The following is a 57,671-nucleotide window of genomic DNA, read 5'->3' on the forward strand; positions in this document are numbered from 1 at the left end:
CTCGCCCTGCTCGGCGACGAAGACCGTCCGCAGCGCCTCGTGGCGGGAGAACAGCCGGTCGAGGCTGCGGCGCCATGCGCCGATGTCGAGCCGGCCGCGCAGCCGCAGCGCCACATCGATGTGATAGTTGGTACTTCCATTCTCGAGCTGGGCCAGCAGCCAGAGCTGCTGCTGCGCGAAGGAGAGCGGCAGCGAGCCCCCGCGATCGGCGATCGGGATCGTGTTTGTATCGCGTCTGGGGACATTGCGGCCGCGCTGTCGCGCGCGCGATGCCAACCGGCGCAGCGCCTCCGGATCGAGGTTGTGCAGAAGAGGCTGTCCTGATTGTCCGCTCATGATAGCTCCGCTGTCATCAGGTCCTCGAGTTCACCTTCGGCGAACTGCTGCTCGATCAGTCTGATGGAGAGGACGCGCGCGAACTCCGCCAATTCCGGATGAACGAACAGCTCGGACAATCGCATCGATGTGCCGAACTCCTGCGCGACACGGCTGAGCAGCCGTACTGCCAGCAGAGAGTGGCCGCCGAGATTGAAGAAGTGATCGCCCCGCCCGACCCGGTCGAGGCCGAGCAGCTCCGCCCAGATGCCGGCCAGCGTGATCTCGATCTCGCCGACCGGAGCTTGATAGTGGGCCCCCGCGTCGCCTTGTGAGGCCAGCGGCAGCGCCTTGCGGTCGACCTTGCCGTTCGGCGTCAGCGGCAGCCGCGGCAGCACGATGACGCGCAACGGCACCATGTAGTCCGGCAGCGCCGTCGCGAGCGCCGCGCGCAGCTCGCCGCCATCGAGCGCGCTCTCACTGCCGACATAGCCGATCAGGTTGCTACCGCCACCGACATCCTGCGCGACCACGACGCTGTCGCGGACGCCGGGCAGCGCGCGCAGCCGCGCCTCGATCTCGCCGAGCTCGATGCGATGCCCCCGTATCTTGACCTGGTGATCGGCGCGGCCGACATAGTCGAGCGCGCCATCGGCACGCCAGCGCGCCAGGTCGCCGGTCCGGTACAGCCGTGCACCGGGGCCGCCGAACGGATCCGGGATGAACCGTTCCGCGCTGAGCCCGGGCCGCTTCCAATAGCCGCGCGCCAGTCCCTCGCCGCCGATGAACAGTTCGCCGGCCACGCCGGGCGGCGCCAGATTGAGATTGGCGTCGAGCACGTAGAGCGTGGTATTGCCGATCGGACCGCCGAGCACCGGCATGGGATCATTGCAATCGAGCCGGTGGCGCGCAGACCACACCGTGGTCTCGGTCGGCCCATACATGTTCCAGACCTCGCCGCTCAGCGCGACGAGCCGCCGTGCCAGATCGGGAGCCAGCGCCTCGCCGCCGCTGAGCACGCGACAGCGACGAGGCAGCGCGGCGGCCTCGTCATGATCGAGCAGCATGCGCCAGCTCGACGGCGTCGCCTGGATCATGGTCACGCCGTGCCTGGCCACGATCGCCTTCAGCGCCGTCGGATCCTGCGCGGAGGCGCGGTCGGCCAGCACGATCCGTGCGCCCCGGGTCAGCGGCAGCCACAGCTCCAGCACCGCGATGTCGAACGACAGCGATGTCAATGCCAGCACGCGGTCGTCCGATGCGATCCCCGGCTGCTCGGCCATCGTCGCCAGAAAATTCGTCACTGCGCCGTGACGCACCATCACGCCCTTGGGCAGGCCGGTTGAGCCCGAGGTATAGATGACGTAGGCGAGGCTCTCCGGATGAATGGCGAGGTCGAGGTTACCGGCGTCGCCTCCATCGTCGATGCGATCGAGCAGCCAGGCTTCGGCTCCGCTGTCGGCCAGCGCGGGCGTGAACCGATCTTGCAGCTCAGCTTGCGTGAGCAGCAGTCTTGCGCCGCTGTCGCCGAGCATGTGGGCAAGACGCTCGGCCGGATAGTCCGGATCGAGCGGCAGGTAGGCGGCGCCGGCCTTCAGCACGGCGAGCAGCGCCACAATCATCTCGGCGTCGCGCTCCAGCGCCAGTCCAACCACGACATCGGCGCCGATCCCGCGCGCGCGCAGTCGCCGCGCCAGCCGGTTTGCCCGCGCATTCAGTTCGCCGTAGCTGATCCGGCGGTCGCCGCAGACGATCGCAACCGCGTCCGGGACGGCCTTCGCCCGCGCCTCGATCTGCGCCACGAGGCCAGGCGCCGCGCCGATCGACGACGGTCGGCGTGACGTCTCGCCGATCGCAGCTCCGCTCCAGCGCAGGACGCACGCCAGCGCCTCTCCGTCGACCATGCGAAGGCTGCCGGTCGGACGGGTAGCATCCGCCGAAATCCGCGTCAGCCAGTCTCGCAGCGACGCGCTCACCCGGCGAACCGCATGTTCGTCCAGTTGCGCGCGATCGTAGTTGAAGTCGAGGCGCAGGCCCTCGGGTCCATCGAACACGATGACCGCGATCGGATAGTTGGTCGGCGTCACGTGTTCGACCCGCCCGATCTGCGGCCCGGCACCGTCGCGCGCGGTGAGCGACTGATCGATCGGATAGTTCTCGAACACCATCAGGCTGTCGAACAGCGGCTGCCCGGCCCTGCCGGCCAGGCGCTGGATCTCGTGCAGCGGCAGCCACTCATAGTCGCGCGCCGCGACGCTCTGCGCCTGGAGGGCGCGCAGCCAGTCGCTGGTCGCGGTCTGCGGATGCGCGCGATCGATCAGCGGCAGCGTGTTGATGAAGAGGCCGACCATGTTCTCGGCGCCGGCAAGCTCGGCCGGACGGCCCGAGACCGCGACGCCAAAGCAGACCGCGCTTTGCCCGGTATATTGCCGCAGCAATTGGGCCCAGGTCCCCTGCAGCAGCGTATTCATCGTCATGCGCTGCTGCGTCGCGAACCGCCGCAGGCGAGCCGCGAGATCACCGTCCACGCGCAGCGTCAGCCGGCCATGGCCGCTCGCAGCGTCGATCGCGCGGCTCGCACGCAAGGCGTCGGCGAGCGGCGTGGGCTCGAAATCGCGCAGCGTCTCGCGCCAGAAATCAGCGGCTGCCGCCTGGTCGCGCGTCTGCAGCCAGGCGATGTAGTCGCGGTAGCCGCCTTGCGCCGCCGACGGCGCGGCGCCGCCGATCTGCTGCAGCACGTCGGCGAGCAGCCGCGCCGAGCTCCAGCCATCGATCACGATGTGATGATGCGTCCAGATCAGCCACAGCCTGTCTTCGCCGAGCCGGATCAGCCGCAGCCGCTGCAGCGGCGGCCGGGTAATGTCGAAGCCGAGTTCGCGCTCGCGCCGTGCCGCCTCCGCAAGCGCCGCATCGATCTCCGCCGCCGCAGCCCCGCCCGTGATACGGCTGCGCCAATCCTCGTCGACGACGGGCACGTCGAGCTGCCGGTAGACGATCTGCTGGGCTGCTCCGGACAATTGTTGCCAGGCGAACCCGGTCCGCAGCACGGCATGCCGCGCACTCGCCGCCTGCCATGCCGCACGCAACCGCGCCGGCGTCACACCTCGAAGCTCGATCGAGAGCTGGTTGACATAGACGTCATCAGCGCCGTCGCGCAGCGCATGGAACAGCAAGCCCTGCTGCATCGGCGACAGCGGGTAGATGTCCTCGACGGAGCGACAGTCGATGGTCGCGCAGAGCCGGTCGAGCGCCGCCTGATCGAGCCCCGCGAGCGGAACGTCGGACGGCGTGAGACCGCTGGCGCCGCCGAGGCAATGATCGACGAGACCATGCAGCGCCGCGCGATAGAGCTCGGCGAGCCGTTCCACGGTCGCGCGCCGATACCGCCGGCTTCCATAGCGGAAGCCGAGCCGCAGCCGCCCGTCACGCACCTCGCCGTTGATGCTGAGCCAGGCCCGCAACGGCGTGTCGGCGGCCCGCATCGGTCCCGGATTCTCCGCCGCGATCCGGTACGGCGCGGCCGCACCGAGCTGGCCGTCGAAGCGGCCGAGATAGTTGAAGACGATACGGGGGTTCGGCGTCGCTGCCAGCGCGTCGCGATGTTCTTTCGCGCCGAGATAACGCAGGACGCCATAGCCGAGCCCGCGATCGGGCATGGCGCGCAGCGTCTCCTTGACGCGGGTGATGAGCGCACGATCGGTCTCGCTGCCGCCGTCGAGACGCACCGGGAATGCGCTCGTGAACCAGCCCACCGTCCGCGTGAGATCGACGTCCGCGAAGACATCCTCGCGGCCGTGGCCCTCCAGCTCGATCACGACGCCTTCGATCCCGCTCCAGCTCCAGAGCGCGCGTGCCAGCGCGGCCAGCAGCAGGTCGTTGACCTGCGTGCGATAGGCCGCAGGCGCGGCATCGAGCAGCCGTTCAGTCAGCTCCGCCTCGAGGTTCAGCACGACCTCCTCGGCGTCGGCCTCGACGTCGGTGCCACCATGAGCGTCGTCACAGGGCAACTCACTGCCGCGGGAGGACGCGAGCCAGAACGGCAGTCCGCCTGCGAGCCGATCGGAGGCCGCATGCGCGCGCAGTCGCTGCGCCCAGGAAGACGGCGCGGAGCTCGTGGGCGGCAGGCTGACGGCGGCCGCCTGCCCCGCCACCTGTTCGTAGGCCGACGCGATGTCCTCGAGCAGGATCCGCCATGACACGCCATCGACGGCGAGATGATGGATGGCGACCAGCAGCCGCTGGCTGCCGTCGCGCATGTCGAATCCGACGGCGCGCAGCAGAGATCCCGATGCCAATGACAGGCTCGCCTGCGCCGCCGACGCGATCGCGCCGACGTCGGCCGGCTCGACTGCCGTGCGGAGCCAAAGCAGCTCAGGCGCAGCAGGCAGGTCGGACGGCACCGCCTGCCATTCACCCGCGATCCGCCGATACGTCATGCGAAGCGCATCGTGATGCCTCACGACGGCAGCGAGCGCCCGCTGCAGCACGCTCCAGTCGATCCGGTCCCGCGGGATCAGCAGCACCGCCTGGTTGAAGTGATCGCGGTTGGAGATTTCCTCGGCAAAGAAGCGCAATTGGATCGGCAGCAGCTCCGCAGCGCAGGCGTTCATTGCGTTGCGTGCTGCTGCCGGCGGCGTCATGGCCGGCGCGGAGGTGGTCGCAACCACGCCGGCCAGCGCCGCTATCGTCTGCTGCGCGAACATCTGCTTCGGCGTCAGCATGACGCCGCGCTTGCGCAGCCGTGCGATGATCTGCAGGCTGAGGATGGAGTCGCCGCCGAGCTCGAAGAAATTGTCATTGCGGCCGATCCGCTCGCGGCCCAGCACGTCCTGCCAGACGGCGGCGATGGCCTGCTCCACCGCGCCGGCCGGGGCGACATACGACAGCACGGCGTCCTCGTCCGGCTGCGGCAGCGCCGCGCGGTCGAGCTTGCCATTGGCGGTCAGCGGCAGCCGCTCGAGCACGACGATGCGCGACGGCACCATGTAGTCCGGCAGCATCGCCGAGAGTTGCTGCCGCAGCGCCTCCGGCTGCAACACGACGCCGGCCGCGGCGACGCAATAGGCCACGAGCTCCTGGCGTTCCTGCTCGGCGTCGACGGCGCGGGCCACGACGGCGGCATCGGCGACGCCGTTCAACGAGGAGACGGCGCGGCTGATCTCGGCCGGTTCGACGCGGTAGCCGCGCAGCTTCACCTGATCATCGCGTCGGCCCAGGAACACGATCCGGCCCGCTCGATCACAGCGCACCAAATCGCCGGTCCGGTAGAGGCGTTCGCCTGCAGGTCCGAACGGATCGGGAATGAAGCGCTCGGCCGTCTGTCCAGGCGCACCGCGATAGCCGCGCGCCAGCCCGGCGCCGCCCACATAGAGTTCACCGGCGACTCCGGCCGGGACGATATTCAACGCATCGTCGAGAACGTAGGCGCGCAGGTTCGCAAGCGGCAATCCGACCGGCAGCACACCTTTGGCTTCGGCGTCCGTCCACTCATGGGTCGTCACGCCGACCGTCGTCTCGGTCGGGCCGTAGTGATTGACGATCCGGCAGTGCGGCCGCAGCCGGCGGACCTCTTCGATCAAGCCGGGATCGCAGGCCTCGCCGCCAAGGACCAGCACGTCGCGCGGCAGAACGTCGGCCGAGCGCCGTGCCCGCAGCAAGCCGCGCAGATGGCTCGGCACGATCTTGAGGACGCCGACCTCGCCGTCGCGCATCGCTTGCGCAAACGCATCCGCATCGAAGGCGACATCGGCCGGCAGCAGATTCAAGGTCACGCCACTCGCAAGCGCGCCAAACAGCACGGTATGGCCGAGATCGGCGGCGACCGTCGAGACCATCGCCATGCCGGCGCCGGCGCGCGGCCGCAGCCGGGACAACAGCGCCTGAACGTAGTTGGCGAGCGCGCCGTGCGACACGGCGACGCCCTTGGGCGCACCGGTCGAGCCCGACGTGTAGATGATGTAGGCGGTCTGCGCCGGATGCGGCCGCGGGGCATCGAACGCGCCGGAGGACGCATCGCCGCGCAGTTCACCGTCGAGCGTATGACACTCGAGCGCCCTCGCCGCGGCCAAGTGCTCGCCGGTTGCGATCAGGATGCCGATCTCGCCGTCGCGAAGGATGCGATCGACGCGCGCCGCCGGCCATGCCGGATCGAGCGGCACTGCGGAGCCGCCCGCCTTGAGGACGCCGAGCAGCACCGCGACGAAGGCCGGCGACCGCTCGATCCACAGCGCCACCGGCGTCTCGTGCGTGACGCCGGCCGCGACGAGCATATGCGCGATGTGGTCCGACCAGCGCACGAGCTCGGCTGCGCTGACGGTGTCCCGTCCCTGGCGCAGCGCGATCCGATCATCGCGGCGTGCGAGCGCAATGCCGATCAGATCGAGGATGTCGGTCGCGGGGAAGCTCGTCGCCTCCGCCACGACGGTCTGCTCGACGCCGCGCGCGATCGCGAAGTCGCGCAGCGGCCGGTCGGTGCCGGCCGCGATCTGCCGCAGGAAATCGACGAGCTGGCTCCCGATCCGCGCGACCGTCGTCACGTCGAACAGATCGGTTGCGAAATTCAGGCTCGCATTCATGCCCGTCGGGCCGTCGACGATGTCGAGCGCGAGATCGAAATGCGAGCCGGCGAGATCGACGATGCGCGGCTGGGCGTGCAGGCCGTCGCCGAGCGCAGGTCCGGCAGGCGCGGCCATGTAGTTGAACTTGACCTGGAACAGCGGATTGTGGCCGCCGAAGCGGGTCGGCTTGAGCGCGTCGACGAGACGGTCGAACGGCAGATCCTGATGCGCCAGCCCGGAGATGACCTCCTCCTTCGCCCGCGCCAGCAGCTCGGCGAAGCTCATGCCGTCGGTCACGTCGGCCCGCAGCACCAGCGTATTGACGAAGCAGCCGATCAGCGACGCCAGCTCGGCCTGGCGGCGCCCGGCGACGGGCACGCCGACGCGCAGGTCGGAGCGGCCGGAGTAGCGGAACAGCAGCAGCTGATAGGCGGCGAGCAGCAGCATGAACATGCTGACGCGATGCTCCCTGGCGAGCGCGCGGAGCCTCAGCACCAGATCTGGCGCGATCTCCACGTGGATGGTGTCGCCGCGATAGCTCTGTACGGGCGGCCGCGGCCGGTCGAACGGCAATGCGAGCGGCGTATCCGCATCGCCGAGCCGCTCGCGCCAGTAGGAGAGCTGCTGCGCGGCCTCGGGGCCGGAGAGCCAATCCCGCTGCCATGCGGCGTAGTCGGCATATTGGATCGCGGACGGCGGCGGCAGCGCCCCTGCCCCGCGCCGGAGCCCGTCATAGAGCGCGGCGATCTCGGCCAGCAGCACGTCGAGCGAGAGCCCGTCGGCGACGATGTGATGCGCCGACAGCAGCAGTTCGTGGCGGTCGTCCGCGAGCTGCATCAGCACGGCGCGCAGCAGCGGGCCATTGACGAGATCGAACGGCCGCGCCAGCTCCTCGCGTGTCCGCGCCGCGACGCGCGACGCGCGCTCCGCCGCCGGGCTGCGCCGCAGATCCTCGACCGCGACGGGAATGTCCGGCGACGCATGGATGACCTGCACGACGCGGCCATCCGGGGCAGAGAAGGTGGTGCGCAGCGTCTCGTGGCGGGCGACGATTTCGGTCAGCGCCTGCACCAGCCGTGCTTGATCGAGCGGGCCGTCGAAATGCACCGTGCAAGCGATGGTGTAGGCCGTGCCGGCCGGATCCATGCTCCAGAGAAACCACAGCCGCTCCTGCGCGGGTGACAGCAGCTCGCGCAGCCCCGCCGGTGCGGGCTGCAGCGGCGGGAGCATTGTCGCGTCCGCGCCGGCCGCATCGATGAGCGCTGCGAGCGCGACGAGCGTCGGCGCATCGAAGAAGCCGCGCAGCGCGAGCTCGACCCCGAACTGCTCGCGCACCATCGCCGCGATCTGAGCGGCCGCGACCGAATTGCCGCCGAGCATGAAAAAGTCGTCGTTGCGGTCGACGGTCGCGCGCCGCAGCACATTCCGCCAGATCAGCGCAAGACGGCGTTCGGTCGCCGTCGCAAGCTTCGGTGACGGCGATGGGTCCGCCGCCTCGCGTCGCCGCTCGAACACCATGAAGCTATCGAGCGTGCCCTGCGCCCACCTGGCGCGGCAGGCGGACCGCTGCAGCTTGCCGCTGGTGGTCAGCGGCATGCCTTGCGGGTTCAGCAGCACGACCACCGCCGGATATTCCTGCGTCTGCCGCATGACCGAATCGCCGATCGCCTTGATCAGCACGTCGGCCGGCGTTCGCCGCAGTACCGCCCTGCCGAACTCGGCGGCGACGCCGATGCCTTCGACGCCATCGATCTCGACCGGGAAGGCCGCGACACGTCCCTTCCGCACCGAGGCCACCTCGGTCTCGACGGCCTGCTCCAGATCGAACGGATAGATGTTCTGGCCGCGGACGATCAGCAGATCCTTGAGCCTGCCGGTGACGACGAGATCGCCGTCGCGGACGAAGCCGAGATCGCCCGTCCGCAGCCAGCGCGCGCCATCGCGAAGGACGAATGTCTGCTGCGTCGCCTCGGGATTGTTCCAATAGCCCTGCGCGACGCTCGGACCTGCGACCCAGATTTCGCCGACCTCATTCGTCCCGGCGTCGGCGGACGCATCGACCCTCATGATGCGCACGGCATGGCCGTCCGCCACGGCGCCGCACGCCATCAGGTCCGTGCCCTCGCCGGCCTCCGCAACGCGGCCACCCGCGAGCGCCGCGGGATCGAGCGTGTGACAAACCGCCCGGCTCGCGCGGTCGCCCGCCGTCACCAACAAGGTCGCCTCGGCCAGGCCGTAGCACGGCGTCAGCGCGCGAGGATCGAGGCCCGCCGGCCGGAAGCGCGCGGCAAATCGATCCAGCGTCGCGCGGCGCACGAACTCCGAGCCGGAGAACGCGAACCGCCATCGGCTGAGGTCTAGGCGCGCGATCGCTTCGTCCGAGATCCGGTCCGCACAGAGCGCGAACGCGAAGTCCGGCCCGCCGCTGCAGGTGCCGCCGTGGCGATGGATGGCGTCGAGCCAGCGTCGCGGCTGCTCGAGGAAATTGCGCGGCGACATCAGCACCGCCGTGAAGCCCGTGAACAGCGGATTCAGCAATCCGCCCATCAATCCCATGTCGTGATAGAGCGGCAGCCAGCTGACGAAGACGTCGTCCCTGGTCCCGCCGAGCGCCGCTTCGATTGCGATCTCATTGGCGACCAGGTTCCGGTGAGTGACGCAGACTCCCTTCGGCTGCGACGTCGAACCCGACGTATATTGGAGGAAGGCGGTCGCATCGCCGTGCAAGTCCGTCTCGCGCCAGGATGCGGCGGCATCGACCGGCACCTCGTCGACGGCAATAACATGAGCATCGGTCTCGCCGACCGAAGCGACGACGGCGTCGCGAAGCCGCGCCTGGGTGAGAATGAGTCGTGGCGCCGCATCGCGCAGGATGCCATCGAGGCGGCTGGCGTAGCGCTCCTTGCCGGTCTCCGGCGGATAGGCCGGCACGGCAATGACCCCGGCATAGAGGCACGCGTAGAATGCGACGGCATAATCCGGACCGTTCGGCAGCAGAATCACGGCGCGCTCGCCGGCACGCGCGCGCTCCTGCAGATGCGCCGCAAGCGCGCGGATGCGCCGGTCCAGCGCAGCGAATTTCAGCTCGTGGACGACATCGTCGCCTTCGATGAAGCGCAGCGCCGGATGGTCAGCACGCGAGGCGGCATGCTCGCGGAGTCGTTCGACGAGGGTCTGTGTCGGCATTTTCCAAAGGTCCGATGACAACGTGAGGATCGATGCCGCAGGCTCAATTGACGCGATGGGCTTGCGCCATCGCGACGATCACCCTGCGCGGCCCCTTGAATGGCTCGCGCGCGTGCGCCGTCAGCATGTTGTCGAGCATGACGACGTCGCCGGTCTGCCAGGGAAAGACGATCTTGTGCCGGTCGAGCACGGCTCTGACCGTGGCCAGCGTCTCGTCCTCGATCGGCGCGCCGTCGCCGTAGAACGCATTGCGCGGCAGCTCGAGCGGATCGCCGACGATGTCGAGAAGACTTTCCCGAACCTCGGGCGCGAGGCTGGAGACGTGGAACAGATGCGCCTGATTGAACCACACCATGTCCCCGGTCACGGGATGCACCGCCGTCCCCTGGCAGACCTGCCGCGTCCGTAGCTCGTCGCCATCCTTCCATTCGCAGGCGATTGCATGGGAGGCGCAATAGGCCTCGACCTCGGCCTTCGACTCCGTGCCGAACACCTGTCGCCAGTCGACATCGAGTCCACTGCCGTAGTTGCGGACATACATGACGCCCCGCTCGGCGAAGCGGTTACGGATCGCGGCCGGCATGTCGCGATGGATCGACCGGCTGTCGGCGACCGGCGTCTCACCGCCCTGCTGTGCCGCCTGCTCGCAATAGAACCAGATCTTCATCGGCCAGTCGCGCGTATAGGCCTGCTCGTTGTGCAGCGGGATGCTCTGGTGCGGCGGATATTCGGTCGAGGTGTAGACGCCGGCGCTGACCTGCGATCGGGGCGTCGAGCCGAAATCATAGGACAGCAGCGGATGGCCGAAGCTCGCGGCGAAGCTCCTGAACGCCTCGGCGCCGTCGAGATGGAAGCCACGGAAGAGAATTCCGCCGCACGCATAGAGCTGGCGCTCGATCATGTCGCGGACCTCGCTGACGGCCTCCATCAGCGGCTGCTGCCTGCGGCTGGCCCGCAGAAGGAACGGTAGCGATTCTTGTTCTATTTTAGATTGTATTGCGAACATGACTTCTCCCCGTCTCCCGTCGATTTCAGCATCGAAGTTTCTTCACCGGCCGGCTTTTCCGGCTGGGTCGTGCTTTCGGCACGCCGCTCAAGGCCCCGCGCGAGCAACGGCGAGTCCCGGCCATGCCCGACGTGCCAGCAATGCGGCAACGAGCTTCAGCAGATCCGCCTGTCGGCTATGGATGAAGAAGTGGTCGCCCGGCAGCATGTCGCGACCGAACGCGCCGGAGGTCTCGGCCCGCCACGCCTCCAGTGCCTCGGCACGCGTCTCGTCGAAATCTCCGCCAAACACGTGCAGCGGACACGGCAAGGGCCGACGCCGCCGATAGACGTAGTTCCCGCACATCAGGAAATCGGCCCGCAGGATCGGCAGCGTGCCGCGCATGATCTCCATGCTCTGCAACGCCTCCGGCGGCGTGCCGTTCAGCCTGAGAAGCTCTTCGCGCAATGCGTCGTCACCGAGCGGCTCGCGCCAGCGGCTGCCGTCGCGCACGGCCGGCGCCTCCGTTCCGGACACGAGCAGCATCTGCGGCTTTGGCGCGCCGAGCGCGAGCAGCCTGTGCGCCAGCTCGAAGGCGAGCAAGCCGCCGAGGCTGTGCCCGAACAGGACGTAAGGCTCCGCCAACGGCGTCCCGATCAGTTCGGACGCGAGCTGATCGGCCAATGCTGCCGCGTCCGTTTGCAGCGGCTCGTCCATCCGCGCGCCCCGTCCGGGCAGCTCCAGCGGCACGATTTCGATCCAGGACGGAAGAGCTCTCCTCCAGCGCGCATAGACCATGGCGCTGCCGCCGGCATAGGGCAAACAGATCAGCCGCATGGCATCCAGCCTCCTTCGCTTCAGGATTCGGCAGAGGCCTGGGCGTTCTCCTGCATGAATTTCCGCAGCGAGAGCGGCCGCATGTCGGTCCACACCTGTTCGATATGGTCCAGACACTCCTTCTTGCTCCCGGTCACGCCGACGGCCGTCCACCCGTTCGGGATGTCCTTGAACGTTGGCCAGATCGAATATTGCTCTTCGTGATTCACGACGACGGTGAAGGTGACGTCATCTCTGTCGAAGACCATCATGCCCGGCTACTCCTACTAACAAACGACGTTGATGAACTACGAGTAATGCAGTTGATAATGACAGTCAAAAGGATACCGCCGATCGAAGTTTTTAATCTCTCCAAGGTGACACGTAGGTGACGATTCAACATCAGGATGCATCGGCTCCAACGAGATGATTTGCTGACCCGATCGCGTTGTAACCGCGGATATGATCACGCCTCAACGCGATCGATGAGTTACGCAAATCTTTATCAGATTGGAATTGAACGCCGTCCGCATCGCTCAGACTAACAAGGCCGCCGCACAATGGTCATGCGGCGGCCTCATCATCGCCAACGCGTATCGACGTCCTAGAAATTGAACGTCGTGGAAACGAGATAGGTGCGCGGCGCCCCCAGGGTGATCACACCGCTATAGGCCGACGCCCAATACGCCTTGTCGAATACATTCTCGACGCTCGCCCGCAGAACGATCGGCTTGCCGTTCCAGGGCGAGGTGAAGGTGTAGCGGGCGCCCAGGTCGACGCGTGTCCAATCCGGCAGCGAGAGTTTGTTGGCCGCGTCGACATATTGTGCACCGGTGTAGACGACTCGCCCCGTCAGCGTCAGATCCCGCACGAACGGTGTATCCCACTCGGCGCCGAGATTCACGGTGAGCTCGGGCACGCCGATCGCCCGCTTGCCGTCCGTCAGGCCGCCCGAAGTCTTCTCCTGCACGCCGTGAATATACGCCACGCCCCCCAACAGCCGCAGCGTCGGCGTGACCTCGCCGAATACGTTGAACTCGGCGCCCGTATTTCGCTGCCGGCCATTCAGCTCTTGAGTCAGCACTCCCCCTGAACTCGTGGTAATCACGCTCGGGCGTGAGATATCGAATGCGCTGACCGTGGTCGTGATTCGGCCGAAGTCGACCTTGATGCCGGTCTCGACCTGCTTGGTCTGCCCTGGCGGGAAGACCGTGCCGCTGTTGGCATAGCCGGCGGCAACGACGGTCGGGGTCTGCAGGCCCTCGATGTAGTTGGCATACAGCGACACAAACTCGACGGGCTTGACCACGAGCGCATAGGCTGGCGTCCACACCGAGGTGTCCTCGAACGGGCGGCTCGATGCTGGAGTAACGAGATTCGTGACTTCCGTTCCCGCCGTTTGTCTGCGCACACCGACGGTCAGTTGAATCCGCTTGTTCAGCAGCGACATCGTGTCGGAGACGCCGATGCTCCAGAGATTTGCGCCGACGGTCTGATTGGCCTGGAGCGTCGGAAAGCTTGGCAACGCGATGTTGGTCGGCTCGCTGTAAAGGCTCCAGTTGGGCATCTTGCCGGAGACCACCTGCTGGGTATAGGTGCGGTCGGTGATGGAGTAGCCGACATTGACGGCATGGTTGATCGGGCCGGTATCGGCGGTCATGCGCAGGCCAGCCTCCCCGGCGTACGTCTTGTACGTCTCGCTTCCCGTTCCAGGAGTCCCGGACAACAGGCCAGCGTTGCTCGAGAGGACCGGCGACGGATAACGGTAGTTGATGTTGCTGTCGTGATAGCCGAATCCGGCATAGGCGGTGATACGATCGTTGAGATCGACTTCGCCTTTCACCGTCGAGAAGAAATCGGTCGGCGCATAATACGCCCACGGCACCTGGAAATTGGTGCCGGACGACGGTGGCGACGGAATGCTGGTGACAGCAGTACCCACGCCGAAGAATCGCAGCGGCGGATTCAGCTTGTCCGCCTGATAGCCGACATCGGCATCGATTCGGACATTCTCGCCATGATAGTCGACGGCGAGGTGGGCGTTGCCGAACTCGTCGGTCTGCCGGTTCCAGGGGGTATCGCCGTTCGAATACTTGCTGTTCAGCCGTACGCCCCACTCCTTGTGCTCGCCATAGCGGCGGCCGACGTCGATCTGCTCGCCGAATTGCGTCTTGGACGCATAGGTCGCCGTTAGCTGCGTGATGTCGGTGTCGAGCGCGTGCTTGGTGACGAGATTGACGCTACCGCCGACCGCGCCGCCGCTTGAGGCGCCAGTGCCGCCGACCGTCATGCCGTTGAGCAGAGCCGCCGGCCCCTTCAGCAATTCGACCCGTTCGATGAAGTTGGCGCCCGTCGAATAATACGGCGCGATGCCGGCGAGGCCATTCAGCGCGTAGTCGCCGCTGTCGTAGTAGAAGCCGCGGATGAACAGGCTGTCGGCGCCGCCGCCGGCGGCTTGGATCGTTCGCACCGAGGGATCATTGATCAGCACGTCGCGGATCGTGCGCGCCTGCTGGTTCTGGATCAACTGCGAGGTGAAGCTCGTCTGGTTGAAGGGCGTGTTCATGACGCCGCGGTTGCCCAGCAGCCCGAGGCCGCCGCCGCTCGCGACCTGGCCGCCGGCATAGGGCGACGGCGGCGCGCCGACCGTTCCTGTCGACGGCGTCACATAGGCCACCGGGGCGGTCGGCGGCAGGTTGCGCGGAGCGACGCGGCGCTGCTGAGCGGTCCGCGTCGCGGTCGTCTGCGGTCTCGAGGCGGTCTGCCGGACTTTCGGCTTCGGCGCGTCGACGGTCACATCGGGGAGCTTGGTCTGCGCAAACGCCGATTGAACGCCTCCGACATTCAGCGTGAGCGCCAATGAGCTCACAAGTCCCAACGACATCGTCAATCCAATGTCTTTATCCCAAATGCGACAGACCATCCTGACACCCCGATCATTCCAAGTTCCAACTCGGCTCGTCGGTGGTCCTAACACACAGGTATTTGAGGATGGCGTCGCGCGACGTAGAACTCGTCTAACGAGCGACAGCTTCGCCGAATCGATCAGCTCAATAGGTTGTCGCTACTACGAGATTCTTCTCCCTCCGCTTCTTTGAAGCCTTCAAAAGAAGCGCATGTCGCGGGGAAGAGCGATGCGATCGCGTCGGCTGATACAACTCACGACACCGATCGTCTCGAACTCATCGAAATAATTTCGATCAATCGTACGATGATAACTAATCACATTGCCACTTTTGAATCAATCTTTGCTTTCAAATGCGCCACATCTCCGCCGCGCCACGCGCAGATCGGAGAAGGCATCGAGACATTTGTATCTGCTTGTTTCCAGGCCGGAGCGACGCCGCTCGCGTCGGCGCTCGCTGCGCGAGATCGATCGCGCGCAGCCGACGCAGCGTGCTGCCATCGCGATGACGCGTCGCGCGAGAGAAGACACGTAAGACAAGAGATGCGTGGGATCGTTGGCTGGCCGAGCGCGTAGTCCAGCAGCGCGGATCGAGATCAATGATGCGGGCTATCTTCCGCCGACCGGCGGCGGACGTCAGCGCTCAGAGCGGCCTATCCTGCGTCCCGGCCCGAGCGCCTTGCGCTTCGGCCTTCGCGCCGCGGCTCCGTCTCGTGCCGTAGGCGAGCGACAGCAGAATCGGAATCGACAGTCCGAGCCAGCACAGCGCGTCCCAGAGCCCGTCGCCGAACAGTCCGAAGGCGAGCCCGGCTGCGGCAACCAGACCGATCAGCAGCGGCGCACGAAACACCTGCCAGGTCGAGAGTTGCGCGGCGCGGGCAGATGGCCTCGCCGATGCCGCGGAGGAGCTCATGGCGACACCACCGCAGGCGCTGCCGATGTCACGACGCCGGACACCTTCCTGCGGAAGCCCCGCCGCTTGGCGGCCCACAGATAGAGTCCGCTGCACAGCACGACGATCGTGATGAGATCGAGAACGGCCCAGATGATCTTCAGCGGCAACCCGCCGTAGTCACCGAAATGCAGCGGCCGCGATACCTGCAACGCGGTGAGATACCAGGCGAGCTCGGGCGCGACCATCTTGCTGCTGTCCTGGGCATCGACCAGGACCGGCTTGAACATGCGCGCAGTAAACGGCGTGCGGCCCTTGGTCCAGATCATCAGATGCTGCGGGCTGCCGAACCGCGTCGTCGTCGGCAAGGTGATGGACGTCACCAGCCGGTCCGGAAACGCGGTGCGGACGGCGCCAACGGCGGCCTCGACCGATTTCGCTTCCGCCAGCGGCTTGCCCTGATAGGGCGCGAGCAGTGCCGGCATGGTCTTCGCGCGCCAGAGGTCGAACAGCGGCACCGCCAGCGTGTTGATGGTGCCGGTCAAGCCGACCGCGAGCGCCCAGCTCACCGTGACGATACCGAGCAGATTGTGCAGGTCGAGCCATTTGAGCCGCGCCGAGCGATCCCGCACCGTGCCGAACTGCAGGCGACGCATGAACGGCCAGTATACGACGACGCCCGAGACGATGGACGCTGAGAACACCAGTCCCATCAGTCCGAGAAAGAGCTCGCCCGGCAGGCCGGTGAACATGTCGCGGTGGATGCGCAGGATCACGTCCATGACGTCCTGATGCGGCGCTTCCTCGCCGAGAACGACGCCGGTGCGCGCATCCACGGTGAGCCGATGAAACTGCCCAGGCACCGGAATGGCGGTCGGCGACATCGCGACCACGATCAGCGGCTCCGCCTGCTTCAGGCTCACGAACAGCGCATGCTGCTCCGGCAACTGCTGCTTGGCCGCCGCGATCAGGCGGTCGAGCGGCAACAGCGGCGTGTCGGCCGGCATCGCCGGCGCAGCGATCTCATCCTCGAAGAGATGATCGATCTCCTCATGGAAGATCAGCGGAAGCCCGGTCAGGCACAGCATCAGCAGAAAGATCATGCTGATCAGCGACGTCCACGTGTGAACCTGAACCCACAGCCGCATGCGCCCGAACCCACCCTTCGTCATCGACGTTGCACGTGATGAGCCGAACGTCCGGCAAGAGAAGGGCCGCAGCAAACTGAATCGGTCTAAAGCCGTTGGAATTTCTTTAAGGTAGCGCGCCTGTCCGCCGCAACCAGCGGAGCTGCAACGTGAATTTCGATCGCACCTCGCACCGTCGGTGCTCACGGACGGCGCGTGTCGCCGCCGTGAGGGCGCGCGCCGAAGTCGCCCTTGCGCGATGCCCGGATACATATGGAATCGCTTCCGCGTGGCCGCGCGGAATACGACCGGCTCTGGCTGCATCCGACGATGCGCCAGGGGCCGGGCCGCAAACGCCGTCTCAGAATGGATAGTGCCGTTCGCCGGTCTGCACCGTGATCCAGCGCAGCTCGGTGAACTCGTCGATCGCGGCCTTGCCGCCGAAGCGGCCATAGCCCGAGGCCTTGACGCCGCCGAACGGCATCTGCGGCTCATCATGCACCGTCGGCGCGTTGACGTGGCAGATGCCGGACTCGATTCGCTTGGCGACAGCGAGCGCGCGGGCGATGTCGCGGCCGAACACCGCCGACGACAGGCCATATTCGGTGTCGTTGGCGACGCGCACGGCTTCGTCGACGCCGCTGACGCGCACGATGGTGACGACGGGACCGAAGCTCTCCTCGCCATAGATGCGCATCGCCGGCGTGACGTGATCGACGATGGTCGCGGGCATGATCGTGCCGCTGCCGCGGCCGCCGGCGGCCAACACGGCACCCTTGGCCACCGCGTCCTCGATCAGGCCGCCGACACGGTCGCAGGCGGCGGCGCTGACCAGCGAGCCCAGCACCACATCGCCCTTGCGCGGATCTCCGTAAGGCAGGCTGTTGGCCTTGGCCGCGAACTTTGCGACGAATTCATCCGCCACCCTGTCGTCGACCACGATGCGCTCGGTCGACATGCAGATCTGGCCCTGGTTCATGAAGGCGCCGAACGCGGCGGCATTCACCGCGGCGTCGAGGTCGGCATCGTCGAGAACGACCAGCGGCGCCTTGCCGCCGAGCTCGAGCAGCGCGCGCTTCAATTGCCTGGCACAGGCCATGGCGATGAGACGGCCGACGCGGGTCGAGCCGGTGAAGTTGACGCGCCGGATCGCGGGATGGGCGATCAGCGCCTCGACCACGGCCTGCGCATCCTCGGGCGCGTTGGTCACGACGTTGACGACGCCGTCGCCGAGACCGCCTTCGGCCAGGCACGCGCCGATCAGCCGGTGCACGCCCGGGCTCATCTCCGAGGCCTTCAGCACCACGGTGTTGCCGCAGGCGAGCGGCATCGCCACCGAGCGGACACCGAGGATGACCGGCGCATTCCACGGCGCGATGCCGAGCACGACGCCGACCGGCTGGCGATGCGCCAGCGCAATGTTGTCGGGCACGTCGGTCGGGATCACCTCGCCCGCGATCTGCGTCGTCATCGCCGCGGCCTCGCGCAGCATGCCCTCGGCGAGATGCACGTTGAAGCCGGCCCAGCCCGCCGTGGCGCCGGTCTCGGCCATCATCAGCGCGATGAACTCCGGGGCGTTGCGCGCCAGCGCATCCGCAGCCGCATTGAGCCGCTTGCGGCGCTCGCCCGGGCCGAGCCGGGACCACGCCGGAAACGCCGCCGCGGCGGCATCGGCGGCGCGCAGCGCGTCATCGATCGACGCCGCCGCAACGATGGTTGCGATCTCGCCGCTGATCGGATTGAGCCGCTGGAAGGTGCGCTGATTGGTGGCGGACTGGTCCTTGCCGCCAATCAGGAGATTGATCGCGTTCATGGGGCGCTCCTAGGTCGATGGGGTTGTTGCGGTTGCGGAAGCCGGCGCGCGCGACTGGCCGAGATAGGCGCGCTGGATGTCGGGATTGTTCTTCATCTCGGGCGCCGGCCCCTCGCCGGCATTGCGTCCCTGCTCGATCAGGTAGACGCGGTCGGCGATGTCGAGGCTGGCGCGGGCGTTCTGCTCGACCATCAGGATGCCGACGCCGTCGCCGCGGATCGTTCTCAGCGCCCGGAACACCTCGCGGCTCAAGAGCGGCGACAGGCCGAGCGACGGCTCGTCGAGCAGCAGCAGGTCGGGCCGCGACATCAGCGCGCGGCCGATCGCGACCATCTGCTGCTCGCCGCCGCTCATGGTGCGCACCGCCTGCCCCATGCGCTCGGTGAGGCGCGGAAACAGCGCGAGCACGTGCGCCAGCCGCGCGGCCTCGCCGTCGCGGGCGCGCGAAGGATAAGCGCCGAGCTGGAGGTTCTCGGCGACGGTGAGATCGCCGAACACGCCGCGGCCTTCCGGCACCAGCGCGATGCCGCGCTCGACGATCAGATGCGGCGCGAGCGAGCCGATGTCCGTCCCGCCGAGCCGGATCACGGCTCCGGGCGACGGCTGGATCAGTCCCGCGATCGCCTTCAGCAACGTCGACTTGCCGGCGCCATTGGCACCGAGGATGGCGACGATTTCGCCGCGCGCGACCTCGAGCGCGACATCGGTGAGCGCCTGGTGCTTGCCATAGGCGTGCGACAGCCGCTTGATCTCAAGCATCGGGCTCTCCGAGATAGGCTGTGATCACCGCGGGATCGGCGAGCACCTCGTCCGGCGTGCCGCGCGCGATCACGACGCCCGCGCTCATGACCACGCAGCGGTCGCACAGCGCGCGGATCGCATCCATCACATGCTCGACCATCACGATGGTGATGCCGCGGTCGCGCAGCGAGGCGATCAGCCTGATGCCGGTCTCCAGCTCGGTCGGATTGAGCCCAGCCAGCCATTCGTCGAGCAGCACAAGACGCGGATGCAGCGCCAGCGCGCGGGCGAGCTCCAGCCGCTTCTGGTCGATGTAAGTGAGATCGCCCGCCGGCATCTCCGCCATGCCATCGAGGCCGACCAGGGCGAGCAGCTCATGGATCGATTCTGCGGCCGCACCGGTCTGGCGCATGCGGAACAACGCCGCCGCCGCGACATTCTCGGCGACCGTCAGGTCCGGCATCACCCGCACCAACTGGAAGGTGCGGGCAAGCCCGAGCCGGGCGATCCGGTGCGCCGCGAGGCCGCTGATGACGGTGTCGCCGAAGCGGATCGTGCCGGCCGAGGGCACGAGCGCGCCCGAGAGCATGTTGAGCAGCGTCGTCTTGCCCGAGCCGTTGGGGCCGATGACGCCGAGGATCTCGCCGGCGCGGACGTCCAGGCTGACCTTGTCGACGGCGCGCAGGCCGCCGAAGGATTTGCCGACAGTCTCGGCCGTGAGCAGGGTTCCGCCCTGCTCCGGTTTGGCGCCGACCACCTTGGACTCGCGCCGCCCGACCCGATCGACCAACCCGATCACGCCCCTCGGGAGCACCATCACGATGCCGATGAAGATGAGGCCGAGCACGATGCTGAAATGGTTGGGCAGCGCGGCTGTCAGCACCTCGAACAGCAGCACAAGCGGGATGACGCCGAGCACCGGGCCGATCAGCGAGCCGGCACCGCCGAGCAGCGCCATGATCACGACCTGGAACGAGATCATCGGGTTGAACGCGATCGCCGGATCGATATAGGTCCAGCGCGGCGCCATGATCGCGCCGGTCACCGACATGAACACCGCGCTGAGGATGAAGACCCCGAGCTTCACCGCGGTCGCATCGATGCCGGAATGGCGCGCGGCGGTCTCGTCGGCGCCGATCGCGCGCAGCGCGAGGCCATAGCGCGAGCGCGTCAGCAGAAAGCCGGCGAGGAAGACCAGCGCCGTCAGCGCGCAGAGTTGCCAGTATAGCATCTCCTGGGTGATGTCGCTGAACAGATAGCGGCCGACCGATTTGTGGATGTTGACCTCGTACCAGATCACGAGCTGGCGGATCAGCTCGGCCAGGCCGAACGAGAAGATGATGAAGTAGATGCCGGACAGCCGCAGCGTCGACAGGCCGGTGATGGCCGCGACGACAGCGCCGACACCCGCGGCGGTCATCAGTTGCAGCGGCCAGCTCAGCGTCTCGCCGGTCACCGCCGCCGTATAGGCGCCGATGCCGAAGAACGCAGCCGTCGCCAGCGAGACGTAGCGGGTCGGCCCGGAGAACATGGCCCAGGCGGTTGCCAGCACGGTGAAATAGAGAATGCTGATGCCGAGCGCGAGATAGTAGCCGTTGGCATAGAGCGGCAGCGTGACCGCCGCGGCAACGCCGACGAGCCCGATGCACCAGGCCAGAATCTTGCCGGGGCTGATCACGACGCCGCCTTTCCGAACAGTCCGGTCGGCCGGATCAGCAGCACGGCGAGAAACATCGCAAACGTCGCGGCCAAGGTCAGCCCGGGATCGACCAGCCGCGCCACCGCGGTCTCGACGACGCCGAGCAGCAGCCCTGCGGCCAGCGCGCCCATGACGTTGCCGACGCCGCCCATGATCACGACCACCAGCGCCTTCATCGTGAATACGACGCCCATCGAGGCGTTGAAGGTGAGGAACATGCTGACCAGCACGCCGCCGGCCGCGACCAGTCCACCACCGAACGCAAACGCCAGTCCTGCGAGCCAAGCGACATCAATGCCGACCAGCCGCGCGGCATTGGCATCGACCGCGACGGCGCGCACGGCCGTGCCGATCCTTGTCCGCGTCAGCGCGAGATAGACGCCGGTGCCGATCAGTGCGGCGAAACCAAGCGCGACCAGCCGGTTCACCGCGAGCGTCGAGCCGAGCACTGTCACGGGAATGGAGAGATAGCTGTAGCTGTAATACTGCCCGCCGAAAGCGACCAGCATGATGCCCTGGATCACGAACAGCACGCCGAAGGTGACGAGGATGCTGTCGACCTCCTGGGCGCCGGCGTCCTTGCCGCGGCGGATCAGGCGCTGCAGCAACAGCCTGTAGAGCAGCCAGTTCAGCAGTCCCGCGGCGGGCATCGCGAGCAGCAGCGCCAGCAGCGGACTCAGTTGCAGCCCGGAATAGAGCGACAGCGTGCCGAACGCGGCCGCGACCAGCGACTCGCCATAGGACAGGTTCATGATGCGCGCCACGCCATATTGCAGCGTCAGGCCGAGCGCGATCAGGGCATACATGCCCCCCAGCACCAGACCGGGCAGCAGGATGTCGAACAGCAGCATGGGATGGTGCCTCTTGCGCGAGGCCCGCGGACGCGCGCGCCTTGACGCGCGTCCGCAAGCTCACGACCTCGTTCCGGCTATTTCCACTCGGGCTTCGGCACGACCGCGGCGCGTGCGCCGGGCAGCGAGGCCGGCGCCACGGCGTAGAACTCGCCGTTCTGCCACTGGCCGACGCTCCAGACCTCCTGCAGCAGGCCGTCCTTCAGCTTCACCTTGCCGATGATGGTGTCGAAAGAGCCCTCGCGGATCTCCTTGGCGACCGCGGCACGGTCGACCTTGCCGACCTTCTCGATCGCCTGCTGCAGCACCTGCAGGCTGGTATAGGTGATCGGGCTCGCCCAGCGATCCGGCTCCTGCCCGGTCGCCGCCTTGTGGCGGGCGAGATAGTCCTTGAGCGCGGGGGAGTCGGCGTTCCAGCCGCCGATGCCCATCACGCCGTCGCTGCCTGCGCCGAACTTGCCCTTGAACAGCGGGAACGCCGTGCCGACGCCGACATAGAAGACCTTCGGATTGTACTTGAGCAGTTGCGCCTGCTCGGTCAGCCCGATCGTATCCGGCGGATAGCTGAAGGCGACGAAGGCATCGGCTTTGCTCGCGATCGCATCCTTGAGCAGCGGCTGCAGGTCCTGCGAGCCCATCGGATAGGTCTTGTCGTAGGCGACGGTCAGTCCGGCCTTCTTGAAGGCCTCGCGCCCGGCGGCGGCCAGCTCGATGCCGAACTGGTCGGCCACGCTGACCATCGCGACGGTGCCGCCGATCTTGCCCTCGCTCTTCAGCTTGCCGAGCAGTTCGGCGAGCCCATTGGAGATCTGCGCCGACGTGCCGAGCCAGAAGGTGGCATTGGCCCAGCGCTTGGCGAGCTCTGGCGCCTTGTCGGTCACCGACGTCACAGCGAGATGCGGATAGCCGAGCCGGTTCAAGGTCGGACCGACCGCAAGGTTGAGACCGGTGCCCCAGGGCGGCAGGATGAAGTCGACCTTGTCCTGGTTGGCGAGGCGCTCGATCGCCTTCACCGCCTCTTCGGACGAGCTGCGGTCGTCATATTCGACGATCTCGATCGGCAGCCGCTTGTCGCCGAGCTTGATGCCGCCGGCCGCGTTCACGTCCTTCACCCAGAGCTGATAGTTGGGCAGCGTGGTGATGCCGGCGCCGCCGGCATAGGGGCCGGTCTTCGAGATCGCATAACCGATGCGGATCTTGTCCTGCTGGGCCTGGGCGGCCGATACGGCAAAGCCGGCTGCGATCGCCGCCCCCGCGATCCGCAACACCTGACGACGGTTGGTCGAAGTCATCTCTCTGTCCTCCTCCCATGTTCACGCGCGCGGACCGCGCGGGTGAATCGGTGACGTTCCTCTGCCCCGGCGTCGTCCGCGGTTTTTGTTTGCGGTCGTCGGGACTTGACGAGGGAAACACCGCAGGCTTGGGTGGCGCAATGGACAGTTCCGGTAAAAGAGTGCACTTTTCTGGGGTGACGACCGCGCGTAATGCCGCGCCTCGGACGCTGCCGCCGGCGGCCCGTGGCACCCCGGCAGCGCTCGGGGCCGAAGCCATCCCCTCGCATTTCGAGGCACGGCGCTGGGCCCTGCGCTCGGATGCCGCGCGGCCGTTCGTCCACCTGCTCTGCCTGACCGCCGGAACGGCCTCGGTGCGCTTCGCCGAAGACGAAATCCAGATCTGGGCCGGTGCGGCGCTGGTCTGGGTACCGGCGGGAGGGGCCGAGCATCTCGACGTCGCGGCAGGTTCCGCCGGGCATCTCCTGCGGCTGCGCTCCGGGCTCTGGCACCGTCACCTGCCCTCCTCGGCCGAGCCCGCCTATCTCGACCTCGCAGGCACCGAGGCCGTCCTGGCCTTCTCCGTCACGGCTGAGTTCGCCGCGGTCATAGGGCGCTCGATGGCGGCGATTGCAGCCGAGATCGAAAATCCCTCACGGCGCGGCGCGGCCTCGATCATGTCATCGGAGCTGACCCTGTGCGTGCTGCGCTTCTGGCGGCTGTTTGCCGACGAGAGCGCCGGCGAGGCACAAGGCTCCAGCGCCGAGATCCTGAGCCGCTTTCGCCGGCTCGTCGAGGAACGCTTTCATCAGCAGTTGCGGGTCGCCGACTACGCTGCGCTGCTCGGCGTCACGCCGGATCGCCTGCACGCGCTGTGCACCCGGGTGCTGCAGCGGTCACCGAGCGCGCTGATTCAGCAGCGCGTCATTCAGGAGGCGGCGACCCGGCTCGAAACCACCACCGCGACGATCAAGCAGATCGCCTTCGCGCTCGGCTTCAAGGACAGCGCCTATTTCAACCGCTTCTTCGTCAGGCACACCGGTCAATCACCGGGCGCCTGGCGCAAGGGTGTTTCGTCGCAGCGGACCAAAGGCCAGTCACGGACCATGCTCAACTTCGCCGACTGGCCGTGACGGCGCGGCGCAGCCAAATGCCTCGGTCGTCCTCTTTGTCAGTCCAGGACGACGTGTCAGCGTCGGACCAGCAAATCCCGAGTTCGCACGGGCGGCGCAACCCTGGATGCTCAATGCGCCGGGAAACTGATTTCCGCTGCGCGATCAAGCTGATTTGGCCTGTCCAGTCCCCGCGCCGAAAATATTTCTCTTTCGTTTTTTCGGAAATCATGGTTCTATTCCCACATCCCGTCTCGAGATGAGGGGCGTATCGCGGTCGTCACGAGACGCGAGGCGGGGAGCGGTGGGCGTGGTGGATTGCAGCGCGGGTTGCTCGCGCCGACGAACAATTCGCCACGCACGGTCAAGTCGCGCGGTCCTGATATCCCGATGCTGATATCAACTCACGTTGAGGCTTCGCTTCGCGTGGGGATGGTGGCCAGAAAGCCCGGCGCACCAGGGAGAACGCGAAGCAGCCGTTCAGCCATCGCGCAGGGAGGGCCGGGTTTCCGGCTGACCTGTGGTACCTGCCGCCTGCATTTTTTTCGCAGGCGGGCCACGGGCCTCAGTCGAGGTCCGGCTCTCCCTGCGCCCTCACGCTTCGCGAGGGCTTCACGATGCATCACCCGGACGGGTCGCTCGCCGCGGGATGGCGCGATCACGCGCGCCTGTCCGCAGGGGAGGCAACCTGATGTTTCACATTGATGTCAAATCGTCGCAGGCTTGAACGGTCCCGCCAGCATCGAGGACACCCGGGGGAGCCGTCCGATATCGTCCCCGCTCCCCGGAGCCATCGCGAGTATGGCGGCACCGTTGCTACCCTGCCACGAATGCGCTATGAGTTGAGTATGATCAGCCGGTCCTGGTCGCACGCGAAATGCCAGTACCGCAAACCGATGCTTCGCGCTCGGCGCGCGACGTCGGTCGATACGGGCGCCGCGATCGCGCCCGCATCGCCAGCTCCGCGCTTCGCGCTCATTCGCATTCCGTAGCCGTGTCCGGGAGCCCGAACGCAGATGGATTGTGAAACCTGTGGCCGGCCCAATCCACCGGGCTCGGATGTCTGCGGCGGGTGTGGCGGGGTGTTGCGACAACCGTCATCCGATACGACGACGAGTTCGCGCCTGCTTGGCATGCATCGCGCCGAGCGGCGGCAGGTGACGGCGCTGATCTGCGATCTCGTCGGCTCCGTCTCGCTCACCGTCAGGCTCGATCCGGAAGATATGACCAGCGTCATCGACGCCTTCCTGACGACCTGCGAAAACGTCATCGGCCGCCATGGCGGCGCCATCACGCAATATGCCGGCGACGGCGTGCTCGCTTATTTCGGCTATCCGCGTGCGGGGGAAGACGATGCGGCCACCGCGATCCGCGCCGCCATCGCGCTGCGCGACGCCGTCGGCCGGCTCGATGCCCCGCAAGGCCAGCCACTGCGTCTGCGCATCGGCATTGCCACCGGCCTCGTCGTGGTCAGCGACCTCATGCCCCGCGCCGACGGCCGCCCGGTCGACATCGTCGGCGAGACGCCGAATCTCGCGGCGCGGCTGCAATCGATCGCCGCCCCCGACAGCATCGTCGTGGCCCGGACGACCGAGCGCATCGCGCGCGGCATGTTCGACTTCCGCGATCTCGGCACGTTCGCGCTGAAGGGATTCGCCGCACCGGTCGAGGCGTTCGAGGTGCTGGAAGAGGCCGCCGTCGCGAGCCGTTTCCACGCCCGCATTCGCGGCGAAAGCTCCCCCCTGGTCGGGCGCGACCAGGAGCTGGCGCGTCTGTTCGATTGCTGGGCGGCGGCGCGGTTCGGCAGCGGACAGGTGGTGCTGCTCCATGGCGAGCCGGGCATCGGCAAGTCGCGGCTGGTCGAGGAGCTGCGGCGGCGCGTGGCCGACGTCTCCCAGCTGCAGATGATCTGGCACTGCAGCCCCACCCGTTGTGACAGCGTGCTGTATCCGATCTCGGAACAGCTCGCGCTCATCGCCGGCTTCGACCGCACCGACGGCGCAGCGACGCGTCGCGACAAGCTCGATCGCTTCATGAACGCGCACGGCCTCACCGACACCACCGCGCGCGCCGTGCTCGCCGACGTCCTTGGCGTCGCGCCCGAACCGGACAATCCGCTGCAGACGATGACCGTCGAGAAGCGCTCGGAGGTCACTCGGGAGACGCTGCTCCGGCTGATCGACATGATGGTGCCGACCGGGCCCGCGCTGCTGGTGCTGGAAGACGCGCATTGGAGCGACACGACCACGCTCGAACTGCTCGATCGGGCGATCCAGCGCGCCGCACAACGCCGCTGGCTGATCGTGGTCACGGCCCGGCTCGAATATGAGCCGCCCTGGGCCGCGAGCCCGAAAGTCACGCGGCTCCCGCTCGGGCGATTGAGTCACGGCGACGCCGAGCGGATCTGCACCCATGTGGCCGCTTCGGCCGCGCTGCCCGCAGCGACGCTACGCCAGATCGTCAGCCGTGGCGAAGGCATTCCGCTGTTCCTGGAAGAGCTGGCGAAGTACGTCGTCGAAGCCTCCGCGGCGCCCGCACGGGACGGCCATGCGAGCGTGGCCATTCCCGCCTCGCTGCAGGACTCCCTGGTTGCGCGGCTCGACCGATTGGGGCCGGCGCGCCGGATTGCCAATCTCGGTGCCGCCATCGGCCGCCGCTTCAGCTACGATCTGTTGTCGGCCATCGTGGCGGAGCCCGAAGCCAGGCTCGGCGAGAGCCTGGATCAGCTCGTCAAGTCCGGCCTCGTGGAGAGCAGCGGCGCACCGCCCGACAGCCTCTACACGTTCAAGCACGCGTTGATCCGCGACGCCGCCTACGAGTCCCTGCTCCGGCGCGAACGCCAGACATTGCACGGCAGGATCGCCGCGGTGCTGCGCGATCGCTTTCCCGAGACGCGGGACACCGAGCCGGAGTTGCTGGCCTACCATTTCACCGAGAGTGGCGCGATCGCCGAAGCCATCCCGCTATGGGCGGACGCGGGCCGGCGCGCCGCCTCGCGCGCCGCGCATGTCGAAGCGGCGCGACATCTGCAGACGGCGCTCGACCTGCTGCGTCATCAATCCGCCGACGGCGAGCGCGCCGACTTGGAGCTCGAGCTCCTGATCGGGCTTGCCGTCAGCCTCGCTGCCTCGCGCGGCTACACCGTGCCCGAGGTCGGCAAGGCGCTGTCCGAGGCACGGGCGATTTGCGACGCACTCGGCAACACCGCCGGCCTGTTCGCCGTGCTGCGCGGCATCTGCAGTTTCCTGATCATCGCGGGCGATCTCGATGGTGCCGAGGAGATGGCGCATCTTTGCCTGGGAATCGGCGAGCAGACCGGCCTTCCCGAGCATCGCATCGAGAGCGGCGTTGCGTTGGGCTACATTCTCTTCGCCAGAGGCGACCTCCCCGCCGCGCGCCGGCTGCTGGCCGCCGCGGTGCAGCTCTATCAGGCGTCGGACGGCGCGCGGCTACCGCAACTGTCCTCCCAGGATCCGCTGGTCGCCGGCCAGGCCTCGCTGCTGCAGGTGCTGCATGCGATGGGCGACGATGCCGGCGCGGCCGCCGTCGCCAGCGATCTCATCGCGCATGCGCGCCGGCTCGGACGTCCGTTCGACCTCGCCTGGGCGCTGTCGTGGCTCGCCTTCTATCAGCTCGCACGCGGCGACTACGAGGATGTCCTCCTCGCCACCGAGGAGGCCCTGCGCATCTGCCGTGACCATGGCTATCCGCTCTATCAGCTGGTGGCGGGCAGCCTGCAGGCGCATGCCCGCGGCCATCTCGGCAGGACTCCAGACGAGGCGCTGGCGGCGGCATCTGAGGCGTTGCCGGCGTTCCAGACGCTCGGCATGATGCATTTCTCCTGCTTCTATCTCGGCGAGGTCGCCGGTCTGCAACTGATCGTCGGCAAGACGGCCGAGGCGATGCAGACGATCGACGCGGCGATCGACGCCGCGCGGCGCTATGGCGACGGCTATTTCCTGTCGCCGCTGCATCGGCGGCGCGCCGAGATCCTGGCCGCCCTCCCCGACACCGCACCCGGCCAGGTGACGGCCGCGCTACGCGAGGCCGTCGCGGTCGCCGAGGCGCAGGGCGCGTCGGCGTTCCTGCGCCGGGCGGCGGCGCGGCTCGCCGCCATCGACGATGACGCGCCGAGGCGACAATCGGCGTGACGACCTGCTCAGGCCACGGGGCTGGCCCTGGCGACGGTGAAATCGATCTCGGCCCAGATGCGCGTGGTCGCGGTCAGCACGAGCTTGCCGTCGACGGGCGTGCCGAGCCCGAGATCGCGAATGAACGGCAGGCTATCGAGCGCGCTCATCTCGATCGACCAGTTGCCCGACTGCAATTGCCAGCTGCGCAGCCCCGTCAGGTCAAGCGCGCCGTTCAACAGCGTCTTGTAGCTCGCCGCGGTGAGACTGTCCGCCGACCGCGCCTGCTTGAGATAGAACACGGGGATCGGCAGGCCCCAGACGCCGCCCAGGAACGACGCCATGCCCGGCCCGGTCGTGAGCTGCTTCATTCGCTCTTGGTCGGCCCCGGCACAGAGCTGCCGGAATGCATCCGCCGGAGAGGCCGCCGCGGTCGGGGTCGATCCCGCCGTGCCTTCGATTCGGATGATGCGCTGCTGGGAGGCCTGGGCCTCCGGCCCGTAGCTGGCAATCGCCAGTCCCGAGACGTCGAACGCATCGTTCGATGGCGCGCTGGCGGGCTGGGCGATCGTCGCGTGATATTTGGGAAAGCCCCAGACCTCCTGCCCCGCAACGACCGACCAGGCATTGTCGACGAACAGATAGGCCGGCACGAAGCCGATCGTTTTCGGCAGCACCGCGCCGCGCTCATAGCTGCCGACCAGGAGCCACAGCCCGACATCGGTCTCGGACATCGTGCCCTGCTCCGCGAAGGGCGGCGTGGCCGCCTGGCTCTTGCGCACCTGGATGACGTTGACGAAGGCCATGTCCAGCATCACGCGGAACTGGTCGCGGCCCGCGACGCGGTTGAAGGAGCGGTCGAGGAATCGCTGGCAGGCGCCGAGGTCGGCCGGCACGGCGAAGCCGTAAAAGGTGGAGTCGTTGCAGATATAGGGCGCTGGCGGAAGCGTGATCCATCCGGCGTAGTTGACGTAGGCGTTGGTGATGTACGGCTCGGGGCTGGTCGAGACGATCGGAATGTAGACGCCGGACAGCGCCGAGGCGGCGGCAAGGCCGGACATCGCCGCGACCTCCACGCATCCGGCGTTGATCTCGGGCACACGGGTCCAGTCGCCGGCGAGGAAGAGATTGTCGTAGCCGGACTTGCCGGGCTCCATGCGATGCCGCAGCGTGCCCGGCAGGCTCAGCACATAGCGCTCGCTCGGATTGATGTTGGCACGCCAGAACTGGAAGTCGAGCCGCGCCGATCCGCTGATGTCGCTCGGCGCGTGCAGGAGATCCCAGCGGAACGTGCTGCCGCTGCCGATGTTGGTCCACAGCGTATCGAGCCAGGACGTCATCCAGTCCTTGGATGCGTTCTTCACATAGTCCGCGGCAAGCTGCTCGTCGTTCGGCGCGCTGTCGTCACTCATGATGGCGCAGTAATAAGCGATCGAACGTGGCCCCGGCGCCGGCCAGTCCTCGGCCGGCAGCAATTGCGACATGTCGGAATAGGTGTCGAGCGGCGGCTTGCAGGTGGTGACGATCGGTCCCATCGTCTCGAGCGACGGTCCAGGCGCCACATAGGGACCTCCGAGATCTCCGACCGCGCAGTCGAGCCAGAGTTGCAGCGCCATCGTGCGCACGGTGGGGAGATTGCCAACCATGTCGGCCCAGGCCGGCTTCTGCTGCATCAATGGCCGGCAGATCTCATCGAGCGCGCCGACCGAGATGCCGAGGACCACCTGGTCGAAATCCTCGCCGAGCTGCAGGCTGAGCCGGGCCGCCGGGGGCGGCTGCGGCGGGTTGGGGGGACCATAGGCGTTCTCGAAATTGTAGCCCTTCAGCGCGTAGTACTCGCCGTTCTCGATCTCCTGCCATTTGGGCTCGGACGGCCAGCACCAGTAGTCCTTCACCAGGACCAGCGGATCATATCTGCCATCGACGAACTCGACCTGCTTGTCGATGTGGATGGTCGCGATGTTGCTACCGTCCTTGGTCGGCTCGAGACTCGTGACCTTGTGAAAGAACTTGAAGTTCACGCCGCGCCGCGCCAGGAGCTGGTAGATCGGCGTGCAGATCGTATCCCCCATTCCGACGACGGATTTATAGAAGAACGCCCCCTTGTAGGTGAAGAACAGCCGCAGCAGTCCCTGAACGGCCGAGCAGGCCGACACCTGCTGCTGCGACGGCTCGCGGGAGCCGTTGCGAAAGGCGAAGATGTATTCGTAGAGAGCGGTCACGATGGCGTTGTTGGCGGCCTCTTCATCCTGCTGCGCCAGAAAGCTGCGGAATTCGTATCTGTCGAGAACCTCCAGCCCGTCCGTCAGGCAGTCGTTCTCGATGATGCCGAGCAGCATGCAGATGCCGAGATTGGCGAGGATCAACAGCCGGCGCAGGCCTTCCTCGAGGCCGTCGATCGTCTGGTGCTCCTTGACGATGCCGCGGAACGCATGGAGCAGCGCCGCCATGTCGCCCTGGGCATCGCGGCGCATCGCTTCGACGTCACTGTGCAGCTTCTCGCCGACGCGGTGGGCCAGCAGCAGCAGCGGATGGCCCTTGCCATCAGGCGAGACGGCCGCCAGCCGGGCCCGCCGCTCGGCGGGCATGGCGGCGATCGCCTTCGCCAGCTCGGCATTCTGGTCGCCTGGCCAGTCCTCGAGATAGTAGTTCAGGTTGAAGATGATGCTCGCGATGGTCCGCAGCAGCAGGGTCGAGAGCGGTGGCACGATGTTGTCGGCGGGCGCCCACAGGCTATCCCTGCCGGGATAGACCGATTCATCGACATCCGGCTGAAACCAGAACGGCCAGGGCAGCCATTGTCCGTCGGTATACTCGGCGTAGAAGATCTCGTTCTGCCGCTTGAACGCGTCATCGATCGTCCTGATCGGATCGTTCGGCGGTGCATCGAGTGCCTTCAGCGCGGCACGCAGGATGGTGAAGGCATTCTCGTAGAAGCCGGCCCAGATATGCAGTCCGTGCTCCTCGATGCGCTGGCCCTGCTTGGCGTTGCGTCCGCTGGCGGTCTTGCCCCCGAGACGCCAACCGAGCTGATAGAGAGTGATCTCGTAGCGCTCGCCGCGCGGATCGATCTCGCTCAAGGCGAAGGCCGCGCTCAACGCGCCGATGCCGCCGCCCAATATCGCCACGCGGGTCTTTGTTGCTGCCATGTCGATGATCCCCTGACCTCGGACGTTCTCGCCCGGGCGAGCCGGAACGACGTCGTCCATCGGCGCACGGGTCCGCGATCCGCGCGGCCCGTGCGGTTGAATGACATTCGGTACTATGGGTTTACAAAATCGGCGCCACGCCCAGTTCAATCCGCGTGGCGATGCAATGAGGATGCATCGAATACCTATCACAATCTCCACGCGATCATCAAGCGGGCGCATCGTCGACATCGCGTCAGGCGAAGACGAGGCCGCCGCATCGTTCCCACCGGCTACGTCGTCGTCTCAACTTTTACGAGAAGAAGGACAGGCTGCCACCGCTTAAAGACAGCGCCCCGATCGCGACGCTGCCGTCGATCACGTCAGATCGGAATGCACGTCGCCGGGCCCGTCGAGAAACAGCGGCAGCCGCACGACGATGCGGGCGCCGCGCGGCGCGTCGGTGATCGCGATGCTGCCGCGATGGGCCTCCACCAGCGTCCGCACCACCGCCAGTCCGAGCCCGGCTCCGCCGGTGCCGCGATTGCGCGACGTGTCCAGGCGCGTGAACGGCTCCAGCATGGCCTTGCGCTGGTCGCGGGGAATCCCCGGCCCTTCGTCGTCGACCGTCAGCACGGCGTGCTCCGGCTGGCGTTGCAGCGAGACATGCGCCGCCTCGCCATATTTGAGCGCGTTGTCGATGATGTTGGCGACGATACGACGCAGCGCGACGCGGTCGCCCAGCATCAGCTGCTCGCGCCCGTCGCCTGCATGGTCGAAGCGCACCCGCGCCTGATGCGCGCGGCGATCCTCGACCTCCGCGCGCACCAGTTCGTCGAAGGCAACGAGCTCCTGCGGCAGTTCGCCGGCACCCGCCCGGCTCGCAAGCAGCGCGTCGTCGAGCAGGCGGATCATGTCGGAGATATCGATCACGGCGCGCTGCCGCTCGGCGTCATCCGGGATCTGGTCGACGCGCAGCCGCAGCCGCGTGGCAAAGGTGCGAACGTCGTGAGCAATGCCGCCGACCAGCGCCATGCGCGCCTGCATCAGATCGGCAAGCCGGTCCTGCAGTCGCCCGAACGCCGTCACCACGGCGCGAACCTCGGGCGCATTGCGGCGAACGTCCGGCAGCGGCACCGCCGCCCCGCCGGGGTCGACCCGGTCGACGGCGGCCGCCAAGCGCGCCAGCGGCCGCGTCTCACGCTGCATGATCAGGAGCGCAAACAGCGCGACCAGCGTACCGAACAGGCCCGCGCCGAAGCCGATCGGCAGCCCCTGCTGGGTCAGCACCAGCGACGCGCGCGAGTCCACGACGAGAACATCGCCGCCGTTCAGGCCAATGCGAAACTCCAGGGCATTCTGCGGCGTCCGCGCGAGCCTGGGCAACCACCGTCCCTCCGGCTCCGGCACGAAGGTGATTGTCAGCGGGCGCGCACCGAGCGCACCGGCATAGGCGTCGCGCAATCCGGACCGGACCGGCGCGGGCTCGGTGCGCGGAAGGCGGACCGCCGCGTCGGGTCCGACCAGCCGGACCTCGAAGCGGTCAGAGGACACGGCATCGACGACCCTGCCCCGCTCAGCCCCGGGTGTTCGTTCGATCAGTTCGGCGAGCGCGGCCAGCCGCGTCGGCGGCGGCGTCGCGCCTTCGAGGTCCGCGGTCCGGGCGCGGTAGAATCGCGCCAGGGTGACGATCCAGATCGCGAGCAGACCAATGATGACGATGAGGCCGATACGCATCGCAAGCGTCAGCCGCATCATCACGCCACCGGCCTCACCGTCGCCGTGAACAGGTATCCGCCGTTGCGGACGGTGGTGATCAGGTTCGTTCCCGGGCTTGCGGCATCGAGCTTGCGCCGCAGCCGCGAGATCAGCATGTCGACGGTGCGGTCGAACGGCTCGGCGGAGCGGCCGCGCGTCCAGTCCAGGATCTGGTCGCGGCTCAACACCCGCCGTGGCCGCTGCACGAAGCAGGCGAGCAGGTCGAACTCCGCCGAGGTCAGCTGGATCGGCGCGGCCTGCGCATCCACGATCTCGATGCTGCGGGCATCGACGTCGAGTACGAACCGGTCGAAACCGAAACGCCGGCTCGCGTCACGCGGTGGGCTCGCCTGGGTGCGCCGCAGCAGCGCCCGAACGCGGGCCAATAGCTCGCGCGGCCCGAACGGCTTGACCATGTAATCATCGGCGCCGAGCTCCAGCCCGACCACGCGATCGATCTCGTCGCTCTTGGCCGACAGCATCAGGATGGGAATGTCGTCGCTCTGCCGCAGCCGGCGGCAGATCGAAAGCCCGTCCTCTCCCGGCAGCATCAGGTCGAGAATGATGAGATCGGGCCGCAGCCGCCGCAGCACGGCATCCATCGCCGGCGCCGTGGCGGCGACCTCGATCTCGAACCCTTCCCGGCGCATGAAATCGCTGACGAGCCGGCTGATCTCCGGGTCGTCCTCCACCATCAAAAGCGTGGCCGCAGGCATGCTCATCGCCAGGACTGATGCCCAAAACCCGTAGCTTGGCAATGGGCCGGGAGCGACTGTTACAAGCCGTTACGCGGCAGCCAAATACCGGTATGCGGCCGACCGCGGCGCCGGCATTGGCCGGCCGAGAAGGCCGCCGCAGGCGCAAGGCATGTCCTGCACGCCGGCGACATTTAATTTTGCAGAGCCACTTGCTGAGCAAAATCAGATTTAATATAAATTAAATCGCGCGGCACTCCCAGATCATTTAATGGTTATAAAACAAGATCCTCGTTCTCGCAGGCAAACCGGGCGGCTCTGACGTCCGAAGCGCAACTGAAAAGCCCCACAAACATGCTGCACAATCCCAACGCGAGCACGGTTACCTACCCCTCCCCACAGGAGCAAGGTTGGGAACGTAGCGGACCCGGACCGTTCGACATGGCGCTGGGATTCCTGCGCCGGCACTATCTGGTGATTGCGATCACCACCGTGCTTTCGCTCCTGGCGAGCTTCGCCCTGCTGAAAATCCTGCCGCCCACCTACTCGGCCGACGTCAAGATCATGCTGGGCACCACCTCGAAGGCCGCAGTCGTCCAGCCGCAACCGCCCGTTCAGGACGAGCCGCCGCTCGACATGGAATCGCAGATCGAGATTCTCAAATCGAAGTCGATCGCGACAGCGGTCATCGACAAGCTCAATCTGGCGGACGATCCCGACTTCAACGGCAAAGCCAGCCCGCTGCATGGTGCGGTTGATGCGGTTCGCCGCCTCGTGGGTTCGGCGCCGCAGCCGAACGCGCCCTCGATGGACGATCTCCTCGACGAATTCCAGCGCAGAATGAACGCCTTCAGAATTGGCACGAGCACGGTCGTCGAGGTCGATTTCAGCGCCAGCGACCCCAATCGGGCGGCGATGATCGCCAACGCCATCGTCAAGGAGTATTTCGATCAGCAGTTGAAGGCGGACGCGAACGAGCACCGCACAATCACCGCCTGGCTTCACGACCGCCTGCAGGATCTCGGCAACGACGCGACCGCGACCGAACGTTCCGTGAACGAGCTGAAAAGCCGGTACAACATCGTCTCGGCCGACGGCAGGTTCATGGACCAGCAGCAGGTCACCGAGCTCACCAACCGTCTGGTGGCAGTGCGCACGCGTACCGCCTCGCTGATGACCCGGCTCAATCGGTTCGACGACATGCTCGCGACGAGCAGTGCCGATATGACGATCGACCGCGTAGCCGCGGTCTCCGACTTCTCCCCGGCAGAGCTCAGCGGCAATGTCAATCCGCCCGACGGTCTCTCCTTGAGCAATTCGAACAGCACGCTCATCATCAACAGCTTGCGTCAGCAATACCTCGATAACGCCAAGCGCGAGTACGAGTATTCCGCCAAATATGGCAAGGATCATATCGCGGTCGTCAATATTCGCGCGACGATGAAGAGCATCCGCCAGGCCATCGTCGACGAGGTGCGGCGCCTTGCCGACGTCGCCAAGCACGATTACGAGGAGTCCAAGCAGCAGCAGCAGGAGATCGAGAAGCAGCTGGCACAGGCCGTTGTCCGGTCGCAGGATACCAGGGCGGCCGAGCTCAGCCTCCGCGAGCTGGAGACCAGCGCCAAGAGCTATCGCACGCTCTACGACACCTTTCTTCAGCGCTACATGGGCTCAGTCCAGCAGGGCTCCTTCCCGATTGCGAAGGCGCGGGTGATCTCAGCGGCCACGCCGCCGAAGAAGAAGATCAAGCCAAAGTCCATCGTGCTGATGGCGCTCGGCCTGTTCGGGGGCCTGGCGCTCGGCGGCGGCCTCGGCCTGCTCGCAGAAGTCAAGGACCGCAGCTTTCGGACGACCGACCAGGTCGAGGATCGCCTGCGCCTGCCCTGCCTCTCGGTCGTCCCTCTGCTCAAACGAGGCGAGGTCGACCGGTTCACCAAGAAAGCGACGGTCAACGCCGTTTCCAAGGTCGAACCCGATTCCAGCCCGCGAATGGTGACGAGAGGCCCCGGGACCTGCTGGGCCGCATCCGCCATGCCCACATCGCGCTTCGCCGAATCCATCCGCTCGTTGAAAGTCGCCATCGACCAGGATCCAAGCCCGACGTCGCGGAAGGTCTTCGGACTGACGTCCGCCCTGCCCAACGAAGGCAAGTCGATCATCGCCGCGTCGCTGGCTCAGCTCATCGCAAATTCAGGCAAGCGTGTGATCGTGGTCGATTGCGACCTCAGGAATCCGTCGCTTTCCGCCATGCTGGCCCCCGATGCCAGCACTGGGATCGCCGACATCGTCCTGGGAGGATGCCAGCTCGCAGACGCAGTCTGGACCGACCCGCTGACGCGCCTGGATTTCCTGCCGGGAACGGGTGCCACGCAGCGCGACACCAGTGACATCCTCGGCAACGAGCAGATGCGCAAGCTGTTCGAGCAGCTGCGGGCAGCCTATGACTACGTCATCGTCGATCTTCCGCCGCTCGCTCCCGTTGTCGACGCGCGCGCCATCTCCGCGCTGCTCGACAGCTTCGTCCTCGTCGTGGAATGGGGGCGCACGCCGGCCGAGGTGGTCGAGCACGCGCTGAACACGGCACCCAACGTCTACGATGCTCTGTTCGGCGTCGTGCTCAACAAGACGAACATGAAGGCGCTGAAGCGCTACGCCAATCATTTCGGCGACTACTACAACCACAAATATTACGCCCGTTACGGGAGCGTGATGGCCGAGTAGGTCGATCAGCGCGCGCCGGCCGGTGCGCGCCATAGGCCGCGGCCGGCAACGGAAATCGATCGACGGTCAGCGCTGGTGCTCGGGGCGAATGGAGGGATGGGCGATGCCGGCACGCTCCAGAGCGCTGCGGACATAGACGCCCGAGAGATAGCCCACCTGGACTGCAATCAGACCGGCGCCGGCATAGAGCGCGGCCGGCAGCCCGCTGATGATCGACGCCGCGATGCACTCCATGAAGACGATCGCGGCGAGCGCCAGCAGCGTGCGAACCGTGAACATCGTCCCGGCAACCACCCCGGCTGTAAAATGAAGCGCGATCACCCACATCAGTTCATGCCTCCTCGGGCGTTTCGAGAGGCTAGCGGCCATTGGTTAGCGATGAGCTAAGCCGCCCGGGAGGATTCGAACAAGCGCATCAGGGCAACACTTTCAGGCGAAAGATGCGGCTACGGCCCGCTGAGCGGGTGCAGCATTGTCTGGCGGTTCAGCCAGTGCGCCCGGTAGAGCCAAAGCACCGCGGTGACCAGGACGACATCGAACAGGCCCATCACGGTCTGGCCGTAAACCTGCGGGTGGACGCCGCCCAGGAGGAGCGCGAGCTTGACCGATTGCCGCACCACCTCCGACCCGAGGAACGCGATCAGCGAATTCTGGCCGACGTTGAGGATGAGCGCGACCGCCGGCGATCGCCGGGTGCGCGCGAACACCGCCCACAGCAGCGCCAACAGCAGCGGCAATGTCCAAAGCAGGTTGAGGAGCTTGTCGAACCGATAGGGGTATTTTTCGCCGTTGCTGGGAAAGCCGAGGCTGTAATCGAGCAGCAGCCCGAAGGTGAAGATCCCCGCCAGCGCCGTATAGAACGCGGGTCCGATCAAGCGGTTGGACCGATGGAGATCTCCGAGCCAGATACCGATCACGAAGAACATCTGCGCCTGGAGCGAGAACAGCAACAGAATGATGGCGGGACTCTCGAGCTTGGCTGCCGTGCTCGTGTTGCTGAACCAGGTGGAGGCCACGAAGATCGCAGCCGACGACGCGAGCACCAGGAGCCTGCCGCGCTTGAACATCGGCAGGATCACCGGCAGCAGCAGGAACATCAGCCCGTAGAACTTGAGGATTGTGATGGCGGTCGGCTCGGACTGAAACGTCAGCACGTCGAAAATCGCCTGCCCCACCGGCTCTCGCTTGTTCCCCAGAACAGCCATGCCGACCGCGACCGGCACCGAGATGACGAAATAGGCGGCGAGCACCTTCAAGCCGCGGGCGAGGAGCTCTCCGTGCCTCTCCTTGTGCAGATAGACGTACCCGACCATGAACCCCGAGATCACGACGAACAGTTCGGCGAAGGGGTTGAATTTCGTGAACAGATCGACGGAGTCCGGAAAGACGTTGGCCGTGTGATGATAGAATACGAACAACATCGCGCAGCTTCGATAGAAGTCGATCAGAAGCTCGCGCCTCTTCTGGCCTGCTGCGCTCACCGCTCAATCTCCGAATACACGTCGCTCCATGGGCGACGGTCAGCCGATGGGCGCCGGTCGGACTGACGGCTCAGGCAATCCTTCGCAACGCGGGCAAGCGTCGCGGCGGCGATCATCGAACCACCGACTGCTGAAGCCGTGATGCGACCGATGACAGGCCTCCCCCTCTCATTGCTGGTCCAGACCGCCGAAGCGGAAGATGCGGGCCATCAGCGGCGAAACGCCCACGAAGGTCGCGGTACAGCCCTGGGCTTCCAATTGCTTCCTCAGCATCAGCAGCAATCCGAGGAAGCGCGCATCCATGGCGCAGACGTTCGAGAAATCGATCGTGACCGGCTTGCGGGACGCCGAAGCGGCGCGGAACACCGGAATGGCCCGGTCTACGTGACGCGCATCGGCGGGCCCCGACAGGCTGAGCGTGACCGCGCGCGTCCCATAGTCCTGCGTGATGGTCAGCGCCTCACCCCGCTCATGCGTGCGGCGCATCCACCAGGTCCACACCACGAACGGCAACACGTGGGTGAGCATGAGGCCGAGCATCGCCGTGCCATCGTTCCAATAGCGGCGCCAGAGATAGGGCTCCTCCTTGATGCGCCACAGCCACTCGAAGCCTGATTGGCGCAGGATCGCCGGTGCGCGCTTCACCGTGCCGGCCTGGAAGTTGAGCGCGGCGCCGAGGTGGGCGCGAACTGGAATCTCGAGGCACTCATGATTGCGCTGCAGCCATGATTGTCCCTTCACGCTGCTGAGCGAGGCAACCAGGAAGTCCGCCCCGCTGGCATTGATCTCGTCGATGATGTGATCCCGGCTCAACTCCTCGGCCGACAAATAGCCGGGGTTCAACCAGCCCACGCACTGCAATCCCGCCGACTGGCCGTTCAGCGTCCGGGCGGCCCGTTCGGCGGCCCCCTCCGGGCCACCGAAAAGAAAGAGCTTCAGCGCGTTTGCCGGCGCGGCCTCCGACTTCAGCGCGTCGAAGATATCGGCGCCGGCCGTCCGGCTCTTGATCGGAATCCCAAGCAGCCTAGCGATCCAGACCACCGGCATGCCGTCCACCGTGCAAAGATCGCTCAGGATCAGCGACTCCCTGAAGCTCCTGTTCGACTGGCTGGCGACCAGGAAGTTGAGATTGGGAGTCGAGATGAGAAGCCGGGTCCTGCGTCGGGCAGCGTCGCGGATGCGGCGCAGTACGCCGCGCATGCCGATGGCATCGACCGGTATTCCGAGGACGCAATAGACGTCGCGCGCGAGGTCGTCGGGAATCGCGGCGTCGGCCAGGGCGGCAGCATCGACCTCCGGCCGATCGCGACCCGCCCCGGAGCGCCCCACGCGATAAAGGGGGGATCCCGGCTCCTGCAATTCATGCGTGGTCAGCATCCGCCGCTCTCCCTCAATCTGCCCGCCGCACGAGGATTCCGGGTTGCGGATCCCTGCCGCACCTCCCCGACCGAATAACGTGCGACCCAAAAGCCACTATTTAATTTTAAATCATACCATTTATTTAATACGGTTTATTTGTAAATGCCAGGGCAGATTTGCGGCGCGGCTGCAGCAATACCTTCCCGGCGCACGTCGAAGTCCTTTTATTTAATTGCATCTCCGGATAATGTTCACGGACGGTATTCCCGGCGGCTGCCGGGGCCACGCCGTTCGAATATCCGGGTGAGATCGATGCCGAGAATTTCAGCGACGACGTCGATGTCGGCCGGGCCGCGCGCCTCCGCGGGGACGTTCGATGTCTGTGCGCTGATTCCGGTCCTCGCCTTCGCCTACTCGTCCCTCATTCAGCCGCTGATCTATTTTGGCTTCCCGCCATCGCCCGGGCTCCAGGGCCTGCTCGAGAGCCGGATCGAGAACCGGATCTTCTGGCCTGTCCTCGCGGCCATCGCCATCGTCGTTGCGATGCAACGCCTCGCCCGCGGCGAGCGGCTTGCCGCTGCGCCCAACATCATCAGTCTCTGCGTCTATTTTGGATTGGCCGGCGCCAGCATCGCGTGGGCATTCAAACCCGAATTCGCCTTCGTCCGTTTCGTCCAGGAAGCGATGGTCCTCACCGCCATCGTGCTGCCCGCCCTGCTATCGAGGCCGAGCGCCGACATCCTGCGCGGCGTGTTCCTCTGCTTTGCAGCAGGGGTGATCCTCAATGTTCTGCTGATCCCCGGCGGCTACGCGACCTACGCGCAGTACGGCAACGCGCTGGTCGACATCGGTTACCAGGGCTACTTCTCGGGCAAGAACCTGCTGGGCGAGTTTGCCGCCATTGCGTTCCTGCTCTCGGTTCACGAGTTGCTCTATCCCGGAACGCGCCGCGCGCTCGGGATCGTCGTTGCCGTCGGTGCCATCGTCCTGATCTTCTTCTCGAGCTCGAAGACCGCGCTCGGCCTCGCTCTGGTCGCCCCGATCCTGGCCATCCTGACGCTGGCGCTTGCGAGAACGCTGCGGGTTGCACCGCTTCTGATCCTGGTGGCGATCATCCTCGGCTACTTCGTGGTCGGCGAGCTCGCGGGCTTCACGACCAGCCGCATCGCCTATCTGCTGACGGGTGATTCCAGCTTCACCGGCCGAACCACCATATGGGCCTTCTCTAACTTGGAGATCGCGAAGAGGCCGCTCCTGGGATGGGGCTATCAGAGCTTCTGGCTGGTCGGTGCCGACGCACCAAGCATCACCGATGCACCCGGCTGGGTGAAGGCCATGCCGAACTCCCACAACGGCTACTACGATGCGATGCTGGAACTTGGCTATGTCGGATTTGCCTTTCTCCTCGTGTTTCTGGCGGCCACCGTTCACGTCATCGGCCGCGTGATGAAGCACGACTACAAGCGGGCGTGGATCCTGCTGTCCGTCGCGCTGTTCGTCATGCTCTATAACCTGCTCGAAACCCTGTGGCTGCGCGCGTTCGACGTGACCTGGGTGGTATTCGTGCTCGTCACGGTCGAGGCCGCGCGATACTGGCGGAGGTCGCAACAGAGCATGCCCGCCGCTCAGCCGGCGAACAGGCGGTCGGCTCGTTGGAGCCGTACACGGCCGGCTTGGCGGCCACGGCTCGGCGTCCGCACCTGACGGGAGGCCCGTTGAAGCGTCACGCCAGCGCTATTGCGTTGATCCCGGCGCCGCCGCGAATGGCGCGCCCGCATCGAATCTCGCCTTGGCCGGTAACGTATGCAGCTTGGTATCCCCGGTTGGGTCCACCCAGGGCCACGGATGACTGCCGAAAAAGCCGGGCTTGGCTCTCAGATACAGCGACGCCGGCAGCGGCTGCGCCGCGAGAGCGTCCGTCCAGACCACCTTGCCGGTGAGATAGTCGAAATTGCCGCCGCGGATCACCGTGGCCAGCGTCTTCGGATCAGGCGCCATGGTCCATCGCTCCGGGTCGTAGCCAAGCACCCAGACGTTGCCGACACCGCCCTGCCCCCAAACCGCCGTTCCGGCCCGCATCGATGGATCGTCGTAGCTCCAACCGCTCATGCGTCCAGGTTGGCCCAGCACATTGCCGGCGAACGAATCCCACCACGAGCCATAGGCGAGACCGACGGCTCGAACGCCCGAACGATCGACGAAGCGCTGGCGTTGGCCGGTGAGATGGTTGCGGAAGAAGGTCAGATAGATCGCGTTGCCATGGGTGTAGTCGCTGTCGGCATTGTGGGACAGATTGCCTTCGAACAGGACGTGATGGGCGCCGGCCATGTGCGACGCGTTGATGCCGACCTCGACCCAGCCGGGATTGTCGAAATCGAACGAGTCGTCGGCATAATTGTAGCCGACGACGCTGCCGGCGCCGGACGACCGGAACACCATGTTCTTGCAGACGTCGACGAGGATGTTGTTCTCGATCAGGACCTCCGAGGAGCCCGTCGCCAGGCTGATCGCGTATCCGGCGCCGCCCGGCTGCGGCCACGAGCCGGCGTGGATGTAGGAGTCGCGGAGCTCGACCCGGAACGAATTGTCGATCGCCACGCCCTCGCCGAGCCATTGCGTCACCTCGACGGATCTGGCCCAGGAATAAGCAGCGGCTTCGAACCGCAACGCGCCGTCCGCCCCGCCGACGATGCTCAGATCTTCGACGCCCACCTTGGCAACGTGGATGTCGCGATTGTTGGCGGCGTGGCGACCGCTGTTCGGGTCGGTGCTATAAGGCGTGAGCTGCGCTTGGTGATCCCGGCGATAGCTGATCGTGAGCGGCGAGGTGAATGTCACCGTGCTGCCGGTCACCGAGGCGATCTCCTTGATCTCGGCGGTCGCCCGGTCGGTCCGGGCAAACCACGACATCGACTTCGGCAACACGCCGGGAGCCTGGTCATAGGGACCTCCGGCATTGGCACCGGCATTGTCGTCGCCCGGCTGAACCGGATAGTGCATGTTCCAGGCGACGCGGTCGCCTTGCCAGACCTTCGCTCCCGCTGGAAAACCCGCCGGCGTCGCCTGCCACGATGCGCCTGAGACCTCGTCGAGCAGAACGAAATCGCCCGGCTTCAAGGCCGCGGCACTGGCGAGGGCGACGGTCGACGTCCCCTGATCGCCGTCCGCCAACAGGTCCTGCGACGCGCTGCTGTCGGGGCCATTGTTCCAGCGCGAAGGTCCGACGATGATGACAGGCTTGGCGTCGTAGCTGTACGAGCTCGGGTCGACCGGCGTCAGGATTCCCTTGGTGCCGGCAATCACGACCGGCGTTCGTGCCCGCGCACCGTTGGTTTTCACCAGCCTGGTCGCGCCTGCGCCGGCGCCGCGCAGCGTCACTGGCCGGCTGATCAGGAGCGGCTCGTTGACGATGAACGTCCCGGGGCCGAGCATCACCACCTGGCCGGCGGGTGCAGCGGTCAAGGCAGCCTGAATCGCGCTGCTGTCGTCTCTCCCACTCGGAGACAGCGTGCGGTAAATGATGGTCCGGTTCGGAATACCGCCGGCTGACATCAGCCCGGGATTCCAGGCGGCGAGACGCTCCACCGGCAGCAGATTGCCGGCCAGTGACGGCCCGGTGGACGCGGTCGGCTCGGCGGCCGCGGCAACGCCGCGAAGGAACAGCAGGGCAAGCGCTGCCGTGAACAGCGCCCGGATGCAGGCGGCGTCGATCCGGCGCGTCACGCGCGCGACCGGCCGGAACGAAGCCTGGGTGCAGCCGGGGATCACGAGGCCGATGTCATCCATGGGAACCTCTCGCAGGACCGGTCACACAGCCAAAACGGGCGCCGATTTAAAAACACCATGACTTTGACACGCGCCATGACATAATATTAATTCACGATTTAATTTATTGAAAGGCGGCCGGCGACGCCCTGCTCGGCAGAGCTTCGTCCCAATCTTCCGCCTTCGGCAAGGGATTTGATACGTGACGCCATCGCGCCGCTACCTGCTCATCTCGCCCTGCCGGGACGAGGCCCAATATCTCCGCCGGACTCTCGACAGCGTCGCTGCGCAATCGGTGCCGCCGGCGCTGTGGATCGTGGTGGATGACGGATCGACCGATGACACCCCGGCCATTCTCGACGAGTACGCCCAGCGCCTGCCCTATCTGCGCGTGATCCGCCGCGCCGACCGCGGCGGACGCAAGGTCGGACCCGGCGTGATCGAGGCATTCTATGCCGGCCTGGAGAGCGTGCGGCTGGAGGATTTCGACTATCTCTGCAAGCTCGACATGGACCTCGATCTGCCCGCGCGCTACTTCGAGCTGCTGATGGAGCGGATGGAGAGCGATCCGCGGGTCGGGACCACCTCGGGCAAGCCGTGGTTCGTCCACCCGCAGACCGGCGCCTTGGAGCCGGAGGTCTGCGGCGACGAGATGTCGGTCGGGATGACCAAGTTCTACCGCGTCGCCTGCTTCCAGGAGATCGGCGGCTTCGTGCGCCAGGTCATGTGGGACGGCATCGACTGCCACCGCTGCCGCATGCTCGGCTGGATCGCCGAGAGCATCGACACCGAAGCGCTGCGCTTCATCCATTTGCGGCCGCAGGGCGCCAGTCACAAGGGCATCTGGACCGGACGGCTGCGCAAGGGTTTCGGCCAGTACTTCATGGGAACGTCGCCGCTGTATCAGCTCGCGGTGGCGGTCTATCACCTGCCGGCCTATCCCGCCCTGATCGGCAGCACCGCGATGCTGTGGGGCTATTTCCGGAGCTGGCTGACGGGCCTGCCGCGCTACGACGATCTCGAATTCCGCCGCTTCCTCCGCGCCTATCAGCATGCCTGCCTGCGCCTGGGCAAGCGCGCCGCCACGGCCCGGATCAACGCGGAGCGGGCCCAACTCTGGCGCGCCAGCCACGCCGCGGCCGACACGCGATGACGCTCGGCGGCCGATCGCCGCGGCATTGACACGACGACGACGAAGCTACGTGTTTCTCCGACCCCGTCTGGACAACATGGCCAAGATTCTCGAGCTCAGCCGCTTTCGTGCCGCTTCCGCCGTGCCGCCGATAACGGCGCCTGGCGGCGAGGCGACCGCGCCGGCAGCGTCCCGCAGCACGAACGCCCATGGCAGCGCATCCCCGCTCATTCCATCACTCGACGGCATCCGCGCGCTGTCGGTGCTGATCGTGGTCCTGGGCCATTCCGGGCTTCAGGCCATGGTCCCCGGCGGCTTCGGCGTCACCATCTTCTTCTTCCTGAGCGGCTTCCTGATCTCCACGCTGATGCTGGCCGAGCATCAGCGCACCGGCGCGCTCGACGTTCCCAGCTTCTATGCGCGGCGCGTGTTCCGGCTGATGCCGCCTCTGCTGCTGTCGTTGGCGATCGCCTACGGCCTCACCGCCGCCGGCCTGCTGGACGGCGGAATGACCGTCAAGGGCCTGGCGGCCCAGGTGCTGTATTTCGCCAACTATTACGGTCTGTTCTTCGATCCCGGCAACACGGTGCCCGACGGCACCGGCATTCTCTGGTCGCTCGCGGTCGAGGAGCACTTCTACATCGTCTATCCCCTGCTGATGACGCTGCTGCTCGGATCGGCGCTGCGGCCGCGCACCATCGGCGCGCTGCTCGGGCTCGTCTGCCTCGGCGTCCTCGCCTGGCGCATCCATCTCGTGCATGCCCCTGGGTTCTTCTCCGACCGCACCTATTACGCCTCGGACACCCGCATCGACTCGATCGCCTATGGCTGCATTCTGGCGCTGGTCATGAACCCGGTGCGGCAGCGCTCTGCCTCGGGGCGGATGTCGGCGGCGCAATGGGCGCTGCTGGCCGTCGCCGCGGCGGCGCTGCTGGCTTCGCTGGTCTACCGTGATGCGGTGTTCCGGGAGACCGCCCGCTACAGCCTTCAGGGGCTGGCGCTGATGCCGTTGTTCTACTTCGCAGTCCGCTTCGCCGACGCGCCGCTGTTTCGTCATCTCAACCGCTCCTGGGTGATGACGCTCGGCACCTATTCCTATGCGATCTATCTGATCCACAACGTCGTGATCCGGACGATCGACAGGAACCTGCCCGCGATCGCTGCCAAGCCCTACCTCCTGTTTCCGCTCGCGCTCCTGATCTCCGTCATCTACGCGGCGGCGATCGAGCGCTTCATCGAGCCGTATTTCAGACAGCTCCGGCGCAAGTTCAGGCCGGCGCCTGCTGCGAGAGCAGCGCAGGACGCGTCCGGCGCAGACTGGCGGCTCGGCAACCGTCTCGCCGAGAGTCCGACGCCGCGCGCATCCTGAGCGCATCGGCACCCCTTCACCGCTCCATCGCCTGCTGCACAAATGCGTCAAATTGTGCAGTTTAAATAATTAGTCCCGCATTTAATACTGCGACCCCGACCAATGAATACTTTCGGGGACGGGTGGATGCGGATCGCGAGCGCAGTTGCACGACGAATTCGACGACATACGCTCGGTCCCCTGCCGGACGATCCGGCACTGCGACCGTTGAGGTCCCCGCTCCAGATCAATCTCTCGGGCAAGGTCGCGCTGGTCACGGGAGCGGCGGGAGAGCTCGGCCGCCCGATCGCCCGGACACTGGCGGCCTGTGGTGCAAAGGTCGCCATCCATTATCTGACGGCGCGCGCTGCTGCGGAGAGGCTGTGCGAGGAGCTGAACGAGCTCCAGCCGCAGCACGCCTGCACCATTTCGGGTGACGTTGCCGAGCTCGAGGATGTGCAGGCCATGCGCCGCGTCACCGAGGGTGTGCTCGGCCCTGTCGACATCGTCGTGAACAATGCGGTGACATGGTACGACGAACGCCCCGTCGTCGAGCAGACGCCCGACCAGTTCGACAAGGTGTTTCGCTCCTCGGTCCTGCAGGCCTGGGCGACCGCGCGGGTGTTTTCCGGCCCGATGATCGAGCGAAAATGGGGACGCCTGATTTCTCTCGGCACGGAGATGACGAGCCTGGCCTTGCCCAACCGCGCGCCCTACACGGCGGCCAAATGCGCCATGGACGGCATGCTGCGGTCCCTGGCGCGGGAGCTCGGACCGCATGGCATCACGGTCAATCAGGTCGCCCCGGGCTGGGTCGTCTCCGACAAGGACCGTCGTGACCGTGACGAGGTGCAGCCGCTCTACGAGCGGTCCGTGCCGCTCGGACGGCGCGGCTACGATCAGGACGTCGCCAACATGATCGCGTTTCTGGCCTCGGACCTCGCCGGTTTCGTGACCGGCGTTCGCGTGCCGGTGTGCGGCGGAGTCGTCATGCCGGAGGCCTGAGCACGCGCGCCTCGATGCGGCCGATTCTCGTGATGTCGATCGCGCGTCAGCGGAAGACGCGATGACGGTGGCACCAACGCACGAACACGTAGATCGACCATATGCGCGACCAATAGATCCCCGGCGCCCCATCGAGGAAGGCGCGCCAGAGGCGCTCCACGGCCGTGGGGTCCAGCCCCACCGGCGCAACGGCCTGCGGGTCCCGCAGGGTCCGGTCCATTGCATCCTGCAGGCCGCGCCGAATCCAGCGATCGAGCGGCAGCACGAAGCCGCTCTTCGGCCGGTCGAACAGCGACGGATCGAGGCCACGCAGGCCGATCCGCCTGAGCATCGCCTTGCTTCGCAGCGGCGCGTAGCGCGTCGCATCGGGCAGCCGGTCGACGCTTTCGAACAGCACCTGATCGACCAGCGGCACCCGCTGCTCCAGCGAGGCCGCCATGCTCGCCACGTCATTGTCGCGCAGCAGGCGCTCGCCGAGAAACAGGCGCTGCTCCATGACGCTGATCGCCGACAGCGGAGTGCGCGCGCGCGTCTCCGCGGTGATCTTCGCTCTCATCGCGGCCGGCAGCCCATCTGTCAGCGTATCGACGAGATCAGGCGCGAGCAGCTCGCGCTGAAAACCGGGCAGGAACAGCGCATAGGCCATCTGGTAGAGCGCCAGAAGATCGTCGCCGCGTCGAATCATCTCCGGGAGCTTGGCCCAGCGTGTCTGCGGCGCCACCGTGCCGCGCGACGGCGACAGCATCTGCGCGGCCAGCTTCGCCGCAGCGGCTTTGACGCCGGCCGGCACCCAGGCCGTGCGCTCCGACCATCGCTGCAGGATCGGCAGGTCGCGAAACGACGTATAGCCGCCGAACAGCTCGTCGCCGCCGGTCCCCGACAGTGCCACCGTGAAGCCTGCGCCGCGGATGGCGTGCGACATGAAGTATGAGTTCAGGCCGTCGAAGGTCGGCTGGTCCAGGCTGTCGAGCGCGGCATCGAGGTTGTCGACGAAGTGCTGCTCCGTCAGCACCACCTCGTGATGCTCGGTGCCGATGGCGGCGGCGATCTGGCGCGCGATCGGCCCCTCGTTCAGCTCCTGCTCCTCGAAAGCAAGCGTGAAGGTGTGGATCGGACCCGTGGCCGCGCGCTGCGCCAGATTGGCCATGACCGAGGAATCGATGCCGCCCGAGAGAAACACTGCGAGCGGCACGTCGCTGGCGAGATGCAGCCTCAGCCCCTCCTCGAGGATCTCGGCAAGATGATCCTCGTCCATCGTCGGGTCCGGAGCCCGCTCCGGGATCGACCAGAAATCCTCATCGCGGATGATGTTGCCGACGCCGTCGAACGTCGTGAGATGGCCTGGAGGCAGCAGTTCGACGCCCTTCACCGCCGTGCCGGGACCGACCACGAAACCGTTCCAGACGCCGCTGGCGACGGCCTGCGGATCGAGCTGGGCCCTGCCCAGAAGGCCGGATGCCAGGAGAGCACGCAGCTCGGATGCGAAGGCCACCGACCAGCCCGCGTCGGGTTTCGACGCGCGGGCGACGTACAGCGGCTTGATACCGAGGGGATCGCGCGCCAGCAGCAGCCGGCGCTCCTTCGGATCCCAGCAGGCGAACGCGAACATGCCGCGCAACCACGCCACCGCCTCCGGCCCATGCAGGCCGAGCGCGCGCAGCATCACCGCCGTATCGCCGGTCGAGCTGAACTGCTGGCCGCCGGCGACGAGGCGCTGCCGCAGGTCGGCAAAATTGTAGATCTCGCCGTTGAAGACGATGACATGCCCGGTGACCGGATCGGTCATCGGCTGCACACCGGCGGGCGACAGATCGAGGATCGCGAGCCGGCGGTGCGCCAGCAGCGCGCCCCAGCCACGCTCGTCCGCGGGCGAGGTCCAGACTCCCCCGGCATCCGGACCGCGATGGAGCATGGCATCGTTCATCCGCCGCAGCGCTGCGCGGTTGTGGTCGTCAACCCGTCCGATGATCCCAGCGATGCCACACATCAGAACATTCCGTTTGAGACGCGCGACGTCAAAACGACCGACGACACGGAACGGCCTCGCGCGCGAGATCGCGTGCGACCAGACCTCGGGCATCGCAGGACCATCTCGGCCCTCAAATGGAAGCAGCCGTTCCGGACGACCAGGACGCCGGCGCTGGCGCCGAAGCCGGCAGCGGACCGTAGGTCCGCGCCAGGCATTGTTCGTAGTCGAGCGGCGGCGTCCAGCCAAGCGTCTCCCTCAGCTTGCGGTTGTCGAAGCGCAGCGGCTTGAGCATCGCGTCGAACTTCTTGGGCGTCAGGATCGCCGGCACTTTGGTCGCCCGCCTGAACACGGTCGCAAACGCCAGCCGTACGATGCTGCTGGCGAGCCAATGCGGGATGGGCAACCGGAGGCCGCGCTCGCCGGTGCCGCGCATGTAGTCCGACAGATAAGTCCAGACCCGCTCGCCGGGACCGTCGACGATGTTCAGCGTCTGGCCGATCGCCCGCGAATCCGTCGCCGCCAGCGCGAAGACGTCGGCGCAGTTCTCGACATGGGTCATGGGGATGCGGGTCAGCGGCCCGATGACGACGTGGTGGCGTCCGATCTGCTGGCCGAGCGCGGCGAGATAGCCGTGGCCGCGTCCCCAGATGAAGCCGGGACGCAGCACGGTGAGATCCCAGCCGTTCTTCTCGACGTAGCGGCGCGTCACCCGCTCCTGCCACCATTTGGCGACGGTGTAGCCGCCACGGGTGTAGACGTCGGGCGTCTGCTGCAGCGGCGCGCTTTCGTCGAGGACGTCGCGGGTCGCAGTGTAGTCGTAGACCGAGAAGCTGCTGCACAGCACGAGCCTGCGACAGGCGCTGCCTGCCATCGCCTCGAGCAGCCGCTCGGTGCCGCCTACCGTGCCGGCGAATTGCGCGTCCTCGCCGCCGGCGACCACGGCCGCCAGATGGATCAGCACATCCACATTCTCGAACGCGCGAGCAAGGTCGCGCGAGGTGCGCAGGTCGGCCCTGACGATGTCGACCGACGACGGCCAGCCAAGGGCGTCAACGCGCGTCGCCGGACGCACCATGGCGCGAACCTCGATGCCGCGGGCCAGCAGCGCATCGACGACATGCCGGCCGAGAAACCCGTTGGCGCCAGTGACCAGGGCTTTCATATCGCCAGCTTCCTCATGTCCGCCTGCTCCGTCGGCTTCATCGCTTCGACCATCCGATTGACGGCCAGGACGTCCTCGATCGTGATCGGCAAGGCCGTTCCCGAGCCGAGCGCCTGATAGGTGCGCGCCAGGCACTCCCACAGCCCCTCATAGGCGCCTGGGCCCTTGAACTTGCGCAGCAAGGTCGAAAGCGCCGCGCGGCGGATGTCGCGGCCCTCCTCCAGTCCGCTGAAGAACGGGCGCAGCGGCTTCGGCACGTTGCGCGGGCCATCGAAGGTCAACCGCGTTTCGAACAGATTGGCGATCGCCTGCATCCGCTCGCCATAGACCCGCAGCCAGAACGCATCGGGCTGCGCGCTCGCGCTGAAGCCGAGCGTCGCCGTGCCGCGCTCGGCCTCGACCACACAGCGAAACTCGTCGAACGGCAGCGGCGAGGCCTTGCGCTTGCTCCAGACCGTCTCCGCCTTGCGGTGTGGGCCGACGAAGGCATGCGACAGCGAGGCGAGATGCGGCAGGAAGTCGGCGATCGCACCACCCGCCAATTTGAGCGCCGGATGCGGCGAATTCGGATCGGCAAAGCCGTCGGGGCCGAGGATGTCGAGGCAGATCAGCACGTCGACGTGGGTCACGGCACCGAACTCGCCGGTCTCGATGCGACGGAGTATCTCCTGCGGCGCCCGGTTGAAGACGTAGTTGTAGTCCTCGACGACATGGCGGCCGGTCTGCTTGGCGCGCAAGGTCAGGGTCTGCAGCTCGTCGAAGGTCGAGGTCGCGGGCTTCTCGACGATCACATGCGCGCCGGCCTCGAGCGCGTCCATCGCGAGTCGAAAATGCGAGGTCGGTGGCGTCGTCACGTGCACCACATCGGGCCGCACCGTCTGCAGCATCGTGCGATGATCGGTGAACCAGGACGGGATCGCGTAACGCTCGGCCGCGGCCTCCGCCGTTGCCGGCGACAGGTCGCAGATGCCGGCCAGTTGAACGCCCGGCAAGGTGTTGAGGCAGGCGAGATGCTGGCGGGCGATCTGCCCTGCCCCGATGAGCACGGCCTTCATCACGAACGGGTCTCCAGGATTTCGCAATAGAAGTCTTCGAGCGCCTGTGCGGCCGCGCTCCAGGCATATTTCTCGACCGCGACCTGCCGCGCCGCGCCGCCGATCCGCACCGCAAGATCGGGCTCGGCGAGCAGCCCGTTGACCGCATCTGCAAAGGCGTCGGGCTCGTCTGCGATGAGGATGTCGCGTCCGGGCATCGCCTCGATGCCCTCGGCACCCAGGCTGGTCGAGACGATCGCCTTGCCCATCGCCATGGCCTCGACGATCTTCAGCCGCGTGCCGCCACCGAGCCGCAGCGGGACGATCACCGCCGCTGCCGCGGCGAGGTGCGGCCGCAGGTCCGGCACGAAGCCGGTCAGTTCGATCCGCGGCCCGGCCAGCGCCGTCAACGCCGGCGGCGGCCGGCCGCCGATGATCTTGCAGCGCGCATCCGGGTGCCGGGCGGCGATACGAGGCCAGATGTCGTGTACGAAATGCGTGACCGCATCGATGTTGGGCACCGTCGACAGCAGGCCGAAATAGACCAGCGTACGGCCATCGGGCGCGGGATCGGTGCTGCGCGGCTGGTAGAACTCGACATCGGCGGCGTTGGGGATGACCGCAGTGCGGGCGTTCGGAATGTCGTCATGCAGACGCTTCTCGTCGTCCGCGCTGCAGAGATAGACGCCATCGGCTTTTCGATAGGCCGCGATCTCCTCGCGGCGCAGCTTGCGCCAGTTCGCACCGGCGTAGAGCCGGCGGCCCAGGCTCGCGCCGGTGGCGGCGAACTGCCGCGCCAGATCGTAGGCGATCTCATGCGAGTCGATGATCAGCCGCGGCGGCGTCGCGCCAGCCGGCGCCTGACGGAACAGGCAGTGGCCCAGATAGGGAAATTCGAGATTGACGACGTCGAACCGCGTGGTCCGCAGCACCCGATCCAGCACCCGCTGCAATTCCGGCAGGGCCACGCGCAGCCGGTCGAAGCTCCGCACCGAGACCAGCGAGCGCAGTTGCAGCAGCCGCTTCGCAAGACCGTCACGGCCGTAAGGGTTCGGCACCAGCACCACGTCGCGGCAATAGGCCTGCATGGCCCGCCGGCACTCCTCGATGTCGAAGGCGTCATCGACCATCATCACCGCCGTGAGGTCGTGGCGGCGCGCGAGCTGGGTCATCAGCCCGTGCATGCGCGCCTGTGCCCCGAACCGCGGCGGGCTCGCCGGCATGTGCGAGACGCTGAGGATGCTGAGCCGCCGGCGATCGGCGAAACCGGACGCGGACCATTCGGGGTCGCGCTGCGCCGACGGCGCAGGCTCCGCCTCCATCACATCCAAGCCTGGGTGGTTGTCGCTGGTCATGACCATTTAAAACATTTAAATCACGGGATATTTTATATGTGACATTTAACGATTGCGATAGTTAATCGCGGCACGAGGGCGGGGTTCCGGGCTCCTTTCGCTCCCTCTCAACGCTTGCCGATGAAGTCCCGGACGATCGTACCTGCGATCCTGAGCGGCTCGCGGACCCGGAACACGCCGACAACGATCGCGAGATAGAGACAGCCGCAGAAGCAGCCGGACAGGATCATGCGCACGAGCGCGGGATAGGCTCCGAGGAACGTCGCTTGCAGCCACCAGCCGGTCGCTGCGGTTGCGACGGCGCCGATGGTCTGCGCTCCGACGGCCCGGACCACGAGCTCGGCACCGATCCCGATCGGACGTCCGGCATACATCACCGACGGCAAAGCGATCAGCGAGTATCCGGCCACGACGCCCCAGGCCACGCCGACCGGACCAAACGGCAGCCCGGCCAGCACCGCGACGACCTGCGCGACCAGAGAGATGATGCCCCAGGTCTGCCAGCGGTCCGCCCTCCCGAGCGACAGATGCAGCCAGCCCTGCGAGCCCTCGACGACGTGCGAAATGCCGCGCAGCGCGATGATGCTGAGCAGCGCTCCCGCAGCCTGCCACTTCTGCCCCAACAGCACGACGGTGAGGTCCTCCGCCGTGACGGAGAGGATCGCCGCCGCCGGCATCAGGAAGAAGGCCAGGATCGACAGTGCCGCCTCATACTTCTGCCGAAGCGCGGCCGGATTTGCCTGGAACTTGCTCAGCGCCGAGCTTCCCACCGCATGCGTCTGATTGAGCGCCGCATAGATCGAGTTGTCGTACAGGTTCATCGCATTCTGGTAGTACCCGACCTGATCGGGCCGGTAGAGCAGACCGAGCGCGATCCGGTCCACCGCCCGCGACAACGTGTAGGCCACCGTGAATCCGACGACGTGGAGGCCAAAACGCACCATCGATCGCACCTCGGCGTCGAACACCGGCGCGCTGGGCCGCCAACGGCAGGCCGACCACGCGGCGACCACGACGCAAATCGATGTCACGACGGGGCGAATGACCAGCGCCCAATAGCCGTAGCCCTCGAACGCCATGGCGACGGCGGCAACCGTCCCTGCCAGCGTGCCGAACAGCTGGATCCGGCCGATGCGGCCGAACTGCAGCGTGCGCCGGAGCAGCGCCATGTGCTGGTTGGTCAGCCCGGACAGCACGAAGGTGATCGCGACGCAGAGCGCGATCGGCTCCAGTCGCGGATCACCGTAGATCCAGGCAATCAGTGGGCTGGATGCCGCGACGACGATCGCCACCGCAACGCCGATGCCGGTGCTGACCCAGAACAGACCGCTGACCTGGGCCGGAGTGATCCTGCTGCGCTGGGCGGTGGCATCGAGCAGGCCGAAGTCGATCAGCAGCGGCGCGAAGCTCGTCAGCACGGTGACGATGGCGACGAGTCCGAAATCCTCCGGCGCAAGCAGCCGGGCCAGAACGATGGCCGCTCCGATCTGAAGCACGGAATTGCCGTATTGGATGACGATGGAAATCAGGCCGCCGCGCAGCGCGCGGCGTCCGAGATCGCTCGACTCCCGATGTTCCTCGAAATAGGCGGCGACGGCTTCCGACATTTCCGTTCAATCGCTTTCAATCATCGTAACCAACCTTCCGATTCCCAGTCACGGGCCAAACAGATCCGTCCAGGGCCATGAAAATCCGACCATCGAAAATGCAGCCGGTATAGAATCGTTCGCGGCCGAGATCGGAGGCCGCGGGGAGCGATGACGTCTCCTTGTGGCGGAGAAAAGGATTGAAACGTCACTGCGCCAACAATACCGGCTTGCGATTTAACTCCTGCTCGCGCGTGATCCCTGGACCGGCCGCCATCGCGGCCAGCCTCTTCAGCCGATCCTTGCGGGCAGCGAGGCCCGGCATCGGCTGCAGACCCGTGGCCTCCAGGATCGTCTCCCACCGATACACCCAGTCATGCCGCATCAACGTCTGGGCCATGCCGGTTCGCCGCATCCGGTCCTGGCGGACCGGATCGTCGTCCAGCTCCCTGATGACCCGGTCGATGTCGGGCGATGTATGCGGCACGTCGATCATCACCTCGGGCCAATCGAACAGCCGCGGAAACAGCTCGTTGTCGGGACGCTCGCCGAGCATGATGGCTCCCGCCGCCGCGCCCTCGAAATACCGATAGCCGAACTCGACCTGCCGCCCGGTCTCCTGCGGCTCGTCGAACTTGCCGGGATTGACCAGAAAATACCTGCTCCTCTTGGCGAGGTTTGCCATCTGCGTCCGGTGCTCCCGGAGATCGATGGCCTGGCTGCCGCCGATCGTGTCGTGGAGATAGAACAGGCCGCTGTCCCGCGCCATCGCGAGCAGTGATTGGTGCGTGACACGGGAGCGGCGTCCCATGCTAAAGACGTCGATGACCCTTGCGGGCGGATCGGGATAGGGACAAAACCGGATCGCATCGATGGCGAGCGGAAGATGCGCGCATGCCTTGCCGATCTCCTCGCTGAGCGGCTTCACCGTACTGATCTGGAACGGCATCACGACGTCGAACTTGGCGAGGATCTTCAGGAAATGCCGGTGCTTGGCGATCTCCTTCACCCAGAGCTCATCCAGCAGACACACCGAGGTCCTGCACGCGCCTCTCAGATCCTCGATCGCATCGAACATGATCAGGTCCTGCGGGAATCCGCAGATCGCGAACAGAACGTCGTATTGCTGTTGCGGCTCGATCCGCGCCAGCCCGGGATTCAACAGCACGGGCGCGTGGTAGCCCAGCCGGGTGGCGAAGCTCGCCCGTCGGCTCGACGGGTCGAGCACGGGCGCAAACATCTCGGCTGAATCGACCTCGCAGATGATGTCCTCGAACTCGACGTGAGGACCGCGATTGAGGGCTTTGCCGAAGATGTTTCGAAGTGAGAAGACGGCGATGCGGGGCTTGCCCGGCTGCGAACTCATGACGCCTCACTCTGGTGTTGTTGGATCACTTGCACGGTGCTGTGCGGAGAAGGCGGCGACGTCACGACGATGAAACCGGCGTTTGGATGAGACCCGCGTCCAGCGCGATCCGTGCGGCGGCATCGATGCGCGCGAACGGAACGTCGGCCCGGACCGCCATGTCGAGCAGGCTGTGCTTGCCATCCGCAAGGTTGAGGACCCACAGGAGGTCCATCTGCGTCGCACCGCCTGCCTCGCGCTGGCCGGCAATCGCGCGATACAGGCCGCGCCGTCCCAGTTGCGGCTCCCCTCGCCCATCGACGCGCTCATAGATGCAGTCGCGATCGAGCAGATCCAGCACCTCCTCGATGACCGCGTAGGATTGGTCGAGACAGTCCGGCTTGACGAAATTCAGATTGTCGGCCGAGGTGTGATATTCGGGGAACGTGCCGTGCACGCCGCGCATCAGGCACCCGACCGGCAGATCGAATCCCGGTGAGCAGAACTGCCGCTCGTCATATCCATAGGGACTGAATGGCAGAATCTCATGCGGATGGCCGGCGTGCTTCAGGACATGGGCGACGGCGCGATCGATGCTCGCTCCGCTCCGGCTCTGCTTGTAGTGAAATCCACTGGGATCGCCGAGACAGGTGAGGACGAGGCCGTGTTCGACATGGCCGAGATTCCGCTCGTTGCGGTCGAGCCACGCGAGCGCGCCGATCGTTGCCGGCAGGAAAAGAAATCGGTACCCGAGCCGGCGGGTCCGCTGCGCCTGCCGCATCGCCAGCGCCGTCATGACGGCAATCCCTGAGAGATTGTCGTTGGCGAGACTCGGGTGACAGATGTGACAGGTGATCAGGACTTCCTTGTCCGTCCGTCCAGGGACGAAGAATTCGCCATAGGTCAACGATCCCTGCGAGAGCTCGCTGTCGATCTCGACGCGGTAGCTGTCCTCCGTCATTTCCCGCCACAGACGGTCCGGCAGGCAGAAGCCCCAATCGTCGGCATAGTAGCCGGTCCGGTATGGAATGAGATCAGGCTGATCCGGCAAGCTATGGACGTGCTTGGCAAGCTCGGCACGGCTGAGCACCGCCTGGACCGGCTTGCTGTAGCCCATCACGTGCAGATTGTTGTCGGCGAAGTCGACGAGAACGCGGCCCGACAGGGTCGAGATCGTCGCGCGACGAATGTTCCACTCCGCCGGCACATGCCAGTCCAGGACGGGCGTCCCGGAGGGGACCTCGTGAATCGTAAGACCCACATGACGCGCGACAATGCCGAGCGTCTGCCGGACACCCGCCCCGGTGAGGCTGCGATTGATCGGAAACAGCTCAGCGACCAGATCGTGGAGATCGATCGCCGGCATTCTCGGACCAGCCGTGGATTTGAGGATGTCCAACATGGCGCGTCGACCCTACACCATCATTCAGGCCGACGCCTGCGCGGCATCGGCTGCGAGATCGCCGGTCGGCAGCGGCACGATCGTCGGCTGGTAGACCAGATACTCCGCGGGAGCTTCCACCTGATCGTATGGCGCGACGACCTCCTCAGGCAGCCGCGCAAGATCGGTCACCCGCAGGAAGTCGCGCAGGCTCGTGCCTGTCGACTCCGAATCGACGTTGATGGCGCCGCGCCGGCCGCTGACGTCGGCAAAATGAACGGTGCGGAAATCGATGCTGAACCGCGTCACGCCCGAGGTGTTCGGCACCGACGAATGCAGATGCGCTCCGGAGAAGATCGTGACGCCGCCGCTCGGCGCGATCACCCGGATCTGTGGATCCAGTGCAATCTCCTGCTCCGGCTTCGGCTGCACCCGTGTATCAGTCTTGATGTGCCGCGCCGCCGATGCGCGTGAGGTCCGGTTCCACTCGTAATAGTTATAGTTTCTGGAGCCGTTCTTGATCGCCTCGTCGAAATAGCGCGGGTGGAATGCAAGGCCGTTGTCCGGCGCAATGTCATACACCGGCAGCCACCAATTGAGCTGGCACGGCGGCGCCGAGTACCAGGTGTCGCGATGAGGGTGGAATGCGAATGCGATCCCGGTGGTGAGATAGTCGTCGCTCGTTGCCGACCGCAGCCGCGGCACGTCGAAATAGGTCAGCTCGGGGTCGCAGCCAAGCTCGCGGAGCGCTCCCTGCACCAGCTCCTTCGACCGGGCGTGATGAATGAAGAATGGCTTCAGCCTGACGAGAATCTCGACGTAGCGCTCGACAGGAAGCTCGAATTGCGCCGTCCGCGGATCGTAAGGATGAAACGCCTCCTCGATCAGCTCCCTGGCGAACGCCACCAGCGCATCGAGCGAAGGCGTCGGCGAGTACAGGAACAGCGCACCCTCGTACAGTTTCTGGCGCCGCTCGTCATCGGGCATGATGGCATCAACGAAAATGTTCGTCATTCCGTGATCCTCCTCGACAAATCGTCAGAACCT

The 57,671-nt window shown here is 66.4% G+C and carries 35 protein-coding genes (1 of these 35 running past the window's edge); 7 read left to right on the forward strand and 28 right to left on the reverse strand.

The window, feature by feature from the left end; all coding sequences use genetic code 11:
- The 13 genes from QX073_RS25085 to QX073_RS25145 all read right to left on the reverse strand — a co-directional run.
- Positions 1–336: the start of a non-ribosomal peptide synthetase gene (locus QX073_RS25085; protein ID WP_316226552.1), read on the reverse strand. 6,255 nt of this gene lie to the left of the window's left edge; 336 of the gene's 6,591 nt are visible here — the first part of the coding sequence; it begins with the start codon at positions 334–336; its stop codon lies beyond the left edge, outside the window.
- Positions 333–10,058: a non-ribosomal peptide synthetase gene (locus tag QX073_RS25090; RefSeq protein ID WP_316226553.1), complete on the reverse strand. Its 9,726-nt coding sequence runs from the start codon at positions 10,056–10,058 to the stop codon at positions 333–335. The genes QX073_RS25085 and QX073_RS25090 overlap by 4 nt, the downstream gene beginning before the upstream one ends.
- A 43-nt stretch (positions 10,059–10,101) precedes the next feature.
- Positions 10,102–10,986 carry a TauD/TfdA family dioxygenase gene (locus QX073_RS25095; RefSeq protein ID WP_316195241.1) on the reverse strand — a complete coding sequence of 295 codons (885 nt, stop codon included), beginning with the start codon at positions 10,984–10,986 and terminating at the stop codon, positions 10,102–10,104.
- Between the two features lie 165 nt (positions 10,987–11,151).
- On the reverse strand, positions 11,152–11,880 hold the full coding sequence (locus QX073_RS25100) for a thioesterase II family protein (protein WP_316195243.1): 729 nt from the start codon (positions 11,878–11,880) through the stop codon (positions 11,152–11,154).
- Between the two features lie 20 nt (positions 11,881–11,900).
- Positions 11,901–12,131, reverse strand: coding sequence for an MbtH family protein (locus tag QX073_RS25105; protein WP_315717422.1), 231 nt, complete (start codon positions 12,129–12,131; stop codon positions 11,901–11,903).
- 332 nt (positions 12,132–12,463) lie between these two features.
- Entirely contained in the window at positions 12,464–14,743 is a 2,280-nt protein-coding gene (locus tag QX073_RS25110; RefSeq protein ID WP_315717421.1) for a TonB-dependent receptor, read from the reverse strand.
- A 664-nt stretch (positions 14,744–15,407) separates the two neighbouring features.
- The gene (locus tag QX073_RS25115) at positions 15,408–15,677 is read right to left on the reverse strand and encodes a hypothetical protein (RefSeq protein ID WP_316202738.1); all 270 of its coding nucleotides are present in this window, start codon (positions 15,675–15,677) and stop codon (positions 15,408–15,410) included.
- Positions 15,674–16,804, reverse strand: a complete 1,131-nt coding sequence (locus QX073_RS25120; RefSeq protein ID WP_316195268.1) for a PepSY-associated TM helix domain-containing protein — start codon at positions 16,802–16,804, stop codon at positions 15,674–15,676. The genes QX073_RS25115 and QX073_RS25120 overlap by 4 nt, the downstream gene beginning before the upstream one ends.
- 340 nt (positions 16,805–17,144) lie before the next feature.
- Positions 17,145–18,596, reverse strand: coding sequence for an aldehyde dehydrogenase (locus tag QX073_RS25125; RefSeq protein ID WP_315827771.1), 1,452 nt, complete (start codon positions 18,594–18,596; stop codon positions 17,145–17,147).
- Between the two features lie 9 nt (positions 18,597–18,605).
- A complete protein-coding gene (locus QX073_RS25130) occupies positions 18,606–19,355 on the reverse strand; it encodes an ABC transporter ATP-binding protein (RefSeq protein WP_315717418.1) in 750 nt (249 codons plus the stop codon).
- Entirely contained in the window at positions 19,348–21,015 is a 1,668-nt protein-coding gene (locus tag QX073_RS25135; RefSeq protein ID WP_316226554.1) for a branched-chain amino acid ABC transporter ATP-binding protein/permease, read from the reverse strand. Before QX073_RS25135 ends, QX073_RS25130 begins: the two co-directional genes overlap by 8 nt.
- Positions 21,012–21,887 (reverse strand): branched-chain amino acid ABC transporter permease, encoded by an 876-nt coding sequence (locus tag QX073_RS25140; protein ID WP_315752511.1) that lies wholly within the window; start codon positions 21,885–21,887, stop codon positions 21,012–21,014. The genes QX073_RS25135 and QX073_RS25140 overlap by 4 nt, the downstream gene beginning before the upstream one ends.
- Positions 21,888–21,964: 77 nt before the next feature.
- Positions 21,965–23,179, reverse strand: a complete 1,215-nt coding sequence (locus QX073_RS25145; protein WP_316202734.1) for an amino acid ABC transporter substrate-binding protein — start codon at positions 23,177–23,179, stop codon at positions 21,965–21,967.
- A 17-nt stretch (positions 23,180–23,196) separates the two neighbouring features.
- Between QX073_RS25145 and QX073_RS25150 the strand changes: the two genes are divergently transcribed.
- Both QX073_RS25150 and QX073_RS25155 read left to right on the forward strand, forming a co-directional pair.
- Entirely contained in the window at positions 23,197–24,291 is a 1,095-nt protein-coding gene (locus QX073_RS25150; protein ID WP_316226555.1) for a helix-turn-helix domain-containing protein, read from the forward strand.
- 1,061 nt (positions 24,292–25,352) lie between these two features.
- Positions 25,353–28,421, forward strand: coding sequence for an ATP-binding protein (locus QX073_RS25155; protein WP_316226556.1), 3,069 nt, complete (start codon positions 25,353–25,355; stop codon positions 28,419–28,421).
- A gap of 8 nt (positions 28,422–28,429) precedes the next feature.
- Here QX073_RS25155 and QX073_RS25160 read toward each other — a convergent pair whose 3' ends face one another.
- The 3 genes from QX073_RS25160 to QX073_RS25170 form a co-directional block, all read right to left on the reverse strand.
- Positions 28,430–31,549: an NAD(P)-binding protein gene (locus QX073_RS25160; protein ID WP_316226557.1), complete on the reverse strand. Its 3,120-nt coding sequence runs from the start codon at positions 31,547–31,549 to the stop codon at positions 28,430–28,432.
- Between the two features lie 357 nt (positions 31,550–31,906).
- A complete protein-coding gene (locus QX073_RS25165) occupies positions 31,907–33,283 on the reverse strand; it encodes an ATP-binding protein (protein WP_316226558.1) in 1,377 nt (458 codons plus the stop codon).
- A gap of 2 nt (positions 33,284–33,285) precedes the next feature.
- Entirely contained in the window at positions 33,286–34,008 is a 723-nt protein-coding gene (locus QX073_RS25170; protein ID WP_315752505.1) for a response regulator transcription factor, read from the reverse strand.
- A 414-nt stretch (positions 34,009–34,422) separates the two neighbouring features.
- Between QX073_RS25170 and QX073_RS25175 the strand changes: the two genes are divergently transcribed.
- Positions 34,423–36,702 (forward strand): polysaccharide biosynthesis tyrosine autokinase, encoded by a 2,280-nt coding sequence (locus QX073_RS25175; RefSeq protein WP_316170932.1) that lies wholly within the window; start codon positions 34,423–34,425, stop codon positions 36,700–36,702.
- A 66-nt stretch (positions 36,703–36,768) separates the two neighbouring features.
- Here QX073_RS25175 and QX073_RS25180 read toward each other — a convergent pair whose 3' ends face one another.
- The 3 genes from QX073_RS25180 to QX073_RS25190 form a co-directional block, all read right to left on the reverse strand.
- Positions 36,769–37,029, reverse strand: a complete 261-nt coding sequence (locus QX073_RS25180) for a hypothetical protein (RefSeq protein ID WP_315827765.1) — start codon at positions 37,027–37,029, stop codon at positions 36,769–36,771.
- Between the two features lie 119 nt (positions 37,030–37,148).
- A complete protein-coding gene (opgC, locus tag QX073_RS25185; protein ID WP_316226559.1) occupies positions 37,149–38,183 on the reverse strand; it encodes an OpgC domain-containing protein in 1,035 nt (344 codons plus the stop codon).
- Between the two features lie 168 nt (positions 38,184–38,351).
- Positions 38,352–39,560, reverse strand: coding sequence for a WecB/TagA/CpsF family glycosyltransferase (locus QX073_RS25190; protein ID WP_315752503.1), 1,209 nt, complete (start codon positions 39,558–39,560; stop codon positions 38,352–38,354).
- Positions 39,561–39,704: 144 nt separating this feature from the next.
- Here QX073_RS25190 and QX073_RS25195 point away from each other — a divergent pair, with 144 nt between their 5' ends.
- Positions 39,705–41,246 (forward strand): O-antigen ligase family protein, encoded by a 1,542-nt coding sequence (locus QX073_RS25195; RefSeq protein ID WP_315827762.1) that lies wholly within the window; start codon positions 39,705–39,707, stop codon positions 41,244–41,246.
- Between the two features lie 30 nt (positions 41,247–41,276).
- Here the strand turns inward: QX073_RS25195 and QX073_RS25200 are convergent, their stop codons facing one another.
- Positions 41,277–43,328 carry a glycosyl hydrolase family 28-related protein gene (locus tag QX073_RS25200; RefSeq protein WP_316226560.1) on the reverse strand — a complete coding sequence of 684 codons (2,052 nt, stop codon included), beginning with the start codon at positions 43,326–43,328 and terminating at the stop codon, positions 41,277–41,279.
- 181 nt (positions 43,329–43,509) lie between these two features.
- On the opposite strand from QX073_RS25200, the gene QX073_RS25205 reads away from it, so the two are divergent.
- The 3 genes from QX073_RS25205 to QX073_RS25215 all read left to right on the forward strand — a co-directional run bounded on the left by QX073_RS25205 (position 43,510) and on the right by QX073_RS25215 (position 46,792).
- On the forward strand, positions 43,510–44,460 hold the full coding sequence (locus tag QX073_RS25205; protein WP_315717403.1) for a glycosyltransferase: 951 nt from the start codon (positions 43,510–43,512) through the stop codon (positions 44,458–44,460).
- Positions 44,461–44,536: 76 nt separating this feature from the next.
- Positions 44,537–45,808, forward strand: a complete 1,272-nt coding sequence (locus tag QX073_RS25210; RefSeq protein ID WP_315827760.1) for an acyltransferase — start codon at positions 44,537–44,539, stop codon at positions 45,806–45,808.
- Positions 45,809–46,015: 207 nt separating this feature from the next.
- The gene (locus QX073_RS25215; protein WP_315717401.1) at positions 46,016–46,792 is read left to right on the forward strand and encodes an SDR family NAD(P)-dependent oxidoreductase; all 777 of its coding nucleotides are present in this window, start codon (positions 46,016–46,018) and stop codon (positions 46,790–46,792) included.
- A 46-nt stretch (positions 46,793–46,838) separates the two neighbouring features.
- Here the strand turns inward: QX073_RS25215 and asnB are convergent, their stop codons facing one another.
- The 8 genes from asnB to QX073_RS25255 form a co-directional block, all read right to left on the reverse strand.
- Positions 46,839–48,779, reverse strand: coding sequence for an asparagine synthase (glutamine-hydrolyzing) (asnB, locus tag QX073_RS25220; RefSeq protein ID WP_316226561.1), 1,941 nt, complete (start codon positions 48,777–48,779; stop codon positions 46,839–46,841).
- A gap of 112 nt (positions 48,780–48,891) precedes the next feature.
- Positions 48,892–49,923: an NAD(P)-dependent oxidoreductase gene (locus QX073_RS25225; RefSeq protein WP_315827758.1), complete on the reverse strand. Its 1,032-nt coding sequence runs from the start codon at positions 49,921–49,923 to the stop codon at positions 48,892–48,894.
- Complete coding sequence (locus tag QX073_RS25230; protein ID WP_316226562.1) at positions 49,920–50,978, reverse strand: Gfo/Idh/MocA family oxidoreductase; 1,059 nt, start codon at positions 50,976–50,978, stop codon at positions 49,920–49,922. The genes QX073_RS25225 and QX073_RS25230 overlap by 4 nt, the downstream gene beginning before the upstream one ends.
- Positions 50,978–52,318: a glycosyltransferase family 4 protein gene (locus QX073_RS25235; protein ID WP_316200840.1), complete on the reverse strand. Its 1,341-nt coding sequence runs from the start codon at positions 52,316–52,318 to the stop codon at positions 50,978–50,980. Before QX073_RS25235 ends, QX073_RS25230 begins: the two co-directional genes overlap by 1 nt.
- Positions 52,319–52,419: 101 nt before the next feature.
- On the reverse strand, positions 52,420–53,919 hold the full coding sequence (locus QX073_RS25240; RefSeq protein WP_315752497.1) for a lipopolysaccharide biosynthesis protein: 1,500 nt from the start codon (positions 53,917–53,919) through the stop codon (positions 52,420–52,422).
- 187 nt (positions 53,920–54,106) lie between these two features.
- Positions 54,107–55,264, reverse strand: a complete 1,158-nt coding sequence (locus QX073_RS25245; RefSeq protein ID WP_315752496.1) for a glycosyltransferase — start codon at positions 55,262–55,264, stop codon at positions 54,107–54,109.
- Between the two features lie 61 nt (positions 55,265–55,325).
- A complete protein-coding gene (locus QX073_RS25250; protein WP_315752495.1) occupies positions 55,326–56,645 on the reverse strand; it encodes a DUF4910 domain-containing protein in 1,320 nt (439 codons plus the stop codon).
- Between the two features lie 24 nt (positions 56,646–56,669).
- Positions 56,670–57,638 carry a phytanoyl-CoA dioxygenase family protein gene (locus QX073_RS25255; protein WP_315752494.1) on the reverse strand — a complete coding sequence of 323 codons (969 nt, stop codon included), beginning with the start codon at positions 57,636–57,638 and terminating at the stop codon, positions 56,670–56,672.
- Positions 57,639–57,671: the final 33 nt, after the last annotated feature.

The organism is Bradyrhizobium sp. SZCCHNS3052 (assembly GCF_032484495.1).
GTDB lineage: Bacteria > Pseudomonadota > Alphaproteobacteria > Rhizobiales > Xanthobacteraceae > Bradyrhizobium.

Coding starts and splice junctions, on each gene's coding strand:
- QX073_RS25100 (WP_316195243.1), bottom strand. CDS start 11,880: ATGCGGCTGATCTGTTTGCCCTATGCCGGCGGCAGCGCCATGGTCTAT.
- QX073_RS25210 (WP_315827760.1), top strand. CDS start 44,537: ATGGCCAAGATTCTCGAGCTCAGCCGCTTTCGTGCCGCTTCCGCCGTG.
- QX073_RS25200 (WP_316226560.1), bottom strand. CDS start 43,328: ATGGATGACATCGGCCTCGTGATCCCCGGCTGCACCCAGGCTTCGTTC.
- QX073_RS25195 (WP_315827762.1), top strand. CDS start 39,705: ATGCCAGGGCAGATTTGCGGCGCGGCTGCAGCAATACCTTCCCGGCGC.
- QX073_RS25255 (WP_315752494.1), bottom strand. CDS start 57,638: ATGACGAACATTTTCGTTGATGCCATCATGCCCGATGACGAGCGGCGC.
- QX073_RS25120 (WP_316195268.1), bottom strand. CDS start 16,804: ATGCGGCTGTGGGTTCAGGTTCACACGTGGACGTCGCTGATCAGCATG.
- QX073_RS25160 (WP_316226557.1), bottom strand. CDS start 31,549: ATGGCAGCAACAAAGACCCGCGTGGCGATATTGGGCGGCGGCATCGGC.
- QX073_RS25165 (WP_316226558.1), bottom strand. CDS start 33,283: ATGCGGCTGACGCTTGCGATGCGTATCGGCCTCATCGTCATCATTGGT.
- QX073_RS25095 (WP_316195241.1), bottom strand. CDS start 10,986: ATGGAGGCCGTCAGCGAGGTCCGCGACATGATCGAGCGCCAGCTCTAT.
- QX073_RS25180 (WP_315827765.1), bottom strand. CDS start 37,029: ATGTGGGTGATCGCGCTTCATTTTACAGCCGGGGTGGTTGCCGGGACG.
- QX073_RS25175 (WP_316170932.1), top strand. CDS start 34,423: ATGGCGCTGGGATTCCTGCGCCGGCACTATCTGGTGATTGCGATCACC.
- QX073_RS25105 (WP_315717422.1), bottom strand. CDS start 12,131: ATGATGGTCTTCGACAGAGATGACGTCACCTTCACCGTCGTCGTGAAT.
- QX073_RS25190 (WP_315752503.1), bottom strand. CDS start 39,560: ATGCTGACCACGCATGAATTGCAGGAGCCGGGATCCCCCCTTTATCGC.
- QX073_RS25125 (WP_315827771.1), bottom strand. CDS start 18,596: ATGAACGCGATCAATCTCCTGATTGGCGGCAAGGACCAGTCCGCCACC.
- QX073_RS25140 (WP_315752511.1), bottom strand. CDS start 21,887: ATGCTGCTGTTCGACATCCTGCTGCCCGGTCTGGTGCTGGGGGGCATG.
- QX073_RS25110 (WP_315717421.1), bottom strand. CDS start 14,743: ATGTCGTTGGGACTTGTGAGCTCATTGGCGCTCACGCTGAATGTCGGA.
- asnB (WP_316226561.1), bottom strand. CDS start 48,779: ATGTGTGGCATCGCTGGGATCATCGGACGGGTTGACGACCACAACCGC.
- QX073_RS25115 (WP_316202738.1), bottom strand. CDS start 15,677: ATGAGCTCCTCCGCGGCATCGGCGAGGCCATCTGCCCGCGCCGCGCAA.
- QX073_RS25230 (WP_316226562.1), bottom strand. CDS start 50,978: ATGAAGGCCGTGCTCATCGGGGCAGGGCAGATCGCCCGCCAGCATCTC.
- QX073_RS25235 (WP_316200840.1), bottom strand. CDS start 52,318: ATGGTCATGACCAGCGACAACCACCCAGGCTTGGATGTGATGGAGGCG.
- QX073_RS25250 (WP_315752495.1), bottom strand. CDS start 56,645: ATGTTGGACATCCTCAAATCCACGGCTGGTCCGAGAATGCCGGCGATC.
- QX073_RS25130 (WP_315717418.1), bottom strand. CDS start 19,355: ATGCTTGAGATCAAGCGGCTGTCGCACGCCTATGGCAAGCACCAGGCG.
- QX073_RS25225 (WP_315827758.1), bottom strand. CDS start 49,923: ATGAAAGCCCTGGTCACTGGCGCCAACGGGTTTCTCGGCCGGCATGTC.
- QX073_RS25145 (WP_316202734.1), bottom strand. CDS start 23,179: ATGACTTCGACCAACCGTCGTCAGGTGTTGCGGATCGCGGGGGCGGCG.
- QX073_RS25090 (WP_316226553.1), bottom strand. CDS start 10,058: ATGCCGACACAGACCCTCGTCGAACGACTCCGCGAGCATGCCGCCTCG.
- QX073_RS25170 (WP_315752505.1), bottom strand. CDS start 34,008: ATGAGCATGCCTGCGGCCACGCTTTTGATGGTGGAGGACGACCCGGAG.
- QX073_RS25245 (WP_315752496.1), bottom strand. CDS start 55,264: ATGAGTTCGCAGCCGGGCAAGCCCCGCATCGCCGTCTTCTCACTTCGA.
- QX073_RS25240 (WP_315752497.1), bottom strand. CDS start 53,919: ATGTCGGAAGCCGTCGCCGCCTATTTCGAGGAACATCGGGAGTCGAGC.
- QX073_RS25150 (WP_316226555.1), top strand. CDS start 23,197: ATGTTCACGCGCGCGGACCGCGCGGGTGAATCGGTGACGTTCCTCTGC.